The sequence below is a fragment of the Apilactobacillus kunkeei DSM 12361 = ATCC 700308 genome, from assembly GCF_001281265.1.
In the GTDB taxonomy this organism is placed as follows: Bacteria; Bacillota; Bacilli; order Lactobacillales; family Lactobacillaceae; genus Apilactobacillus; species Apilactobacillus kunkeei.
This window is the reverse complement of the sequence record NZ_JXDB01000002.1, coordinates 115,343-173,013: the sequence shown is the minus strand read 5'-3', so window position 1 is coordinate 173,013 and position 57,671 is coordinate 115,343. Positions and strand designations below refer to the sequence as shown.

Annotated in this window: 39 protein-coding genes (2 of these 39 running past the window's edge); 13 read left to right on the top strand and 26 right to left on the bottom strand. The window is 38.6% G+C overall.

What is annotated here, in order from left to right; all coding sequences use genetic code 11:
• A protein-coding gene (locus tag RZ79_RS01100) for a DUF5776 domain-containing protein (protein ID WP_054449647.1) crosses the window boundary here: on the bottom strand, nucleotides 1-17,621 show its 5' portion. 4,948 nt of this gene lie to the left of the window's left edge; only the first 17,621 of its 22,569 coding nucleotides appear in the window; it begins with the start codon at nucleotides 17,619-17,621; its stop codon lies off the left edge, out of view.
• 430 nt (nucleotides 17,622-18,051) lie between these two features.
• Between RZ79_RS01100 and RZ79_RS01095 the strand changes: the two genes are divergently transcribed.
• Together RZ79_RS01095 and RZ79_RS01090 are read left to right on the top strand one after the other, a co-directional pair.
• The gene (locus RZ79_RS01095) at nucleotides 18,052-18,834 is read left to right on the top strand and encodes a tyrosine-protein phosphatase (protein WP_054449646.1); all 783 of its coding nucleotides are present in this window, start codon (nucleotides 18,052-18,054) and stop codon (nucleotides 18,832-18,834) included.
• A gap of 20 nt (nucleotides 18,835-18,854) precedes the next feature.
• On the top strand, nucleotides 18,855-19,793 hold the full coding sequence (locus RZ79_RS01090; protein ID WP_054449645.1) for an alpha/beta hydrolase: 939 nt from the start codon (nucleotides 18,855-18,857) through the stop codon (nucleotides 19,791-19,793).
• A gap of 35 nt (nucleotides 19,794-19,828) precedes the next feature.
• Here RZ79_RS01090 and RZ79_RS01085 read toward each other — a convergent pair whose 3' ends face one another.
• The 3 genes from RZ79_RS01085 to purB all read right to left on the bottom strand — a co-directional run bounded on the left by RZ79_RS01085 (nucleotide 19,829) and on the right by purB (nucleotide 22,522).
• A complete protein-coding gene (locus tag RZ79_RS01085) occupies nucleotides 19,829-20,500 on the bottom strand; it encodes an Lreu_0056 family protein (RefSeq protein WP_054449644.1) in 672 nt (223 codons plus the stop codon).
• Nucleotides 20,501-20,595: 95 nt separating this feature from the next.
• On the bottom strand, nucleotides 20,596-21,144 hold the full coding sequence (locus RZ79_RS01080; protein ID WP_054449643.1) for a hypothetical protein: 549 nt from the start codon (nucleotides 21,142-21,144) through the stop codon (nucleotides 20,596-20,598).
• An 82-nt stretch (nucleotides 21,145-21,226) separates the two neighbouring features.
• The gene (gene purB, locus RZ79_RS01075) at nucleotides 21,227-22,522 is read right to left on the bottom strand and encodes an adenylosuccinate lyase (protein ID WP_034530946.1); all 1,296 of its coding nucleotides are present in this window, start codon (nucleotides 22,520-22,522) and stop codon (nucleotides 21,227-21,229) included.
• A gap of 231 nt (nucleotides 22,523-22,753) precedes the next feature.
• On the opposite strand from purB, the gene RZ79_RS01070 reads away from it, so the two are divergent.
• Both RZ79_RS01070 and RZ79_RS01065 read left to right on the top strand, forming a co-directional pair.
• Nucleotides 22,754-24,046, top strand: a complete 1,293-nt coding sequence (locus tag RZ79_RS01070) for an adenylosuccinate synthase (protein WP_054449642.1) — start codon at nucleotides 22,754-22,756, stop codon at nucleotides 24,044-24,046.
• A 15-nt stretch (nucleotides 24,047-24,061) separates the two neighbouring features.
• A complete protein-coding gene (locus RZ79_RS01065) occupies nucleotides 24,062-25,027 on the top strand; it encodes a GMP reductase (RefSeq protein ID WP_054449641.1) in 966 nt (321 codons plus the stop codon).
• A gap of 42 nt (nucleotides 25,028-25,069) precedes the next feature.
• Here RZ79_RS01065 and RZ79_RS01060 read toward each other — a convergent pair whose 3' ends face one another.
• The 6 genes from RZ79_RS01060 to RZ79_RS01035 all read right to left on the bottom strand — a co-directional run bounded on the left by RZ79_RS01060 (nucleotide 25,070) and on the right by RZ79_RS01035 (nucleotide 33,256).
• Nucleotides 25,070-25,729: a class A sortase gene (locus RZ79_RS01060; RefSeq protein ID WP_054449640.1), complete on the bottom strand. Its 660-nt coding sequence runs from the start codon at nucleotides 25,727-25,729 to the stop codon at nucleotides 25,070-25,072.
• Between the two features lie 122 nt (nucleotides 25,730-25,851).
• Nucleotides 25,852-26,796: a dihydroorotate oxidase gene (locus RZ79_RS01055; RefSeq protein ID WP_054449639.1), complete on the bottom strand. Its 945-nt coding sequence runs from the start codon at nucleotides 26,794-26,796 to the stop codon at nucleotides 25,852-25,854.
• 11 nt (nucleotides 26,797-26,807) lie between these two features.
• Nucleotides 26,808-29,984, bottom strand: coding sequence for a carbamoyl-phosphate synthase large subunit (carB, locus tag RZ79_RS01050; protein WP_054449638.1), 3,177 nt, complete (start codon nucleotides 29,982-29,984; stop codon nucleotides 26,808-26,810).
• 1 nt (nucleotide 29,985) lies between these two features.
• Complete coding sequence (locus tag RZ79_RS01045) at nucleotides 29,986-31,065, bottom strand: carbamoyl phosphate synthase small subunit (RefSeq protein ID WP_054449637.1); 1,080 nt, start codon at nucleotides 31,063-31,065, stop codon at nucleotides 29,986-29,988.
• Nucleotides 31,066-32,334: a dihydroorotase gene (locus RZ79_RS01040; RefSeq protein ID WP_054449636.1), complete on the bottom strand. Its 1,269-nt coding sequence runs from the start codon at nucleotides 32,332-32,334 to the stop codon at nucleotides 31,066-31,068.
• Entirely contained in the window at nucleotides 32,318-33,256 is a 939-nt protein-coding gene (locus RZ79_RS01035) for an aspartate carbamoyltransferase catalytic subunit (protein ID WP_054449635.1), read from the bottom strand. The genes RZ79_RS01040 and RZ79_RS01035 overlap by 17 nt, the downstream gene beginning before the upstream one ends.
• A 388-nt stretch (nucleotides 33,257-33,644) precedes the next feature.
• Here RZ79_RS01035 and RZ79_RS01030 point away from each other — a divergent pair, with 388 nt between their 5' ends.
• The gene (locus RZ79_RS01030; protein WP_054449634.1) at nucleotides 33,645-34,286 is read left to right on the top strand and encodes a hypothetical protein; all 642 of its coding nucleotides are present in this window, start codon (nucleotides 33,645-33,647) and stop codon (nucleotides 34,284-34,286) included.
• Nucleotides 34,287-34,336: 50 nt separating this feature from the next.
• Here the strand turns inward: RZ79_RS01030 and apf (RZ79_RS01025) are convergent, their stop codons facing one another.
• The 7 genes from apf (RZ79_RS01025) to RZ79_RS00995 form a co-directional block, all read right to left on the bottom strand.
• Entirely contained in the window at nucleotides 34,337-34,984 is a 648-nt protein-coding gene (apf, locus tag RZ79_RS01025) for an aggregation-promoting factor (protein WP_237756520.1), read from the bottom strand.
• A gap of 378 nt (nucleotides 34,985-35,362) precedes the next feature.
• Nucleotides 35,363-35,911 carry an aggregation-promoting factor gene (apf, locus tag RZ79_RS01020; RefSeq protein ID WP_474857638.1) on the bottom strand — a complete coding sequence of 183 codons (549 nt, stop codon included), beginning with the start codon at nucleotides 35,909-35,911 and terminating at the stop codon, nucleotides 35,363-35,365.
• Between the two features lie 441 nt (nucleotides 35,912-36,352).
• Nucleotides 36,353-37,735 carry a Na+/H+ antiporter NhaC gene (gene nhaC, locus RZ79_RS01015; RefSeq protein WP_054449633.1) on the bottom strand — a complete coding sequence of 461 codons (1,383 nt, stop codon included), beginning with the start codon at nucleotides 37,733-37,735 and terminating at the stop codon, nucleotides 36,353-36,355.
• A 417-nt stretch (nucleotides 37,736-38,152) separates the two neighbouring features.
• Nucleotides 38,153-38,473 carry a thioredoxin gene (gene trxA, locus RZ79_RS01010; RefSeq protein WP_054449632.1) on the bottom strand — a complete coding sequence of 107 codons (321 nt, stop codon included), beginning with the start codon at nucleotides 38,471-38,473 and terminating at the stop codon, nucleotides 38,153-38,155.
• Nucleotides 38,474-38,477: 4 nt separating this feature from the next.
• Nucleotides 38,478-39,212, bottom strand: coding sequence for a TerC family protein (locus tag RZ79_RS01005; RefSeq protein WP_034531009.1), 735 nt, complete (start codon nucleotides 39,210-39,212; stop codon nucleotides 38,478-38,480).
• A gap of 80 nt (nucleotides 39,213-39,292) precedes the next feature.
• Nucleotides 39,293-39,970 carry a glycoside hydrolase family 73 protein gene (locus RZ79_RS01000; RefSeq protein ID WP_054449631.1) on the bottom strand — a complete coding sequence of 226 codons (678 nt, stop codon included), beginning with the start codon at nucleotides 39,968-39,970 and terminating at the stop codon, nucleotides 39,293-39,295.
• A complete protein-coding gene (locus RZ79_RS00995) occupies nucleotides 39,970-40,344 on the bottom strand; it encodes a MerR family transcriptional regulator (protein ID WP_162200340.1) in 375 nt (124 codons plus the stop codon). Before RZ79_RS00995 ends, RZ79_RS01000 begins: the two co-directional genes overlap by 1 nt.
• 324 nt (nucleotides 40,345-40,668) lie before the next feature.
• On the opposite strand from RZ79_RS00995, the gene RZ79_RS00990 reads away from it, so the two are divergent.
• Nucleotides 40,669-41,136 (top strand): C40 family peptidase, encoded by a 468-nt coding sequence (locus tag RZ79_RS00990; RefSeq protein ID WP_054449629.1) that lies wholly within the window; start codon nucleotides 40,669-40,671, stop codon nucleotides 41,134-41,136.
• 61 nt (nucleotides 41,137-41,197) lie between these two features.
• Here RZ79_RS00990 and RZ79_RS00985 read toward each other — a convergent pair whose 3' ends face one another.
• Nucleotides 41,198-41,863 (bottom strand): histidine phosphatase family protein, encoded by a 666-nt coding sequence (locus tag RZ79_RS00985; RefSeq protein WP_054449628.1) that lies wholly within the window; start codon nucleotides 41,861-41,863, stop codon nucleotides 41,198-41,200.
• 60 nt (nucleotides 41,864-41,923) lie between these two features.
• Complete coding sequence (locus tag RZ79_RS00980) at nucleotides 41,924-42,190, bottom strand: hypothetical protein (protein ID WP_034530962.1); 267 nt, start codon at nucleotides 42,188-42,190, stop codon at nucleotides 41,924-41,926.
• A gap of 189 nt (nucleotides 42,191-42,379) precedes the next feature.
• Between RZ79_RS00980 and RZ79_RS00975 the strand changes: the two genes are divergently transcribed.
• Nucleotides 42,380-44,503, top strand: a complete 2,124-nt coding sequence (locus tag RZ79_RS00975) for an LTA synthase family protein (protein ID WP_054449627.1) — start codon at nucleotides 42,380-42,382, stop codon at nucleotides 44,501-44,503.
• A 109-nt stretch (nucleotides 44,504-44,612) separates the two neighbouring features.
• On the top strand, nucleotides 44,613-45,374 hold the full coding sequence (locus RZ79_RS00970; RefSeq protein WP_054449626.1) for a potassium channel family protein: 762 nt from the start codon (nucleotides 44,613-44,615) through the stop codon (nucleotides 45,372-45,374).
• Between the two features lie 4 nt (nucleotides 45,375-45,378).
• On the opposite strand, the gene RZ79_RS00965 is transcribed toward RZ79_RS00970, so the two are convergent.
• A complete protein-coding gene (locus tag RZ79_RS00965; protein ID WP_054449625.1) occupies nucleotides 45,379-46,368 on the bottom strand; it encodes an NAD(P)/FAD-dependent oxidoreductase in 990 nt (329 codons plus the stop codon).
• 81 nt (nucleotides 46,369-46,449) lie between these two features.
• On the opposite strand from RZ79_RS00965, the gene RZ79_RS00960 reads away from it, so the two are divergent.
• Together RZ79_RS00960 and RZ79_RS00955 are read left to right on the top strand one after the other, a co-directional pair.
• Nucleotides 46,450-47,229, top strand: a complete 780-nt coding sequence (locus tag RZ79_RS00960; RefSeq protein ID WP_051592184.1) for an alpha/beta hydrolase — start codon at nucleotides 46,450-46,452, stop codon at nucleotides 47,227-47,229.
• Nucleotides 47,230-47,442: 213 nt separating this feature from the next.
• A complete protein-coding gene (locus RZ79_RS00955; protein ID WP_054449624.1) occupies nucleotides 47,443-48,405 on the top strand; it encodes a nucleoside hydrolase in 963 nt (320 codons plus the stop codon).
• 40 nt (nucleotides 48,406-48,445) lie between these two features.
• Here the strand turns inward: RZ79_RS00955 and RZ79_RS00950 are convergent, their stop codons facing one another.
• Together RZ79_RS00950 and spx are read right to left on the bottom strand one after the other, a co-directional pair.
• On the bottom strand, nucleotides 48,446-49,249 hold the full coding sequence (locus tag RZ79_RS00950) for a Cof-type HAD-IIB family hydrolase (RefSeq protein WP_054449623.1): 804 nt from the start codon (nucleotides 49,247-49,249) through the stop codon (nucleotides 48,446-48,448).
• Nucleotides 49,250-49,314: 65 nt separating this feature from the next.
• Entirely contained in the window at nucleotides 49,315-49,713 is a 399-nt protein-coding gene (gene spx / locus RZ79_RS00945) for a transcriptional regulator Spx (protein ID WP_034530968.1), read from the bottom strand.
• 245 nt (nucleotides 49,714-49,958) lie between these two features.
• Here spx and RZ79_RS00940 point away from each other — a divergent pair, with 245 nt between their 5' ends.
• Nucleotides 49,959-51,518: a bifunctional metallophosphatase/5'-nucleotidase gene (locus tag RZ79_RS00940; RefSeq protein WP_054449622.1), complete on the top strand. Its 1,560-nt coding sequence runs from the start codon at nucleotides 49,959-49,961 to the stop codon at nucleotides 51,516-51,518.
• Nucleotides 51,519-51,575: 57 nt separating this feature from the next.
• Here RZ79_RS00940 and rny read toward each other — a convergent pair whose 3' ends face one another.
• On the bottom strand, nucleotides 51,576-53,168 hold the full coding sequence (gene rny / locus RZ79_RS00935) for a ribonuclease Y (protein WP_155457550.1): 1,593 nt from the start codon (nucleotides 53,166-53,168) through the stop codon (nucleotides 51,576-51,578).
• Between the two features lie 168 nt (nucleotides 53,169-53,336).
• On the bottom strand, nucleotides 53,337-54,290 hold the full coding sequence (locus RZ79_RS00930) for an alpha/beta hydrolase (protein WP_054449621.1): 954 nt from the start codon (nucleotides 54,288-54,290) through the stop codon (nucleotides 53,337-53,339).
• A gap of 116 nt (nucleotides 54,291-54,406) precedes the next feature.
• Between RZ79_RS00930 and RZ79_RS00925 the strand changes: the two genes are divergently transcribed.
• On the top strand, nucleotides 54,407-54,838 hold the full coding sequence (locus RZ79_RS00925; RefSeq protein ID WP_034530974.1) for a helix-turn-helix domain-containing protein: 432 nt from the start codon (nucleotides 54,407-54,409) through the stop codon (nucleotides 54,836-54,838).
• Nucleotides 54,839-54,880: 42 nt separating this feature from the next.
• On the opposite strand, the gene RZ79_RS00920 is transcribed toward RZ79_RS00925, so the two are convergent.
• On the bottom strand, nucleotides 54,881-56,209 hold the full coding sequence (locus RZ79_RS00920; protein WP_053795067.1) for an ammonium transporter: 1,329 nt from the start codon (nucleotides 56,207-56,209) through the stop codon (nucleotides 54,881-54,883).
• 208 nt (nucleotides 56,210-56,417) lie between these two features.
• On the opposite strand from RZ79_RS00920, the gene RZ79_RS00915 reads away from it, so the two are divergent.
• A complete protein-coding gene (locus RZ79_RS00915) occupies nucleotides 56,418-57,260 on the top strand; it encodes an SAM-dependent methyltransferase (protein ID WP_054449620.1) in 843 nt (280 codons plus the stop codon).
• 221 nt (nucleotides 57,261-57,481) lie between these two features.
• Here the strand turns inward: RZ79_RS00915 and RZ79_RS00910 are convergent, their stop codons facing one another.
• On the bottom strand, nucleotides 57,482-57,671 hold the final stretch of the coding sequence (locus tag RZ79_RS00910) for a hypothetical protein (protein ID WP_054449619.1). It continues 344 nt past the right edge of the window; only the last 190 of its 534 coding nucleotides appear in the window; its start codon lies off the right edge, out of view; its stop codon occupies nucleotides 57,482-57,484.

The following is a 57,671-nucleotide window of genomic DNA, read 5'->3' as shown; positions in this document are numbered from 1 at the left end:
TGTTGAGCTTGTTCATAAGCTGTTTGAGCATCGTTGTAACCCTTAGTAAAGGCGTTCTTGTCAGCTTGGTTGTTACCTAGTTTAGCAACTTGAGTGGCTAGGTCTTGGCCATTACCAAAACTAGTTGCCCCATTGTTAGCTACTTGTTTAGCAGCATTCAATGCAACTTGGTAAGCATCTTGGTAGACAGGACTGGCATCGGAAGTACCATTTTGTCCTTCTTCACCATTCTTCACGTCGTTAAATGCGGCAGCAGCACCCTTGAAACTTTCATCCACATTGGTGTTACCAGTGTGGGTGGCGTCATCTGGGTTTTGACGTGCTTCATTGTAACCTTGTGATGCACTAGCTTGACCAGCTTGGTAAGCATTCTTATCAGCTTGAGTCCAGTTAGTCATGTCTTGATTACTGTTTGTGAATTGGTTTTGGGCACCAAGTGATGCCTTAGCCAATGCCTTGTTGTATTCGGCATTGTACTGGTCTTGGTATGCTTGAGTCTTGTTAGAACTATTGTCAAAACTCTTCTTGGTGTTTCCTATAACTGCGTCTAGGTAACCATCTTTAGCACCATCATGACCGGTTTGCACATTAGCGTTACCAGATGTGTAGTTAGCGTTGGCATCATTTTGACCGTTAAAGTCGCTGGCACCACTCTTACCATCTGCAACAGCTTGTGCACCTGATTGATATGCGGCACTTGGGTTGCTTGGCGCTGGAACATTGTTCATTGCGTTATCATGACCTTGTTTAGCATCATCGTAACCTTTTTGAGATGCTTGACCAGTCGCACTGTTGTCATCAGTCTTAGCACTTCCACTGTTGTAAGTAGTTGCACCAGCTAATGCAGCAGCTTGACCAGCACTCATTGCCTTGTTGTATGCATCAGCGTAAGCCTTAGCTTGAGTTGCATCGGTAGGTGTTGAGTTGTTAGTACCGTAACTTCCATCATGGAAACCATTTGCAGTGGCATGGTATGCAGCCACTTGAGCAGGGGTACCGTTGTAAACGGAACGATTTGGATTAGATACAGCGTCATTGTATCCAGTTTGCATATCATTTGCAGTTTGGACACCAGCTAGGTATGACTTATCGTTATTGTTAGTGTTAATTTGACCACTAACTTGAGCATTATATCCAGAAGTTGCTTGATCAAACGCATTCTTGTGAGCGACGTTTAGCGCATCATTTGAAATGGTAGCAGTGTCGGTTTTACCAGCGGCAAATTCTGCAAGTCCTGCAGCTGCTGCTTGAGCAGCTTCTTTCTTCGCACTCTTGTATGCGTTGATGTATGCAGTTGACTTTCCATCTAGTGAGGTATCATTACCGGTCTTACCAGCAGCGAAACCAGCCTTAGCACCTTCAAATGAGTTGTAAGCATCACTATCAACAATGTTGTTGTTAGCAGTTGTAGTGTCACCCTTGATTGCATTGTATGCAGTTTGCGCATTTTGCTTACCCGCATTGTACGCATCTAATTCAGTTGAAGATAGGTTTGAAGTATCTGTTGTTGGATTAGTTGCATATGCATCGTTGGCACCACTTGTAGCAATTTGTTTAGCATTGTCGTAAGCGTTGTTGTAAGCATCTTGGTATTGAACCGACTCGTTAGCCAAAGTTGAATCCTTTGATTCATCGTTCTTACCAGCAGCAAACGCAGCTTGAGCGGCAAGATATCCAGCTTTTTCAGATGCTGATTCATTACCGGTTAGTTGACCACCGCTGGTGAACAATTGACGACCTGAAACCATGTCGTTGTAAGCATTAACCCCAACCATGAATTGTGGATTAGCCTTTTGTTCATCAGTGTAGTTACCACCGGCTTGTGCAGCCTTGTAACCAGCTACTGCATCGGCATATGCCTTAGCAGCAACACCAGTTGGGGCATTGGTTACGGCCGGACTAGCGTTTCCATCAGCAAATGTTTGAGCACCATGGATAAGAGCTTGTTTAGCATCACCTTGGGCCTTCTTGTATGCCGCTTGATAAGCTAATGACTTATTAGATAAAACAGTGACATTACCAGTTTTGGCATCGTCGAATGCCTGTTGAGCAGCCTTGTTAGCATCGTCTCTTGGTGCATCGCCAGTATTGCTGTTTGAAACACCGTTATAGGCATCTTGGTAACCATTCAATGCTGATAGTCCGTACTTGTTACCGGTTTGGGTTCCATTATCGGCGTTATCTGCGACCTTAGTACCAGCAAATCCAGTGTTGAATCCTTGTTGGGCGTCTTGATAACCATCTTGACCTAGCTTATCGCTTGGTTCTGGTTGGTTAGATACAAATGCGTTTGCACCTTCATTGTATTGAACTTGCATAGCTTGAATGGCTTGCTTGTAAGCAGCCTTCTTAATTGGATTGTCTTGAATTGTTGGATCATCAGAATTTGTGCTATGTCCTGGATTATCAACCAAGTCAGTCTTAGCTTGTTGTGCTGCTTGAGTAGCGCTAGTGTAGACAGGGTCTTGGTTATTGCTGTCAGTATTACTGTTTACGATTCCACTAACGGCATCTTGAACAGTCTTAGCTGACTTAATACCATCTTTTTGAGCAGCATTTGGATTACTGATTGGTGTGTTGTTAACAACTGAATCGAATCCTTCCTTGGTATCAGCATAACCTTGAGCCAAACGATCCTTAGCCTGTTGTGAAGTTACACCGGTAGTATCTGCAACGTTCTTACCACTATCAAATTGTTGTTGTCCAGTTTGGTAGTTTGTTTGTAAATCAGATACAGCCTTTTTGTAGGCATCAACGTAAGCTGGGTCTTTGTATTGAGATGTTTGTGGTTTGTCAGGGCTAGCGGCAATTGCATTACTTGCATCCGTGTAAGCCTTTTGGGCCTTAGCATATGCGTCCTTGTCGACATGGTCGGTAGTGGTGTTGTTTTCAACATCGTTTAGACCTGCTTGACTTGACTTGTATGCGTTGTATCCAGATACGTAAGCGTCAGTTGCACCACTTGGTAATGAGGCAACGTTATTGTTCTTAGCTAATTGATATCCGTCACTAGCATCTTGGTAACCCTTAGCTTGAGCGATTGAATGAGAGTCTGCGCCGTATGGTTTGTCTAGTCCCTTGTTAAAGTCACTAGCACCAGTTGAAGCATCCTTTTGAGCTTGTTGCTTAGCAGCAGCATAAGCATCGTTGTAAACCACTGATTGACTTACATCAGTTGGTGTTTGGTTATTAGAGTTACCGTTGGCACCATCCTTGTAACCATTCAATGTTGCTTGATATGCAGCTTCTTGGGCAGCAGTACTCTTGTAGTCATTACCGTTATTGCCTGGGTTAGTTGTGGCATCGTTAGTACCATTTGCTAATTGCTTAGCTAGATTGATACCTGCTTGGTAATTAACGTTTTGGTTATTGTTATCAGCGTTACCAGCTTTTTGAGCTTGGTAACCATCTGATACAGCTTGATAACCAGCCTTGTGAGCTTGGTTTAATGAATCGTTTGAAGCAGTAGAGGAATCACTATTACCTGCTTCGTATTCCTTAAGACCATCGTTAGCAGCGGCACTAGCTTCATCCTTAGCCTTGTTGAAGGCATTTAGGAATATGTTGGACTTGTCTGATAGATTAGGAGTAATTCCTGTTGATCCAGCAGCGAAACCAGCCTTAGCTCCGTCAAATGCTTGTGCAGCATCTGTGTCAGCAGCATTTGGGTTAGCCTTAGTGTTATCGGATTTGGTGTCGGCGTACGCATATGTTGCGTTTTGCTTACCAGCAGCATAAGCCGCCTTTTGTGCTTGAGTCCAGTCATCTTGGTTGACTGCAGTAGTGTTGTTAAATGCTTCAGAAGCACCGATTGTAGCCTTAGCTTTGGCATCGGCATAGGCATTGTTGTAAACGTCTTGATATGTTTCTGGTTTGCTTCCTAAGTCACTTGGCTTAGCGCTGTCATTCTTACCACTTGAGTAAGCATCTTGAGAAGCAGTATAACCAGCCTTTTCAGCAGCACTAGCATCATCTGGTAATTTTTCACCATTTACATATGCATCGTGTCCCTTAATTGATTGGTTGTATGCATCAACACCAGCCATAAATGATGGGTTCTTCTTATCATCATCGGTAACCTTACCGTCTCTAGCAGCTTCGTAACCTGACTTAGCGTAGTCGTAAGCAGCTTGCTTAACTTGACTTAGTGCATCGTCACCAGTTGGTCTAGTTTCACCATTAGCAAATGCTGTCGCACCACTAGTAGTTGCTACAGCAGCAGATTGTTGTGCTTTTTGATATGCCAATTGGTATGCAACAACTGGTTCTTTTGAAACGTCGGTTGTCTTATTTTGTTTAGCATCATCAAATGCTTGAAGGGCTGCAGCGTTAGCTTGTTGTTGCATTGCATCGCCTGAATTGTCCTTCTTGTTTGATAAGGCATCTTGGTAACCTGATAATGCTGATTGACCAGCAGTTTGACCAGCCTTAGTAGCACTGTGCTCATTAGGAACACTAGTCCCATTAAAACCAGCAGCAAAACCTGCTTGGGCATCATTGTAACCTTGCTTACCTAGATCAGTGATTGGCTTAGTTTGGTTATTCAAGTAATCATTGGAACCATCTTCGTATTGTTGATGCATTTGGTTAACGGCAACCTTGTAAGCAGCTGCCTTGATTGGGTTGTTTTGAATGCTTGCGTCGTCTGAAACAGTTGAATGGTCTGGATCATTTTGTAGATCTTGTTTTGCTTGTCCAGCTGCACTGTTGGCAGTTTGAATAATTGGATCATTGGTGCTTGAAACGTTGTTAGTTGCGACACCGTTTACGGAATCAATAACCTTTTGTGCAATATTAGCACCCTCTTGGGTGGTTGCATTAGCGTTGTTGGTTGTAGTTCCGTCAATCTTGTCATTGAAACCACGTTGAACATCAGTGTAACCTTGTTCAATTTGCGTCTTAGCTTGAGTTGATTTAGCACCTGAAGTATCAGCAGAGTTACTACCGTTAACGAATTGATTAGTACCATCTTGGTAGTTTTGCTTCAAGTCGTTAACTGCCTTAGTGTAAGAAGTTTTGTATACAGGTGAACTATCACTAGCAGTTGCTGGTGAATCTGGGTTGGCACTGATTGCCTTAGAAGCATCATCGTATGCCTTTTGAGCCTTGTTGTATGAAGCAGAATCGACAACATTTTCAGTAGTTGTGCCATTTTCGATGTCATTAATTCCGGATTGACCAGACTTGTTGGCATTGAAACCAGTCTTGTAGGCGTCAGTTGCGTTAGTTGGAATTGTTGCATCCTTGTTGGTTGCAGCATTGTATCCGTCTGTTGCATCTTGGTAACCCTTTTGTTGAGCAAGACTTTCGGCAGAACTACCAGTTGGTTTAGCACTACCAGCAATATATGAGCTAGCTCCAGTGGTTGCGGCTTGTTCACCCTTTTGCTTAGCAGCTTGATAAGCATCGTTGTAGGCCTTGGCTTGACTAGGGTCTGTAGTTGTTGCGTTATCGTTATTGCCGTAACTACCGTCTAGGTAACCATTAACGGTCGCCTTGTAGGCAGCGTCTTGAGCAGATGAACCAGAGTTGTATGAATCTTTCTTACTTGGATCAGATAATGCATCAGCAGAACCCTTGGCAACATCCTTGGCAGTTTGCACACCTGATTGGTAAGAAGTGTCCTTGTTGCCATTGTCAACATTGTTGTTATTTTGAGCATTGTATCCAGCTTGGGCTTGGGCGTAACCATTAACGTGAGCAACACTTATTGCATCCTTAGCATTAGCATCAGCAGAGTCACCTTGTTGAGCGTTGAATTGATCAGCACCAGCTTTGGCAGCTTGTTGTGCTTCTTGCTTAGCTGCATTGTATGCGTTAATGAATGTTTGAGTCTTGTTAGTTAGGTCAGTGGTTGCACCAGACTTACCGTCTGAGAAACCTGCCTTAGCACCATCGAATGCTTCACCGGAGTTACTACCAGTTGGGTAGTTATTTTGAGCGGTAACGTCTTGCTTAGTCTTATCAAAACCAGCTTCAGCGTTCGCCTCACCAGTGTTGTAAGCATCCTTTTGCGCTTTGTTCCACGTGCTTTGATCTACCTTAGAAGTTGAGTTACCAAATGCTTCACTAGCACCTGATTGGGCTTTTTGTTGTGCATCTGTGTAAGAATCTGAATATTCATCTTGGTAAATACCTGGTTGTTGATTCAAATCACTTCTTTGTGGTTGATCACTTGCACCAGCTGTATAAGCGTCCTTAGTAGCGTTGTAAGCTAGCTTTTCAGCTGTAGTTGCATCCCCTGGTAATGCTTTTCCTTCATTAAATAACGTACGACCATTTTGAGCATCTTGATATGCCTTTACCCCAGCCATGAATGATGGGTCGTTCTTTTGTTCTTGAGTCAACGTTGCGCCAGTCTTAGCTGCATCGTATCCGGAACGTGCATCATCATAAGCCTTAGCTTGGGCATCTGTGATGGCGTCGGTCACTGTTGGACGAACTTGGCCACTTGCGAATGCTGTCGCACCATCTGTAATCGCTTGTTGAGCAATTTCTTTAGCCTTGTTGTAGGCAGCTTGAAAGGCTACCGGTTCTTTAGCAAGGTCGCTTTCACTCATTGAAGTATTGTTCTTAGCGTCAGCAAATGCTTGTTTTGCACCGTTGTTACCATCTTTTTCGACTTGTGGTGCATTCGCATTTTCATCCTTTAGAGATAATGCATTGTTGTAACCAGCAAGTGCTTGTTCACCAGCGGATAGTCCGCTTTGGGCTGCACTATGTTGGTTAGCGATTGATGTTTGACCGCTGAAGCCAGCAGTAAATCCATCATTTGCTTCTTGGTAACCCTTTTTACCTAGATCATCACTAGGCTCGTTGGTATTATTCAAGTATGCATTAGTTCCGGCGTCGTAATTAGCCTTATATTGTTCTTGAGCTTGCTTGTATGCAGCAGCCTTAACAGGGTTATTAGCGATGCTTGGATCAGTTGATACATCAGCATGATCTGGGTTGCTTAGTAAATCATTATGTGCTGATTGGGTTGCACTGTTAGCAGCTTGTGCAATTGGGTCATTGCTGTTCTTGTATGAACCATCCACTGAAGAGTTAACAGTATCAGCTACTGTCTTAGCAGCGTCCATCCCCACTTTTTGAGCATCGTTTGGATTAGTAATGGTTTGCCCGTTAATCGCAGCATTGAAACCATCTTGAGCATCAGTGTAACCTTGGGTAATTCTACCCTTACCTTGGTCGGATGAAGCGCCACTAGTGTTAGCACTTGATTGAGCATCCATGAATTGTTGCTTACCTGCATCGTAGTTGGTCTTCAAGTCAGCTTGAGCTTGCTTGTAGATTTCTTGATATGCAGGTGAAGTATTAGTTGTTGGAGCTGGGTTGTCTGGGTTTGCAGCAATTGAATCACTAGCATCCTTGTAAGCTTGTTGCGCTTGGTTGTACGCATTGTTATCAGCGTGGCTAGTTGCAGTAGTTGCACCTTTTTCAATGTCGGATAGACCTGTACGAGCAGATTCAGCCGCATTGTATCCAGCCATAAATGATGGATTGTTCTTTTGTGCTTCAGTTGGTGTTTGGTTCTTAACAGCGGCATCGTGACCACTTTGAGCATCCTTGTAACCTTGGCTTTGAGCTTGTCCGGCCAAACTATTATCTGAAGTATCTGCTTGACCTGAGTTAAATGCGTTAGCACCAGCTGCAGCTTTTTGCATACCTAATGCATGAGCTTGGTTATATGCATCAGTGTATGCCTTAGCTTGAGCAGAGTCGCCTTCAGGAACACTTTGACCGTTATTATTGTTGTTAGCACCAGCTGTGATACCAGCTAAAGCAGCATCGTAAGCAGCTTTTTGTGAATCATTGGCTGGAGTGAATGACTTATCATCACTACCAGTTGCTTTTTGGGCTGCTGAAACACCGGTGTTTTCATCGGTACGTAGTTGTTGACCTGCCTTATAAGCTGGATCGTTGGTATTGATACCAGGACCAGTTTGTCCATTGTATCCAGCTTGGGCTTGGGTATAACCATCATTGTGAGCTACGTTCTTAGCATCAGTAGCTGACGCATTGGCAGTATTACTCTTGTTAGCGGTAAATTCATCGATACCGGCTTGAGCATTTTGTTTAGCTTCTTGTTGAGCCTTGTTGTAGGCAGCCTTGAATACGTCTGACTTACCGTCTAGTGAAGTTTGTCCACCATCAGTACCGTCAGCAAAACCAGCCTTAGCACCTTCGAATGATTCTGAGCCATCACTACCTGCAGTGTATGTGTTAGTTGCATTAACATTATCTTGGTTTTGCTTATATGCATTGTTGGCGTTAGTAACACCAGTTGTATATGCATCCTTTTGTTTTTGCGTCCAACCACTTTGATCAACCGTCTGACCAGTCAACGTTGCCGTAGCACCTTGAGTGGCCTTTTGTCTGGCATCATTATACGAAGTTGTATATGCATCCTTGTATGCTTGAGTCTTACCTGTTAAGTCTGGCATTTGACCGTCAGATTGACCGTTAGCGTATGCATCAACAGTACCTTTGTAACCATCTTTTTGGGGTTGAGTCCAGTTAGTCATGTCTGGAGTGGTGTTGCCACCAGCAGCTGCTAATCCTTCGTTTCCTGACTTAGAATCATTGAAACCAGTATTTAGAGCCGAATTATTCTTTTGCGTGTCACTTAGTGTTTGACCACTTTGTTGCAAATCATGACCTTGCTTAGCAGCATTGTAACCAGCACTTTGTACTTTTGATAATGGATCACTAGCGGTTGTATTATTATCACCATTTACATAACCACTAGCACCCTTATCATAAGCAGTTTGCGCAGCTTGTTTGACTTTGGCATAAGCTAGCTTAAAGGCATTACTGTTTGAGACATATGCAGAATCGTTGTTAGCAAGACCATTACTAATATCATTAAGTGCTTGAGTAGCACCATTGTTAGCATCAATTTGGTTTTGGTCAGTTCCAGCCGAATAGTTAATTTGACCAGTGGAAACCGCATCATTATAACCTTGAAGTGCCTTTTGACCTTCGTTAAATGCATTAATAGCTTCAGTAGTCCTCTTTGTAGATGAAGATTGACCACGAACAATGGCATCTTCAAAACTTTGCTTAGCGTCATTGTAACCCATGTCATATTCATGAGTTGGATTAGTAGGTTCAGCTTGACTGCTTAGATATTGTTGAACACCTTTTTGGTAGTTAGCTTGCATTGTATTAACCGCATTGGTATATGCAGATGCGTAAACGCTATTTGAAGCATTTAAATTAGAAGATGGAACCAAATTAGATACATCCGGGTTAGCATCGACAGCATCCTTTGCTTTTAGTGCCGCGGTGAAGGCTAGGCTGTAGATTGGGTCCCCGCCAGAGGGGTTCGTTAGCTTGCCGTTGTTGGCAACATCATTAACCGCACCTAGTAGTTGTTGACCTTCTTGAAAACCTGATATAGCACCACTGGTTGTGATGGTGGTTGCAGCTTGTTCACCACTCAACGCATCTGTATAACCTTGTTTTGCATCAGTGTAACCATTAATTAGCATTTGAACAGCTTGAGAACTTCCTAATCCAATTGTGTTATATCCAGTTCCTTTAGCAATTCCTTGAGGGAATTGTGCTACTCCTTGTTGGTATTGGCTTTGTAGGTATGTTTTTGCAGCCGAATATGCATCAACATAAGCTGGTGATTTCCCAGTCATATTTGGATTATTAGTATTATCTGGATTCTTGCTCAAGTCTGTATATGCAGCGATATATGCGTTGTAAGCATCGTTGTAGGAATTTTTGTCAACAGCAGAACTGTAACTATTTCTGTTACCACTTACAGCATCATTATTAGCTAGACTTTCAGATTGATATGCATTGTAACCTGTCATGTATGCAGAATCGGATGCTTGAGGTGATTGGATGGTCTTGGAATCGCTAAATCCCTTTTGAGCACGACCATAACCGTAGTTAAACGCTTGTGAATCAGCATCGCTACTTGTAGCTTGACTTTGTCCTCTAACGTATGCCAAAGCACCGTTAGCACCATCTTGAATTGCGATATCTTTTGATTGGTTATATGCATCAACGTATGCCTTTGATTGGTTAGCATCACGACTTAATGGTGTTGCAGAAGCACCGGGTGTGTTCTTCAAAACATCATTAAAGGCTCCGGCAGTACCATCATAGGCAGCAACTCTTACTGCTGAACCAGTATAATTAGTACCTAGAGTTGGGTTAGCCTTGGCATCGGTAATACCAGCTTGAATATCGTTGTACATGGTGTTACCAGCTTTGTATGATGCGCTATTGTTGGTAGTATCAAACGTATTTGTTGTTGATGCAGTGTAACCCTTTTGAGCTTGGTTGTAACCATTGCTCATTGCCTTAGTATCAACGGTTGCGTTAGCTGATGTTGTGTCATAGTTATTATCTTGACTAGCTTGGAATGTAGCAACCCCTTGAGATTCATCAGTTAATGCCTTGGCCTTAGCGGCAGCAAAGGCTGCTTGGTAAGCATTTGATTGAGTGTTGATTCCACTCACACCGTATGAAGGTAATTGTGAGTTCTGAATATTTGGATTAGCAACGTATGCATAAGCATCTTTAACCCCGTAGTATGCACTCTTGGAATCACCAGATAGACCATTATCTGTACTGTTTAGCGCTTGGGCTTGTTTTACCCCATCAGCAGATTGGATACCCTGAGTATTACCTGTGGTATATGGTTTATCTTGTCCTTGCTTGGTGACACCACTAGCACCATCTTGATAACCATTTTCGGCAATCGACACACCGGTTGCATAGTCCTTATCTTTTTGTTGTTCAGCTTGGCTAACAGTACCGTTGGTGTAGTCATTGGCACCAGCTTGAAGACGACCAGCTGTATTACCTTGCTTGTAAGCATTTTGATAAATCGGGTTGTTAGCTTGAGCAGCACTATTGTTTGTAGATGTTCCTTCAGTAGATGCAGAACCATCCTTGTAACCATCAACAGATCCTTGGTAACCATCTTGGTATGCGAATGGGTTAACGGTACTTGGAACGTTGGTTGGAATGTCACTAGTTGAAGAATTGTTCTTAACGGCAGTCAAACCATCGTTAGCACCTAAAGCTTGTGAGTAAGCCAATCCATAAACAGTGGTTGTGTTGCTGTTATTACGTTGTTTCTTTTGCGCATCAAGCAACGCATTCATAGTGTCTGAGTAACCTGGTTCATTGTTGGCGTTAGGGTTGTTACTGCCATTGTTAAAATCCTTAATGGCGTCAGCATACCCCTTAGCAGTAGCTTGTCCATTTGCGAAGCCAGCAGCTGCGTTAGTGTTAGCAGGAGCAGATGAATTTGGATTACTCAATCCCTGTTTAAATCCAGTAGTTAGTGCTTGGTAGGCTTGAGTGTAACCAGCTTGAATAGCTGCTGTAGATTCTTGACTTGGGTTTGGTTGAACCCCATTATCAAAGTCTCTAACAGCATCTGCAGAAGCCTTGTTGATATCTGCCACGGCACGGTTGTATCCGTCAACATAAAGCGTTCCATTTTGACTACTTTGAATCTCATCAATTTTTCCGTTATTTGAAGCTTTAGTCAATGCATCAACAACACCATGGTATGTTTGCGATGATGAGTCAGATACCTTTGGATTACTCTTAGCTTCGGCAGCATTGTAGTCGTTCATGAAGGCATGACCAACTACTTGACCTTGTTGGTAGTTGTTGTTTGATGTAGGCGTTGAACCTGTGGTCATGCCAAGAACTGAATGGTATCCATCCATTACTTGGTTGTAAGCTGCTGTATAAGCAACGTTCTTAGCACCATCAGCATTTAATGTTGCATCAGATGCTGTTTGATTTTGGCTTAATTGTTGCAATGCTTCGTTGGCTAAACTAGCGCCATCTGAATAAGCCTTGTTATATGCATCAACGAAGACCTTGTCATATTGGGAAGTAATTGTCTTAGAACCAGTAGTTGAACCAGTTGCAATATCCATGTATCCAGCCTTGGTACCATTGTAGGCATCCAATTGATCTGAATCGCTTGGTGCGTTGTTTTGAACTGATTGAATGGCAGTATTAATCCCTGTATTTAATTGTTGTTGTTGTTTTACACCATCAACGTAACCTTGAGATTTGGTGTTAATAGTGTTTCCAGTTGTTCCATTGTATCCATTAGTTAGGTCGTTGAAACCAGTTTGTAGGAATCCAAATGAAATTTGTGGTTGAGTGTTACCGGCAGTTGGTGCAACAGTTGTCTTCTTGGCAATGTTTTCACCACTTTGGTAATCGGCTTGTGCTTTAGTACTGAACCAATTTTGCAAGTCTGTGTACAAAGTACCACTGGTGCTTTGTTGGTTATTGTATTTAGTGTTTTCCAATGATGCTAGTTGAGTGTTAAAGATATCGGCAGCAACATTGTAAGCCACAGATTTACTACTATCATTAGCAGTTAGTGCAGTTTGATTACCAGATAGTGCGTTATTGGAATCGCTGAATCCAGTTGTCGCATCGTTTTTGCCATTGTTGAATGAACTATAACCCAACTTGTACGCATTTTGTAGACTAGTAGTGAATTGAGCAACAATTGTACTACTGTTTACATATGTTGGATCAGCCTTGTTAGCTGAAGGTGTAAAGGTTGGTAGACTTTGGTTTTTACCATCGCGCGCATCCAATAGACCTTGTCTAGCGGCATCATAACCTTGACTGTAGTAAGCAATGTAGTATCCGTCATGACCACTTACAGACTTAGGTAAGTTGTTAGTGTAGTCCTGTGCACCTTGAGCGAATGCTTGGGCATCGTTACTCTTGGTTGCATCTGAGCGTTCATCACTTACCCCAGTGTTAAAACCAGTTACATAGGTCTTATCAGAGTTGTTAGTGGTAATATTTTGATTTCCAGGTTGGTTAGAAGCAGCAGTATAACCATCCTTGTGACCTTTAGCGGCTGTATCTACCCCAGTAGCATAGTTAGTATCACTGTTGGCAACACTTTGGCTAACAGTGTTGTTGACATAGTCATTAGCCCCTGCTTGTTGTCTACCTTGCGCATTACCATTTTGGTATGAAGTTTCATAATTGGCATTAGCACCAGTAGAATTGTTGTTGGCACTTGATCCAGTAGTTGATGACACACCATCCTTATATCCATCAACAGCACCTTTGTATCCAGTACTGTATGATGATGACAAATTGCCGTCATTTACATAACTAGATGGAATTGTTGCTGCAGTATTAGAAACACTTTGAGGATTGCTGCTATTTTTAACAGTATTTAATCCATCCGTTTGACCTTGATTGAAGGCTGCTTGTGCATCAGAAAAACCGCTATTAAATGATTGTTGTCCAATTGTTGAGTTGTTGTATGGATTGTTAGCAACTGTATTAGCTTGCTTGTTGTTGAAAGTTTGCGCACCTTGTTCGTAAGCTTTTGGTTGAACGTATAAGATGTACCCAACTTCTTCAAGCAAGTCTAGTTTTGATTCTGTTTCAGATGAGTTCAGACTAATGTCCGTTTGTCCTTGGGCCGCCTTGTAATATCCATACTTAATACTCTTGTAGACAGTTTTGTCCCCTACATATGAATCATCGGATAAAGCACCGTGACTAGTAGTGCTTGATTCTGATGAAATATTAGAAACAGAGTGAATTAAGGCTACTTGAACAGCATCATATGCTGATTGTGCGGCTGATAAGTTGTAGATACCAGCAGATGGGTTGACAACTGTTGGTCTTTGTTTAGCTAGTGCACCGTTAATTAATGATTGTCCGTATTGGAATCCAGCTTGTTCAGCTTTACTTGCGTTTGGATTTGGATTGGCAGCTGTTGGGTTTGATACGTTTTTAACCGCATTGAAATAACCCGCTTCTGCATCTAAATAAGCGTTCTTTTGTGTTGGGTTTGATAGAACAGTTCCGTATCCACCAGATGTACTGTTAATAATCGCGTTTCTTTCATCTTGAACGAATGAAAGAGCACCTTGAGCATCAGATAAACCAGTCGTTGTAGCCGATGCTGGAATGCCAAGATATGTGGATGCCAATCCATATTGTGATTGAAGAGTTGCTAATGGAAGCGTAGCCTTATTTGGATCAAGTCCAACTAAATAAGCCTGGTTATATTGATTAACACCATCTTGATATCCTTGGATATTTTGTAGTTGTGGACTAGTAATCCCGAAATGAGCGTCACTAACCCCAGCATCATATGCAGCCTTTTGATAACCTTGAATATAAGCAACCGGATTAACTGCAGCATTAAATCCAGCAGTTTGCTTTAAATCATCAATAGATAAAGGCGCACTCTTATTAAATGCAGCGTAACCACTTTGTGCATCGTTATAGGCACCTGTATAATCAGTGCTTGTCCTAGTATTGAAATTTTCTGAATTCTTAGCATTACTGTTACCAGCAGAAGCATCAGTCAAACCATCCACAATACCATTTTGTTGGACAGCAGTACTACCTGCTGTAATACCCATATCACCATTTTCAGTTACTTTACCATTATTACCAGAGTTATAACCTTCAATTGTAATGGTGTAGTTATTTGCACCTGCACTTGGGCTAGTATTAACAATATTGTTAACACTGGTTAAACCATACTTCAAACGCATTCCAACAAATTGAGGATTAATATTCCCTATTGCACTCTTCTGTAAAGTAAAGGTAATTGGAATAATTTCTCCAGAATAATTGGTTGGAACATTGATTGCACCTGTATATAGGTTAGGATCTGCGTTTGAATATAAATCTTGGGACGATGAATTAGGATATGTCGTTAAGCCGTTAAAATTCCCCTTTGGATCGTTAGAAGAATATCCAACTTGATAATAAAGTTTTTGGCCAATAATAGAATTATAATTAGTCAACTTTGCATAAGAAGTGATTACGGTATTGCCATTATTATCAACAGATACCCCACTGGTTCCAACAAATTGAACCGCCGGAATGCTTTGAATTTCTAGTTTGGTTGTGTTTACACTACCGCTTACTGGACTACCTGAGCCATCAACACCAGTATAATTAATACTTCCCGTAGGTAGGTTGAAGTAATAAAGTGGGGTAATACGGTTAGAAGAATCTAATATACCAACATTGTATGCATTAATACCGTTTTGATTACCACCTGTTTGGAAAGTATTATTAGTCGTGTTGTTATTATAAAAAATAACATGATCGCTTCCGACACCGTTGATGGTTAAGTTACCGTAGTAAGGCGTTACATATCCACCATTTTGGTCGGTAAGACCGACAATCAAGTTTCCACCATTACCTACATAGAAATTACCACTAGTGCTTTCGTTAGCGATTAATCCATACAATGTCGCCTGACGACCATTTAAGGTATAGTAAGTCCCCGTAGTTTGTGGCAAACCAGCTTCAAGAACTTTAACTAGTCCTCCATTGATAACTTTAATTGTGGAAGATCCTTGCATATCAATTGCCTGGTTATTGTAACCAGCTGTACCATTATATCCTTGGAAGTTAATAGTTCCCCCGTCAACAGTGATATTACCACCACTCATGAAAATACCACCAGATAAACGGTTAGCAGTTTTTGAAGCCAATGGAATAATATTTAACACAGCATCCTTAGAAACATTCAAATTGGCGGATGAATTACGGAAATAAATCGCCATGTTAGAACTATTAATTGCGTTTTCACCATTACCACCAGTATCACGACTGGCTAGTGTCATCTTAGAATTTTGTCCAAGAGTCATGTTTCCATATAATTCAATTGCATTACCACCATTAACAGGTGAGGTATTACCAAAGTAATGTGAATTATTTTCTAGAACAAAGTTTTGCACTTCAAGGTTTTGTTGATTTCCTCCACCAACAGTCAATACATTCTGAGTAAATGGTGAATTGTAATATTGAGAATTAGCCAAATTATTATAATTAACTGGGTTTAAAACATTAACATTTCCAGAGAAGTATACATTTTGATAAATCGCACTAAGCAATTGACCACCAATATAATTAATATTTGAATAATGAATATTATCATTATTTCCCACACGGAATGGACCATAGTAGTTAGATGCATAAAGCGCTTGAAAATTTTGTAAATATAAGTCAGTAAAATTACTATTAGTAAACGAGTAATCCATATCATGGAAATCCATCATATGGTTTTGTCCATCAATAGTAATAGAAGAACCTGTTGAAGCAATATTTGCATATTCTCCACCAGTACCAGAAATTCCAGATAAATCGATATCTCCAATAATTTTAATCTTAGTAACGTTATTCGCGACGTTTCCACCTGCAGTACTAATTGAACCAGTTTGACCAGTCAAAACGTTGTAGAACTGCTTACCATTAGATACGAATACAACACCCGAACCGTTAGCCGTAGTCTGGTTAACTACATCGTTGTATCCCATGTTGTAATATTGATTAGATGTATTAACAGGGTTAAATGCAGAATTAACCTTGAAGTTATTATTATTATCAAAAGTATTAGCAATTGAGTCTTTTGCACCAATATATGCTTGATCGTATGGATTAGATGAATTTCTAATTCCTGAGAATGAATTCATGTAAAAGTCTTGGTTTCCTTGACTTGCATTTCCTGAAGAAATTCCAACCCACTTTCCAGATTCTGCGTCATTATAACCTTGCATTGCCAAAGTCATATTTGTGGCAGTATCAAAAGCCTTCGCCAAACCGGCGTAGTTAGCATATTGTTGGCGTGCTTGTTGAATAATTGCATCGCTGGATTGAGGAATGATTCCAGCACCAATGCTATTCGAAGATTTAACACTGACATTATTAACATTTGAAAACTTAGATAGTAATTGTTGTTCGTAATTTTGTGTAGAAGTATATGCTGAATATGGATTATCAGCACCTCCACGATATGGGGAATCCGGACTGTTGTAGTTTTGTGGAGTTCCATCTGTTAATGCAGTTTGTGGATTGGTAGTTGATGCACCAGTAAATCCACTTCCATTACTAGACGCAGCACCAGATGAAGAGTTGTTAGATGTAGTTGAATTTGCCGCTGTATTACTTGCTAAACTAGCTCCACTTGAGCTTAAACTGGCTGACTTAACGTTTCCGGCATCGTCTTTTCTATTAGGCGTATTTCCGTAGTAAGTGTAATCTTGTGTACCAGTACCAATTCCCTGAGTCTTTTGGTTGTAATCGTTCATTACTGCGGCTGCAGCTGCATAACCAGCATTGTAGTAGTTAATTGCTTGTCCGGTTAATGTACCAGAGTTGTTAGCCTTACCATTGAAAGCATCTTGATAACCTTGTTGAATTTGTTGAGCGTAAGTAGATGAATCATCATTGTTGTTAAAGCTAGGAGCTTGACCATTAGTAGTTCCTACATTAACAACTGGTTTAGAAGAACTTGCTGTTCCACCGTTTGATGAAGACGCACTTGTCCCGCTACTTTGGTTGCTAGAAGATGTTTGTCCACTAGCCGCTGTCAAAGAAACGCTTGAACTTGAGCTAGATCGAGCGCTTTGAGTTGTTGTATTTCCTGAAGAATTACTTCCACTATTAGTTTCAGGCTTAGTGTCCGCATGGGCCTTATTTCCACCTATAGTGTATGCCGTGGTTCCCAAAAAGGCTAAGGTAGCAACGGATACTACAACCCATTGTTTCTTAACTTTTTTCATCACTTTTTTATCTTTTACTTTGTTGAATTGTTGCTTGTTGTATTGCATAGTAATGGTCCTTTCAAATTCAATCGAGGTTTTAAAACTTTAATTAAAAACTTTTTCAAAAAAATATTATTTCGCGCTGCTACTTCATTAAAAAGCGCGCATTGAGGGTAATTTTATATAATCACTATATTATCATCTTCTTAAAGAAATTTAAAACGTTTTGAAGAATCATTTAATATTTATCGATTAAACAATACATATTGTCTAATAAATGGCTTAAAATTCATATTTTAAAAGAATTTTTCAATGCATTTAGATTGTCTTATTTTTAATCTTTTTATAATTTTAATTCGAAATATCATAACATAAAAATTACTGTATCTATAATTAAAACCACATAAGAAATATTATTTCTTCTAGCTTTCATTATTGTCTAATTTCTTTTACAATATAATAAATAATATTTGCGTTAGTATGGGAGGTATAAATTTTGTCACAACAACGATTATTAGACATTAAAAACGGCTATAACTTCCGAGAACTTGGTGGATACCAAACTGAAGATGGACGTTTTGTAAAATGGAATAAAGTCCTGCGTTCTGGAGAACTATCAGAATTATCTGATTCTGACTTAGCTTTTTTAGAAGATTATGGTATTAATTTCGATGTCGACTTAAGATCAGACACCGAAAGACAAAAGGCTTCAGATAAATTACCTAAAAAGACAAAATTTATCGCAAATCCTGTCTTCAATAGTGGTCATGATAAGACCGAACGCCAATACGCTGAACAATATATGGACGATGCTACGCGCGGTAAACAAAATATGATTAACTCATACCAGTCAATGGTAACTAGTCCATCCGCACAAAAAGCTTTTAAGAATCTTTTTAAAACTTTATTGGCTAACACTGACGACGGTGCTGTACTATTCCATTGTGCGCAAGGGAAGGACCGTACTGGTCTATCAGCTGCTTTCTTCTTGTTTGCTCTGGGTGTTGATGAAGAAACTATAAAAAAAGATTACCTATTATCAAAAGAAGCAATGAAACCATTCATTCAAGTGAAAATTGATCAATACAGTAAGTACGGTATGACCGAGGAACTTCGTCAAAACCTACACGACTTATATACTGTTGATGAATCATACTTTGATGCTGCCATGGTTACCATCAAAGCAAAATACGGTAACATTAATAACTTCTTGCATGAATTCATCGGATTAACCGATGATGATATCGCTAAATTAAAAGAAATTTACCTTACTGATTAAATAACATTGGAGTGATTTTTATGGGATTTAAAAAAGCTGCTGCTGCTTTAGGTGTAATGTCTACTGCAGTTGGGGCAGGAGCTTTTATGTTCAGTAACTACCTATTTAAGTTAGGTATGAACAGAAAGGACGAAGAACCTGTCCCACAAACTAGCCAATTACGTTTCGCATACGCATACTATCGTTATGTCGATTGGTTCCACGCTATTCCAAAAGAAGAGTGGGTGTTAAACGAAGTCGATACTGGAGAAAAAATGATTGCTTCATATGTCCCCGCTGAAGATGAAACAAACAAAACAATCATTATGGCTCATGGTGTTGGATGTAATCGTGAAACAATGGCTAACTTCATTAAGATGTACCACGAATTAGGTTTTAACGTCTTGGCTCCAGATGATCGTGCCCACGGCGATAGTGACGGTAAATACGTCAGCTATGGCTGGAAGGATCGCATCGACTATCTTCGTTGGATTAAGCTAGTACTTGAAAAAGTCGGTGAAGACGCCAAAATTCTTTTGTTTGGTATCAGTATGGGAGCTGGAATTGTCACAATGTTAAGTGGCGAAGATTTACCAAAACAAGTTAAAGCAATTATCGCTGATTGTGGATACACCAATGTTGGTGATGAATTTAACTACCTACTAAAGGATATGTTCCACCTACCTCCATACCCAATCGAACCTCTGGTAAGTGCAATTAACTGGTATAAGGTCGGATATCGTTTGCATAATGCTTCATGCACCGAAGCATTGAAGAAAAATGATTTACCTACCCTATTCATTCATGGGGACAGCGACATCTATGTTCCAACTTACATGTCTTATGAAAACTACGCGGCATCTAACGGTCCAAAACAACTTTGGATTGTGCCAGGTGCTGGTCATGAAGAAAGCTTCTGGGTTAATCCAGTTGCATACAAAAAACGTGTTAAAGATTTCTTACGTACTCATTTTGACTAATAAAAAAGACTCAGCATTTCGCTGGGTCTTTTTATTTAGTCATTATTTTCATTGTATTCTTTAGTCCATTCTGATTCACTCAAAATAGATTTAGCAAAATTATCTACATGTTTTTTTTGTACCACAGTATTGTAGTATGTCTTAACCAAAGACAACACACTAACTGTTTTATTTACCTTCGGAGCTTGAGATACAGGTCTATTACCCAAATGAGATGAATCGAGATATTGAAGCTTAACGTTTGATCCGTCAACATCAAATTGAAGATCAGCTAAACCATCACCATTTAAAGTTAATGAACTGTATCCATTGGATTTCGTCCCATCGTAACAAATCCTACTAAGGTAATAGTCGTCAGTATTTCCATCATCATTACCTAAAAATTTACTCTTTATAACAGTGTTGTAATGAGAATATTGATCAAAATTAGTCTTTTTACCCAAAGATTTAGACTGCTCATCTCTAGTCCATTCATAAGCTAATAATCCAATTGTTTTATCATCCAAGTTATTTACATTAACTTGACTAGAATGATTATCACTTGAACTACAACTAGTTGAGTTAGTAGCTGTCGAACTGACCTTTTTTGAAGTTGCCCCCGCTCCATATGGTTTATCTGATGAAGTATTTGATTTACTCTTTCCACAACCAACTAAAGCAGTTGAGATTAAAACAAGTACCCCCATCATAAATATAATTTTTTTCATCACAAATCCTCCCTATCGTATTTTTATAATATCATTAATTGAAGATTATAGAAAATTATAATAAAAAAAAGGAATAACCTTACAGGCTATTCCTTTTACTTAATAGTTAGTGTCATAAACATTGATGCATTAATAATCATGTAGACAACAATTGCAATCACTAGTGGTTTCCAATCGTACGCTAGACTAACCTTCACACGGTTAAACCAGCGTCTAAAGTAATGTCCTTCATCTGCATCAACAATTGAATCAATAATGTTGAAACTAATCTTGGCATTAATATAAGCCATATATAGGATCGTCAAAGTACCAATTAATAATACTAGTCCGCCTAAAATATCACCGACTGGAAGTGTGTAGTAAGCAAGTGCTAATTCCTGCCCAGCTAGTAATAACGTAATAATTGTTGGTAAAGCCACAATGCGACGTGATGGTAACAATGTGCAAACTAGGTAGAACAATACCAAGATCACTGCATAAATTAATGAACTTAATAATGTTGACCAATTAACTAAAAAGAATGTCACCTTCACACTGCCCCAGTGAGCAAAGTGGGCTTTACTGAAACTGTAATAAACCGTAAATAAGAAGAATAGGACAGCAAATATCCATCCTTCTTTTGTCATTTTAAATTTTTTATTCATTATATATCACCTATATTTCATTCTAACTGATTTTAAAAAATTACACAAAAAAAGAGCTGACGGATTGCCAACTCTTTTTGTTTTACATTAAACCACAACGTTTGAAAATTTCATCGACGTGGCGGATGTGATAGTGATAATCAAAGGCATCATCAATGTCTTCTTTTGAAAGTTTTTCGTTAATTGTTTCGCTTGCTTCAACTAATGGCTTGAACTGCTTGTTTTCATCCCAAGCAATTGCAGTAAGTGGTTGAACTGTGTCATAAGCAGCTTCTCTAGTCATTCCCGCTTCAACTAATTTCAACATCACACGTTGTGAATAGATTAGACCATTTGTGATATTTAGATTACTTAACATTCTGTCTTCGAATACATCTAAGTCACGAACAATGTTGTTAAAACGATGCAACATATAATCAATTAAGATAGTAGAATCTGGCAAAATAACACGTTCTGCTGATGAGTGAGAGATGTCTCGTTCATGCCATAATGCGACGTTTTCCATCGCTGTCACAACGTGGCCTCTCATGACACGTGCTAAACCACAGATATTTTCTGATCCAATCGGATTTCTCTTATGTGGCATTGCTGAAGAACCTTTTTGGCCTTTAGCAAAATGTTCTTCAACTTCATGAATTTCTGAACGTTGTAAACCACGAACTTCGGTTGCAAATTCTTCTAGGCTAGTTGCAATTACACCCAAACATGCAATGTAATTTGCATGTAAATCACGAGGTAGGACTTGACTGGCAACTGATTGAGCACGAATACCTAATTTATCACACACATATTGTTCAACATATGGATCGACATTCGCAAAAGTACCAACGGCACCGGAAATCTTACCAGCTTCAACATCCTTAGATGCAATGTTAAAACGTTCCAAGTTACGTTTCATTTCTTCATACCAACGAAGTAACTTCAAACCAAATGTAGTTGGTTCAGCTTGCACACCGTGGGTTCTACCCATGATAACAGTATCCTTGTACTTAAGTGCTTTGTTACCGATAGTTTCGATAATTTCTTCGATATCTTTTCGAATAATCGCATTGGCCTGTTTCAAACGATAACCTTGCGCAGTATCAACGATATCTGTACTGGTCATACCGAAGTGAATCCATTTACTTTCATCGCCCAAGTATCTTGAAACATCACGAGTAAATGCTACGACATCATGATGGGTAGTCTTTTCAATTTCTTCAATTTCCTTTTCATCGAATGTAGCATTCTTTTGAATCTTAGCTAAATCTTCTGCCGGAATTTCTCCTAACTTAGCCCAAGCTTCGTCAACTGCTACCTCCACAGCTAGCCATGAGGCGTATTGATTATATTTAGACCATACATTTCCCATTTCCGGTCTGGTATAACGATCAATCATCACAATCCATCCTTTCGAATATCTTGCTTTAATATTAACATACAAAATTCGTTTTTTCACTATTATATTAAAATTAATTATACTTATTGTTCGTTTTTTATCTTTTTTCCGAACATTATTTTCTCATTTATACAAATAGTTCTTGATTAATTTTTCCATCATGGTAAAATCTTTCGTGGAGTGTTGAAAAACCACTCCTCAATACTTAATGAAATATATGAGGTGAACTTGATGTCATCAATCGTTATTATAGGTAGCCAATGGGGCGACGAAGGAAAGGGTAAAATTACCGACTTTCTAAGTCAAGATGCTGATATGATCGTAAGATATTCTGGCGGAGACAACGCCGGCCATACCATCGTTATTGACAACAAGGAATTTCACTGCCGTTTAATTCCATCTGGAATCTTTTATTCCGATAAACTAAGCATCATCGGAAACGGAGTTGTAGTTAATCCAGAAACCTTAATTTCTGAAATGGACTACTTAGAAGAAAATGGTTTTGATTATTCTGGACTACGTATCTCAAACAGAGCCCAAGTAATCATGCCATACCACATCATGTTTGATAAATTACAAGAAGAACAAAAAGAACATAAATTAGGTACCACCCATAAGGGAATCGGTCCGGCTTATATGGATAAACTAGAACGTATTGGTATTCGTATCGCCGACTTGATTGACGAACATACCTTTGCTGACAAGTTACACCAAGCATTAAACATTAAAAATAACATCCTAGAAAAACTATATGACCAACCTGGTTTTGACTTCGATGAAATATTCACCAAGTACAGCGCATATGCTAAGAAGATTGCACCATTCGTTACTGACACTTCTCTACTAATTAATGAAGCGTTAGATAACGACAAAAAAGTACTATTTGAAGGTGCACAGGGCGCAATGTTAGATATTGACCATGGAACTTATCCATACGTTACTTCATCTAATCCAACCGCCGGAAATGCGGCTACTGGTACAGGAATTGGTCCTAACCGTATCAACTCTGTTGTTGGTGTATGTAAGGCATACACCTCACGTGTTGGTGATGGTCCTTTCCCAACTGAATTATTTGATGAACGTGCTGATCGTATTCGTGAAGTTGCTCATGAATATGGTGTTGTTACTAAGCGTCCTCGCCGTATCGGTTGGTTAGATGCCGTTGTATTACAACACGCCGTTCGTACTTCTGGTATCACCCATCTATCACTTAACTGTTTAGATGTATTATCTGGTTTTGATACCGTTCGTATCTGTACTGGCTACAAATACAATGGTGAATTAATCAAATACTACCCCGCTAACCTAGACTTCTTAGACAAATGCGAACCTGTCTTTGAAGACCTACCTGGTTGGTCAGAAGATATCACAAAGTTCAAAACTGTCGAAGAACTACCCGCAAATGCACAAAATTATCTAAACCGCGTTGCTGAACTAACTGGCGTTGAACTATGCACCTTCGCTGTTGGTCCAGACCGTGAATCTACAAACATTTTGAAAAACGTATGGGAAGATCGTAAATAAAGTGAGGTCATTATAATGAGAACTTTTGATTACCACAATGTTCAACTATTACCTGAAAAATGTATCATTAAGAGCCGTAGCGAAGCTGATACTTCAGTTCAATTCGGCCCACATAAATTCCAATTACCCGTTGTTCCCGCAAACATGGAAACAGTCATGGACGAAAACTTAGCTACTTGGATGGCTCAACATGATTACTTTTATGTAATGCACAGATTCCAACCGGAACAACGTCTAGAATTTGTTCAAAGCATGCACAAGAAAGGTTTATTTGCTTCAATTAGTGTTGGTATCAAAGATGCTGAATACGAATTTATCGACGAATTAAAAGCTGCTAACGCCGTTCCTGAATACACCACTATTGATGTGGCTCATGGTCACTCAGACTTCGTTATCAAGATGATTAAATACATCAAAAAAGAAATCCCAGAAACCTTCCTAATAGTTGGTAACTTAGGTACACCTGACGCTGTTCGTGAAATCGAAAATGCCGGCGCCGATGCTACTAAGATTGGAATTGGACCTGGTAAGGCATGCATCACTAAGTACAAGACTGGTTTCGGTACTGGTGGTTGGCAACTTTCCGCACTTAAATGGTGCTCAAAAGCTGCAACCAAACCAATGATTGCCGATGGCGGTATCCGCACTAACGGTGATCTTGCAAAATCAATTCGTTTCGGTGCTACCATGATGATGATTGGTTCAGTATTTGCTGGCCACGTTGAATCCCCTGGTGAAATCGTCGAAAAGAATGGTAAGAAATTTAAGCAATACTGGGGATCAGCTTCTGCCAAACAAAAAGGTGAACACCACAACGTCGAAGGTCGTCAATTGTTAATCCCATTCAAGGGAAACATTGAAGACACCCTTCTAGAAATGAAAGAAGATCTACAATCATCAATCTCATATGCTGGTGGAAAAGACTTAATGTCACTACGTAAAGTTAACTACGTCCTACTAGACAGCATTGATGAATCATAAGATTATATGTAAAAAGACCAACTCATCCGAGTTGGTCTTTTTTTACTTAAAGTATTTAGCTGTCTTATCCGTTAAATCTGTAATTGAGCTTAGTTTAGCCCTTACCATTGTACGGTTTGGTTCATTCGGTGTACCACTAGCACAGGTAATCAAGGTTAACGTTGGTTTCTTGTACTTCTTAGTGATGTATTGGGTATCGTATTGATCAATCACAGAGACTGAGCTAACTTCATACTTGTATACCCTTTTCCCGTTGGTGATGTAAATAGCATCCCCTTCAACAACCTTGTGTAATGGACCAAACAAAATCTTTTCATTGTTCATGTGGTGTCCTGCAATCGCATAATTACCCTTACCTAGTTGTTGGTTAGGTTTCATAGTACCGACACCAGACAATAATTCTTCGTTATCCAAACCATAGTAAACAGGTAGGTTAATTGAAACAGATGGTATGGAAATTTTTCCAATCATTGTGTGTTTGTGACTAAAAATGGCCTTTGAGATAGATGAAGCACTAACACTTTCAATCTTTGAAAAGTCAAAGTTAGCATTTTTGCCCTTATCTTGTTGAGCGATTTTTCCATTCATTTCACTGTTAGTCAAATGTTGAATAGCTGAATTTTCTATAAATGGTAGGCTGACTAAGAAAATTCCAACCACAAGTAATAACACCCATGTAGCTGTATATAACTTCTTTTTCATGATGATTCCTCACTAGTTATTTTATATTTTTATCGTACCACAAAAAATCCAAATTTCGTTATATAAGTCGCAACCATTACCAATTCTTAAATAAAAAAGACTGGATTTCCAGCCTTTTTTATTTAGTCTTCAATTATCTTTAATTGGCCTCGGAAATCATCTAGTGATGTATATCCTTTAGCCTCCATAATGTCAGTTAATTCTCTTGTTACTCGTTCAAAAGTTCGTAGACCTTCTTCATATAATTGAGTACCAATTGAAACCATTTCTGCACCACACAAGATGTGGGCGAATGCGTCTCGTCCATTGGTAACTCCACCGGTACCGATAATCTTAATGTCGTCGTTTAGACGTTGTCGTAATCCACGGACATTGGCTAAAGCTGTTGGTAATACCATCGATCCTCCGACACCTCCAAAGCCGCCCTTTGGCTTTAATACAACCGTTTCAGAATTGGTATCAACCCACAGACCATTTCCGACAGAGTTGATCGTATTAACGTGACTTAGTGGATACTTGTTCAATACTTCAGCAATCATGTCAAAATGAACTAGGTCAAAGTATGGCGGTAACTTAATCCCTAATGGTTTCTTATAGAAACTAAACACCTCATGCAGTAAATCATCAGCAGCATCAAAGTCATAGGCCATTTGTGGTTTGCCAATCACGTTCGGACAAGATAGGTTTAACTCAGTCAAACCTTGATAGTCGTCGTTATCTTGAAGTTGGTGTAACATTTCTAAATCTTCTTGTTTTGACATCCCCGCCACTGATACAATGATTGGTTTTCTTTGGTCATGATTCTTCAAGTAATTCATGTAGTAATCGAACCCTTGGTTAGGTAATCCCATTGAGTTAATAGAGCCGTTTTCCATACGGTAGTATCGGGGAAGCGGATTTCCAAAACGACTCTTGGGGGTCATACTCTTGGTTACCATGGCGCCTGATACTGATTCGTTCATCAATTCATCTAGTTCCTGCTCTGTTTGACAATGAATTCCTGACGCGTTTAAAAATAGGTTCTTTACTGACATGTTGGCGATTTGTGCTGATAAGTCTACTGACATTTGAATTCCTCCTAAAGTGCGTTGACGGTTAGTGTTTGATCTTCTAGTACTGTTAACAATGATGCAACAGTGTCTAATGCTGTGAACAAAGGCACTGCATTTTCAATCGCTGCAGCCCTGATTTGTGCTTCATCGTCGAAAGTCGCTTCCGTTGAGTCGATAGTGTTAACGACTAGTTTTAGATGTTGCTTATTTAATTCGCTGACCGGGTTATTATCATCGTCTTCTGAGAACTTGTGGATTAAGTCGTTGTCTAAACCATTTTCTTGGAAAAAGCGATGCGTATTTGCAGTTGCTTTAATTTGGAACCCTAATCTTCTGAAACGCTTGGCTAAATCTAATGCTTCTTGCTTATCTTCATCACAGACAGTGAATAAGACATTCCCTGATGTTGGAATCGTAATTCCAGATGCGATGAATGACTTGTACAATGCTTTAGCGTAACTTGTATCTGAACCCATCGCTTCACCTGTGGACTTCATTTCAGGTCCTAACGTGTTATCGACTAGTGGTAGTTTGGAGAAACTAAACACAGGTGATTTCACACTAATACGTTTAGCTGGTGTAACCACCCCTGACCTGTATCCAAGGTCTGATAGTTTTTCCCCTGCCATGACACGGGTGGCTAGGTCAGCCATTGGGACGTGAGCAACCTTTGACATGAATGGAACCGTTCTTGAAGCTCTTGGATTAACTTCGATGACATAGGCCACGTCATCCTTAATAACGAATTGAACGTTCATTAATCCCTTGGTGTTTAATGCCTTGGCCAATTCCACCGCCGCCGTTTCAATTTGGTCTTGGACAGTTTTAGACATGATTTGTGGTGGGTATACCCCCATTGAGTCACCAGAATGAATCCCGGCTCTCTCGATATGTTCAAGAATTCCAGGAATAACAACAGTTTCACTGTCTGATACGACATCAACTTCAGCTTCTGATCCTAATAAGTATTGGTCAATTAGAACGGGATGGTCGTTTGATGCATGAACTGCTTTGGTCATGTAGCGATGTAGCTCATCATCGTCGTGGACGATTTCCATTGCCTTTCCACCTAATACGTATGATGGCCTAATCATGACTGGGTAACCAATTGCATTGGCAATTTTTATGGCTTCATCGATGTTTGTAGCGGTATCACCTTGTGGTTGCGGTAGTTTTAATTGCTTGATAACTTGGTCGAAATCATGACGATCTTCAGCGCGATTAATGTCTTCTACAGTTGTTCCTAATACCTTAACGCCTGCTTCTTGAAGTGGTTCCGCCAGGTTGATGGCAGTTTGACCCCCGAATTGGACGATAACTCCTTCCGGTTTTTCAATATCGATAACATTTAGCACATCTTCAATAGTTAGCGGTTCAAAATATAGCTTGTCTGACATTGAGAAGTCGGTTGAAACCGTTTCTGGATTGGAATTCATGATGATGGATTCATAGCCCAATTGTTGTAGGGTTTGCACACCATGAACTGTAGCGTAATCGAATTCGACTCCTTGACCGATTCTAATTGGACCCGAACCTAGTACTAAGATTGACTTCTTATCAGATACTTCTGATTCACTGTGTTGACCCCACGTGCTGTAGAAATATGGAGTTGCGGCTTTGATTTCACCAGCAGATGTATCTACCATCTTGTAAACTGGTGTGATTTGGTTATCTTTACGAATTTGACGAACTGACTTTTCGTCTGTATTCCAAATTTTAGCAATCCACTCGTCCGAAAAGCCATAACGTTTGGCTATCTTTAACATCGGAAGTGATTGGTCAGTTGCTAACTCTGTTTCAATTTCCACAATGTGTTGAATTTTATCTAAGAAGAAGAGGTTAATCTGGGTTCTGGCATTGATTTGTTCAATGGTAGCCCCTCTCCTGATTAATTCGGCAATCATGAATAGTCGATCGTCGGTTGGTTCTCCAATTGCTTGAAGCATGTCAACAGAATCGACATTTTCATATTGTCCTGGGTCAAAGTAGCGTTGATCGATTTCCAAAGAACGAACTGACTTTAATAAAGACTCTTCGAAATTTCGACCGATTGCCATAACCTCACCAGTAGCCTTCATTTGAGTCCCGAGGTGGTTATCAGCTTGTGGAAATTTATCGAATGGCCAACGTGGAATCTTAGTTACAACATAATCCAAGGCGGGTTCAAACTGAGCTAATGTGATTTGAGTTACCGGATTCTTGATTTCGTTTAAATTAATACCAACGGCAATCTTGGCTGCAATCTTGGCAATTGGATACCCAGTTGCTTTTGAAGCCAGAGCTGATGAACGTGATACACGGGGGTTAACCTCAATGATGTAATACTTCATTGAAGTTGGACTAAGTGCCATTTGAACGTTACATCCCCCTTCAATATGGAGAGCTCTGATAATCTTCAATGCTGCGTCACGTAACATTTCATATTCACGGTCAGATAACGTTTGAACTGGTGCGGCAACGATTGAATCTCCAGTATGAACACCGACTGGATCGACGTTTTCCATTGAGCAGACAATCATTGCATTATCGATTTGGTCTCTCATTACTTCCATTTCGATTTCCTTGTATCCGGCGATTGAACGTTCCACTAGCACTTGGCTGATTGGTGATAGGCGTAATCCATTTTCCATAATTTCTTCGAATTCTGCCATGTTATGCGCGAATCCACCGCCAGTTCCACCCAGCGTGTATGCAGGACGAATGGCTAATGGAAAGCCGATTTCTTCAGCAAAAGCGATTGCGTCTTCCATGTTTTCGACCGTCTTGGATTCAGGAACCGGTTCATCAATTTCTTCCATTAGATTTTTAAAACGAAGTCTATCTTCAGCTTCTTCGATAGCATCTAACTTAGTACCTAATAGTTCGACATTATATTCATCAAGAATGTTGCTGTCAGCTAGTTCTTTAGCCATGTTCAATCCAGTTTGCCCACCCAATGTTGGTAGGATTGCATCAGGTAATTCTTGGCGGATGATTTTACTGATGAATTCCAAGGTGATTGGTTCAACGAAAATCTTATCAGCAATCGTAGTGTCGGTCATGATTGTCGCCGGATTGGAATTAATTAGGATAACTTCGTAACCCTCTTCCTTCAAAGCCAGACAAGCTTGTGATCCTGAGTAGTCAAATTCAGCAGCTTGCCCAATAATGATTGGTCCGGATCCAATTACTAAAATTTTGTTAATGTCAGTTCGTTTTGCCATCTTAAATCCCCGCTTTCTGATTATCTTGCATTGCTTTTACAAAATCGTCAAAGACGTATTCCGCATCGTGTGGTCCAGGTGATGCATCTGGATGATATTGAACCGAGAATGCTGGTCTGTTCTTCAAACGCACTCCTTCAACCGTTCCATCGTTGATTTCTGTTTGAGTAATTTCTAATTCAGTTGATGGAATTGATTCTGCATCCACTGCGTATCCGTGGTTTTGGGAAGTAAAGTAAGTTTGTTTCTTCCCAGCTTCTGCAATTGCGTGGTTGAACCCACGATGGCCAAACTTCATCTTGTAGGTGTTAGCACCATTGGCTAAAGCAAATAGTTGATGTCCCAGACAAATTCCAAGTATTGGTAATTGTTCTTCTAGTTCACGAATTACTGGTAAAACGTATTTTAATTCCTTTGGATCCCCAGGTCCGTTTGATAACAAGATTCCATCAGGATGACTTGCTAAAATTTCTTCTGCTGTGCTGGTTGATGGAAAGACCGTTACGTTTAGATTACGTTGGGCTAGCGAACGTAAGATAGAGTCTTTTAGTCCGAAATCAATTAGTGCAACACGCAATCCAGTGTTAGGTGCTTGATATACGCTGTTAGTGGAGGCACTTTTTGCAGATGTACTTTCTAGTGGCAGATCAAATGCTGATTGAACGGTCTCTGGTTTTAAATCATCTACAATAACAGCTTCCATTGAACCCTCGTCTCTTAATTCTTGGGTTAATGATCTGGTATCGATTTGTGAAATTCCAGGAAGATCCTCTAGTTCAGCATATTGAGTCAGTGTCATGTTGCTACGCCAGTTACCAACCAATCTAGCGATTTCATTTACTACTATAGCTGCAACGGATGGATGCAAACTTTCCATGTCGTCTCTGTTAACCCCATAGTTTCCGATTAATGGGTATGTAAACACTAACATTTGCCCATCATAACTTGCATCGGTCATACTTTCTTGGTAACCAGTCATCCCTGTCGAGAAAACCAATTCACCATGAACTACCTTCTTGGAACCAAATCCAATTCCTTCGTAAGTTGATCCATTCTTTAATACTAAGTACCGTGATTGCATCTATTCCACGCTCCCATCTTGATATGCAATGTCGCCGTCAACTAATGTTAGTCTTGTCTTGCCATATACCTTTTTACCGATGAATGGCGAGTTCTTACCTTTTGAGAAGAAGTCATTAGCATTGATTTCATATTCATCATCTAAATCCATCAAGGTTAAGTCAGCTGGTTGACCCTCTTCTAATCTTCCCGCTGGTAAGTGAAAGATTTCAGCAGGATTCTTACTCATCCATTTAACCAATGTCTTTAAGTCAACCAATCCTGACTTAACAAAGCTGGTGTACATTAAGCTGAATGCTGTTTCAATTCCAACAATTCCAAAAGCCGCGTCTCTCATCGATCCCGATTTTTCCTTTTCGCTGTGTGGAGCGTGGTCAGTTGCTACCATGTCGATTGTGCCGTCCAATAGTCCGGCGATTAGTGCATGTCTATCTTCTAGGCTTCTTAGTGGTGGGTTCATCTTCATCATTGGATTATCACTGTTAATCATTGAATCATCCAATAATAAATGATGTGGTGAAACTTCGGCAGTCACGTTGATTCCACGTTGTTTAGCAATTCTAACAAGTTCCACTGATTCCTTAGTGGAGATATGAGCAACATGGTAGTGCACTCCAGTATCCTTGGCTAATACTAGGTCTCTAGCTAGTTGTGATGATTCTGATAGTGGTGACATCCCTGGCAAGCCAAGTTCGTCAGCCTTGTCACCCGCATTCATCACCCCACCGTTAATTAACGAGTCATCTTCAACATGGGCAACTAGTGGTTTATTTAATTTTTGTGCTTCCTCCATTGCAAGATACATTGTTTCAGCGTTTTGAACCCCATGCCCGTCGTTGGTAAATGCAATGGCACCCATCTTGGCCATTTGTGTAAAGTCAGTTGGCTTGTATGCGATTAACTGTTTTGAGATTGCTGCATATTGGTAGGCATGTACGACACTCTCACGTCGATTTAGACTTAATTGTTCTTGTAACTCGTGTGGTGTATCCACAACTGGTTTAACGTTTGGCATCACACAGACGCTAGTAAATCCACCATGTGCAGCGGCCTTACTTCCGGTCTCTGTAGTTTCCTTGTATGTTAGTCCTGGATCTCTAAAGTGGACGTGAACGTCTACCAGTCCGGGTAATACAGTCGCTTCATTTCCGTCAATCACTTGATTGAACTTTTCTCCTAGGTTGGTTCCGATGGCCTTGATTTTTTTATCTTCAATTAGGATGGATTGTAATTGATTGTCTACATATACGTTTTTAATTAATGTCTTCATAATCGTCCTCCACAATTAAGTCTTTACTCTTTAAGATTGATGTTAGAATAGCCATTCTGGCAAACACCCCGTTTTGCATCTGTCGAAAAATTCTAGATTGGGGTGCTTCCACAAGAGAATCGGCAATTTCAATGTTTCGATTAACAGGTGCTGGATGCATGATAATAGCCTTTTTCTTCATCTTGTTGCCGCGTTCTACGGTTAGTCCAAAGATGTTGGCGTATTCCAAGGCAGTGAAACTTTCACGGGCATCTTCATTTAATCTTTCTAGTTGCACCCTCAGCATCATCATGACATCAACTTTACCGACAATAGTGTCGATGTTGGTGAACTCACCAAATTGGTCAAAATCGCTTGGGTACCATTCATCTGGTCCAGCGAAGTATAACTTTGCGCCAAGTCGTTTTAGAATTTCAGCGTTTGACCTTGCGACTCTTGAGTGAAGTAAGTCTCCGACGATGGCAATCTTTAAGCCCTTAAACTTCTTGAATTCATCGTAGATGGTAAGTAAATCTAACAAGCTCTGTGATGGGTGTTGACCACTACCATCCCCTGCGTTTACCAATGATGTCTGAATTCTTTCATCATCTATTAGTGGTTCATACCATCCTGTCGTCTTATGTCTGATAATTATCCCATCGGTTCCAATTGCTTGTAGCGTTTTGATTGTATCCGGTAGCGTTTCACCTTTTTGCACCGAACTATTCTTTGGATCGATATTAATTGGCGTGATACCTAACTTACGTTCAGCCATTTCAAACGATGTGTGGGTACGCGTACTGTTTTCATAAAACATGTTAGCGAAATATACCGGACGTTTTAGTTGCACAACCTTTCCGTCTCGGTAATCAATGGCTAACTTTAGTAGTTCCATGATTTCGTCATCGTCTAGCTGATTAAGGTCTAAAAAATGTGTTTGCATGTATCCATCCTCCTAAAAAAGCACCCAACTCGATGGAGTGGGTGCTTGGAATGGACTGATTGCGTAATATTCCAATGCACCCTCTCTGGAGTTGCTTAATTGAAACCAAGATAATAAAAAAGGACTTCCCTGACCGTGTCAGAAAAGTCCCTCAATGTCTGTTGTTTACACTGATGGCGTATAATTTCTACGCATAGGCCTTGTCTGACTCTCTGGTCAATACTTAAAGGCGAATCTCTTTTTATGTTGTTTCTAATATATCACAATTATGAAATATAACAAGTCAAATTTTAAAAACATTCTTAAGATTACCAATATCTCAATTATCATGACATTTTGTTTGTATAATGACAGTAAATAAATAACTTTACAATTTGGAAGTGATTAGATGAAACCATCTTTAAGAACAAAATTTACCACAATATTTATATTAAAAATATCTTTAGTGGCGTCCTTAATAATAGTAGGTGCATTATTTGGCCATATATCACAACTGTTTAACCTTTTTTATTCTTCAATATGCGTACCGTTATTATTTCTTATCATAGTAAGAGTCAGAAATGGTGAACAGATGTTAATCATTTCTATAGATATGATTATTTTTGCTCAGCTTGCATGTCTGGGAACATTTAATTTTTTAAGCTTCTTCCATCCCAAAATATCCATTATCGATTATTACATTACATCATCTTTATCATTCGTCATTATTCTTTTATTATGTTTTTCAATCATCATAACCATATTTTATTATCGCCACACTCAAACAATAAATCCTAATCTAAATAGTTTTCGAGCTAAATATTTTTTACCTAAAGTTATTTTAGAAATGCTCAAAAATTCCTTTACGGTTATTTCCATTATATATGGTGGAATTAAAATCATGGATGATAATACTAGCTTTACCAATGCTAATATTATCTTGGCTTTTATTTATTGCATTGAACTACCACTAATTATTTTAACAATCATTTCGTGGTATGAATTAGTAAAAACTGGTGAAGAAATAACCGACAAAAAAAGACGCCCATAAAGGCGTCTTTTTGTAGATATAAATATCGATTGAATAAATCGGCTAAGATCTTAGTACCAACCGTGTTGTAACCAGAATGACTTAGCGTTATCCCATGAACCGTAACGGGCAGCAACATATTGATCAGCAACTTTTTCTTGGTTAGCGGCCGAGTAGTCACCGTGTAGCATAGCAGCACCTAGTTGGTACTTACCATAGTATTGACCGTTTGAAGCAGTGTATGAACCACCAGATTCACGGTTAGCAATCCATTCTTTAGCAGAACTGCTTGATCCAGTGTAGCTTGAGCTTTGTGATTGGCTGTAATTAGTTGTGCTTTGAGTTTGTGCTTGTTGTTGAGGTTGTGCTACTGATTGTTGGTTAGTAGTACTTTGAGTAGTTGTTGCTGAGGCAACAGTCTTTTGATCAGTAGATACAGTTGCACTTGAAGGTAAAGTTATCTTTTCACCTACATAGATTAAATCTGTGTTAACACGGTTGTTAACTGCTCTAAGTGAACTTAATGAAACGTTGTATTTTTGTGATAATCCCCATAGAGTATCACCACTTTGAACAGTCACAGTCTTCTTAACTGATGCTTTAGCTTGTTGTTGTGGTTGTTGTGCAGATGCATTAGCAGTTTGATCTGCGTTGGCATTTGCGCCACCAGCTACAAATAATCCAGCTACTGCGGCAGTAGCAAATAACATTGACTTCATACTATTTAATTTAACGATAATAATTCACTCCTATAAAAATCTATAATTCTGTATTTCTGTATCGTCGAAAGTGTTAATCGATTTGATTAACTGTGATATATACTACATCGTATCCATTACATGCCTATATCATGCACGTTAAAAGATTTGGCTTTTTCGTAACATTGTCGTTACGCTGTAACAATATGACATCAAAAGTAGTATTATGCCCATGGTTGAGCCATTTCGAACGTTACATACATCTTAAATTATTCTAAAATTGTTTCTAATCTGGCCAAAAAAGTGCTAAAAGATTTTGAAAAAATCCTTGCAAACCTAAAATTGATCGAAAATGGGTTAAAAAAAAGGCGTTGAAAGTAAAACTTTCAACGTCTCTTTTTAATACCAGTTATTGGCAACCCAATGTTGTTTGGCGTTCACCCAAGAACCATATCGGTTAGCAACATACTGTTCTGCGACACGTTCTTGATTAGCTGGTGAGTAATCACCGTTAAGGTAACTACTATCTAATTGATATCTACCATAGTAACGACCGTTTTGTGCGGTGTATGAATCGGTAGATTCATGGAAAGAAATCCATGCCTTCGCTTCGGCATTTGCTTTGTTCCATGCTGATTGAGCACTGTATTGTGATTGATTTTGTTTCTTAGAAGTAGAATGATGTTTATTTGACTTAGTCGAGTGTTGCTTTTGAACCTTCTTGTCGTCTTTTGCATCATTATTATTATCTGGAACCACGATTTGATCGCCAGCTAATAAATCATCATCACTATACTTGCCGTTAGCATGCTCTAAAACAGACATGAAAACATTGTACTTATCTGACAAGTTTTCTAGTGTATCGCCAGACTTCACAGTCACTACTGTATTCGCGTTGGTATCTACAGTAGCATTTCGGTAAATAGAAAGTAATCCCGCGAACGAGATTGCGATTACAAGAAATAAAACATGAAATTTATATCTAATAACTGAAACACTCCTATATAAAATTAAAAAATAAAAAATTGCGTTGGTTGTCCTTCAACAACGAATGCATATTCTATCTACTCAATATTACATGAGTGTTACATAGATGTTACATTCATCGTTCGATTTGCAATATAGTAACATAACTGTAACTTATTGAAATATAAATGAACACAATGACTAATAACTCGGCTTTCTTGTTTTAATAATCGTGTACAATATATAGGAAATTTTTGATCAATTTTCGCAAAAAAATTTCGAATTTTTTTCAAAATCACTCAAATATGTTTCATTTAAAGTGATGTGCAACGTAAAAATCGAAAACAAAAAACCTACCATAAATTGCTTTATGATAGGCTTTTTAACTTTTTCTTAATAGCATTAAATTATTCTAAACATTAGTTAATCTTTATTATGTTTAATAGCAATTCCTGTGACTGCACTTAGAATTGAGAATACTGGAGACAAGATACTTAGGAATAGGAATGGAGCAAAGTGACTTGCTGGAACACCTAATGTTGCTGAAATAAATGCTCCGGCAACACCCCATGGAATCAAGTAGTTAATTACGGTACCACCATCTTCAATCGCACGACTTAGTGCAACTGGTGCTAATCCAGCTTGGTGGAAGACCTTCTTAAATGCATTGGCAGGTAGAATTTCTGATAGGAATTGTTCACCAACGAATACGTTTACCCCGATGGCAGTGAAAATTACAGCGATGATTAACTTAGCATCGCTGTTTAGATGCTTAGTAAGTGGTTGCACAACGGCGTCAATGATTCCTAAATGCATCAATAGCCCACCAAAAGCTAAGGCAATCATGATCAATGCTAGCGTACCCATCATTGAACTGATTCCCCCTCTTGATAGAAGAAGGTCAACTGACTTGTTGCCAGTCTTTGATACGAATCCACTAGTGATTAGGTCGTTAATCTTTAGTAGTGAAAGCTTATGATCTTGAATTCCCATTAATCCGATTGAAACGATGATGTTAATGAATAATGTAGGAATTGTTGGAATGTGACTCCATGCACAGATAAGTAGTAGTGCGATTGGAATAATTGCTAAAAATGAAATGTGGAAGTTACTGTTCAATACGTTTACTGTCTTGTCGACGTTTGCTAGGTTGGCTTTACCATCACTGTGGTTTAAGAACACGAAGATGATGAATGAACCAATCATGGCAGGAATTGTTGACCACATCAAATTCTTGATATGAGCAATCAAGTCAGCACCTGATACAGCAGCGGCTAGGTTAACAGTTGCTGATAGTGGTGATGACTTATCACCGAAGACCGCACCTGAGATAACGGCACCGGCAATCATTGCTGGGTTCATCCCCATTGTGATACCGATTCCCATAAAGGCAATCCCTAAAGTAGAGATAACAGTAAACGCACTACCGATGAATGTACCAACTAAGGCACATACTAGAAAGATTGATGGTAAGAACCAATTGATATTAATCAAGTGGAAACCAAAAACCATTAGTGAAGGAATAACCCCTGAGGCGATCCAAACACCAATCAATGAACCAATCAATAGAAAGATAAATAATGGAACAATTCCATTTTTAATTCCAGTAATGAATCCTTCGTCGATGTCATCCCATTTGAAGCCTTTGAAACGACCCCAGAATACCAATAACATAATTCCAGTTAGGATTGGCACTTCTGGTGAAATGCCCAAACCAATAACACCAAATGACATAATAGCCATCATTACTATTAAAATAATAATTCCCTCAGCCAGACTGACTGTCGGTTTCTTTTCTTCTTGCATAATATCTCTCCTCAAAATAATATTAATTTTTCTTATCTAATATATGTAGTGTTTTTAATTATTTTGATATCGGATTAGTCCTCCGCAATTAGCTATTATCATTTTCTCGTCTTCTTTCCATAAAAAAAGTCCCTGTTGTATAAAACAACAGGGACGACTTATTTGTATTTTTTACCGTGGTACCACCCAAATTAGTAACCACACATAGTGGTCACTCACTCTCTAGAAATAACGACTCTAGTTACCGTTCTTGGGTAGACACTATCCAATGTATTTCATCGAGATTAGCCTGATCGGTTCGCAGCAACCACCGACTTCCTGACACCCAGCTAATTCGTTACTTAATTTGGAATAATTGTTTTGCTTTATTTGATTAAATTAAGATTAGCACTACAGATTTAATCCGTCAACTAAAATTTATATTTCTTCAAGTTTACGGTTTAGATAATGCGCCATCTTTTCCTTTGGATATACTCCAGTCACCTTTTCGACTGCCTTACCATTTTTGAATAAAACGATGCTTGGTAGTCCCATCACCTTGTATTGTTTTGCCACGTCTTCATTATTGTCGACGTCCATCTTACCAAAGTGAATGCGGTCCCCGAATTCCTCTTCCATTGCTTCAAGCACTGGATCCATAATCTTACATGGACCACACCATGGTGCCCAAAAGTCGATGACAGTCATTTTGTTATCTGTTTCTTGTGCAAGGTTTTCCCTTGTAATTGTTGTTGCCATTTTATTACCTCTTTGCTTTTCGAATAAAATGAATGATGAAGGTTACGATGAATGTAACCAATACAATTAAACCAAAGTGAAGTGGTTCAATTTCAATATCAATCATTGGGATTGAAAGGATTAGCTTCAAAGCAATCACTGCGATTAAGAAGTATGCCATTGTCTTTAACTCTGGTACCTTCTTCATCACTAACATGATGACTTCGGCGATTCCTCTCATACATAGAATTCCAATTAACCCACCCAATAAAACAATTACTGGATTCTCAGAAATTGCTAGAGCGGCTAGCACGGAATCAACGGAGAAGACAATATCCATAAATTCAATTTGTAATACTGTCATCCAAAAACGCTTACGATTGGATTCGTTGGCAGATTGCTTGAACATGGATTTTTTCTGTTTGTCAGAATGAGCGAAGTGCGCATAGACTAAGTAGAAAAGATATAATCCACCAACAACCTTTAATTCCCAAATATGAATTAGGAATACCCCTAATCCAATAATGATAAATCTAAAGATGTAAGAACCCCAAAGACCATAAAATAATGATTCTTCCTGTTCTTTTTTAGTTGGTAAAACTTGAGCTTGCGTGGCTAGCACCACCGCATTATCAACTGACAGTAAACATTCAATTAGCACTAGGGATAGGATAACAATCCATGCATCCTCAGAAAAAATTACGTTATGCCAGTTATTCAAATCAAAAAACGGACCATATAATTTACTTAATAATGGTATCACCTAAAGTCTCCTCTTCTATTTTTCTACTATTATATAAGATAAATTTTTGAAAATATAGTTTTAACTATTAAATTTTATTATTTACTAATTTGATCATCGTACTTAGATAAATTATATTGTTTGATTAATGCAATTAAGTTCTTTGCGTAGTTAGGATCAGTTGCGTACCCATTCTTTTGAAGCATCTTAGCTTGTTCTTCATAGCTCATCACGTTCTTTTGCTTAATGAAGTTAAGAGCTGTAACAGTACTGTGGTTTTCAACCGCATCATAGACGCTGGGATACTTTCTGAAGGTAGCAGGAATTGAAATCTTCTTCTTGTCACCTTCGCGGACAACCTTAACACCCTTACCTACTGGTGTATCGTTACTTACGTATTCATCAGTGTAGTATTGGATTGATTGTCCCTTGTATGTTCCCTTCACACCGAAGATGTTGTATGCCTTCTTGTATAGTTCTGATTGTCCCCAGTTAGATTCTTGAATAGCTTGGGCAACCACAACACTTGGTAATACAACGTGTTGTTTATTCCATACCTGAACAGCTGGTTTAGCAATTGTTTCAGCAAACTCATGACGTTTCTTTGCTGCTTCTTCTTGTGCTTCTTCAATTCTTTGTTGATCAGATTTTTGAATTTGGTTTTCTCTGATTGTACTGTGAATTTGTTTTGCAACTTCGTATCCACCAAATAACACAATCACAATAACAACTAACCAGACAATTTTCTTAGTTAAACTCATTTTCTTTTTTCTCATCATTTATCCTTCTTCTTTATATCGACAACACGATATTTTATTTCGTCATTCTCATCAACTGAGGCATATAATATGGAAGTTTTTTCTTCATTAAAGTACCCCAGATTAACAACTGATTGCCCATCGATTGTCTCCACATCTTGGAATGCATTCATCATAAACCTTCTTAGATAGCGCATCTTAGCAATCTTTTCAGAAGATGTCTCATTTGCAGCTGTAAGAGTAAACCCCTTATCCAAGTAATACTTGATTAATGAAACTTTATTTAAGTTTTCCATATTAAAAACGCGAGATCTACTCTTATCGTCTCTAATTGAGGTAATGTAACCTTTTTGTTCCCAGTAACGAAGTTGACGTGTTGACACGTCCATCATCTTGCTGACTTCCCCGATTTTAAAAATTAGACGATTAAGGTCTATTTTTTCGGGAAATAATTTCTTTAAGCCCGACATTTCAACGGTTCCTTTCGTGTAATCTACATAATAAATTTACCACAAATTTGGAACCCTTTCATTACTTTAATTGGGTACAGTAAATATTAAACACTAAAAATATAAAGATTACATTAAAATTGGAAAGTTTTAATTAATTTGAAACTACTTTGTTACATTCTTGAAATATTAATCCCTTATCATATGAAATATATTGAGATAGAGAAAAACGAGAGAGATTTTTTATAAGAGAGAGGATTTTGAGAGATGAAAAAACTAATCACTAAATTTGCTATAACCGCTGCCGCGTTTACTTCACTACTATTTGCAGGTGCCGCTGCAAGTAACAGCAACACTGCCCACGCTGATACTAAAGCACAATTCACTTCAGTATATCGTGTTGCTAAGACTAAGCTGGGAGCTCGTTATGTTTACGGTTCCGAAGGTTCACGTACTTTTGATTGTTCTGGCTTCACAAAATACATATACAGTCATAGTCTAGGTGTTAATTTACCTAGAACTGCACAACAACAATACCATTATTCAAAAAAAGTTAGTAAGAAACATCTTAAAAAAGGTGATCTAGTATTTATCGGTTCATCAAAGAATAGCATTTACCACGTTGGTATGTACATCGGTGGCGGTAAGATGATTGACGCTCAAAACCGTGGTGTTATCCGTGAAAGCATCCATGCTCCATGGTGGCACGTAGTTGCTTACGGTCGAGTTGCTTAATTCTATCTCTTAAAATCCAAAAAAGACGATTACTAAATGTAATCGTCTTTTTTATCTTCTTTTACTGAATGTTGTAATCAGTGATTCTAATTTGATCGTCGCTTACTTCCATCTTGGTAAGACTTCCATTTGCAGGTCTTTCTCTAACATCGTACTTGCCCTTACCAAAACGTTCAACTAGACTCAATACAGCGTTTCCGTGACTAATTAATAGGACGTTGTCACCATCTTTAATGTTTTCATCGTTTCTTATTAAGTCTAATCCTTTATCCCATCGATTCCAGTATTCTTCATTACTTTCTGCTTGATGGAAAGGATCTGCTTCCTTTAAGAAGTCCTTGGCCTTCCCGATTGAATACTTAGTAACAATATCCTTAAATGTTGGTAAACCATGTGGGGCACCAGCAACGTACCAGGTCTGATCCATATCATTTCCTTCATAATATCCATAAAATTCCTCTCGGAGATAATTGGAAATGGTAGGCTCTTTAACTGAACTAGCCTTGTTACCATCTAAGATAATCTTAGCTGTATGCATTGCTCTGGTGGTGTCACTACAGTATGCAGCTGAAAAATGAGTATCAGCGAGTTTGTTAGCAGTCTTTTCAGCACCAGCGATTCCTTTATCAGTCAAAGGTGAATTACTCCATCCTTGCAAACGATTGTAAATGTTAAAGTATGTTTGTCCGTGTCGAACAACGTATAGATTAAATGTGATAACATTCATCCCCTTTTTAGCTAATAACAATAGAATAGCACTAATAAAAAAAGTTAGACAACATTCTGCCTAACTTAACTCAGTATTGTAATATTTAGACGCAATCTTGTGGTAGCGCAACTTATCTAGCGTCTTATAAATTATCATTTGTAGTTCATGTAGTTTAATGATAGTGTAGGAACTCAATTGGACTAAGATTAATCTTTCAGTACGATTGATAATCTCTTGGTTACTAGTTAAAGCTAGCAAGTCACTATGGACCATCTCTGGCATGAATTCAATTATTTGTCCATCACTTAACTGAACATTTAATTTTTTAGTATTACCTTTTAGCAATGCCGTCATCCTCCTACTGATTTAACTTTATTTTACAACATCTGTATAATTTTGCAACTATATATAGTGACAACTATTTTTTATTTAGCCACATATTGTGGTGACGTATTTATAACACGAAAAAAACATGCCTTTTTTACTTTGGTCTGTTAATATTAAATATGAATTATATCAAAGGAGCTCTTCATTTTGAAAGCGATAAATTATCTGCGCTCTAAAATGTCCACTAGGCTTGGTTTTTTCATCCTACTAGTTGTTTTATTTTGGGCTAAAACTATATACGCATATTTCACTGATTTTCAATTAGGTCTTGCAAATCCATTTGAATACTTCATAGCATTCATTAATCCAATCGCAACTACCATGCTATTGTTTGGACTTGCAATGTACATCAAATCAAGTAGATTATTTTACCCTATCATCCTTTTGATTGATGGGTTAAACACTTTACTACTATATTTAAACGTTATTTATTATCGTGAATTTACCGACTTCATGACAGTAAGTACCATGACTGGTTACTCAAAAGTTAACCAAGGGCTTAGTGGATCATCACTTGCACTTACCATGCCTCATGACGTCTTCTATTGGTTAGATATCGTGTTAGTCTTACTTTTACTATTATTTAGAGTAATTCGTATCGATAACAATAAATTCGGTGGAAAAGGTGCATTCGCCATTACTTCCGTCGCTCTGTTAATATTTACTGCCAACCTATCATTTGGTGAAATGGCTAGACCACAACTTCTAACAAGAACTTTTGACCGTACATACATTGTTAAATATCTTGGTGTAGATTCATTTACAGTATATGATGCTATCTCCACGCAACACACTAAGGACTTGCGTGCAATGGCTACCAAATCAGAAATGAATGACGTTAGAAAGTTCATTAATAAGCACTACGCTGCTCCTGAAAAATCCATGTTTGGTCTTGCCAAGGGTAAAAACGTAATTATTATTCACTTGGAAAGTTTCCAACAATTTCTAATTGATAAGAAGGTAAATGGACAAGAAGTAACACCATTTTTAAACAGTCTCTACCATAGTAAGTCGACGATCGCCTTTTCTAACTTTTTCCACCAAGTAGGACAAGGAAAGACATCTGACGCTGAAAACATGCTAGAAACAAGTACTTATGGATTACCTCAAGGTTCAATGTTTACTCAATTTGGAAGTGACAATATTTTCCAAGCAGCTCCTGCTATTTTGAAACAAAACAAAGGATACACTTCAGCTGTTTTCCATGGAAATGTTGCTAGTTTCTGGAACCGAAACAATGTCTACAAGAACATGGGATATCAATACTTCTTCGACGAAAGCTACTATGATACTTCCGGAGATAAGGCATTGGGGTATGGTTTAAAGGATAAACTATTATTTAGAGACTCCGTCAAGTACCTTGAAAGATTGCAACAACCTTTCTACGCGAAGTACATTACTGTTACTAACCACTTCCCATACTCAATCGATAGCGAAGACAGTAACTTTAAGACTACTAATACTGGCGATACCAAAGTAGACAACTACTTCAAGACAGCTCATTACCTAGATCAAGCCATCCAAGAATTCTATGCATACTTACAAAAATCAGGATTGCTAAAAAATTCAATAATCATGTTGTATGGTGATCACTATGGTATTTCGAACTCAGAAAACTTAAGTCTTGCTAGAGCATTAGGTAAGAATCCTAACGACTGGAATGATTTTGATAATGCACAACTACAACGAGTTCCATTAATGTTTAACATTCCTGGAATGAAGAAGGGATACATTGATAATACCTACGGTGGTGAAATCGATGTATTGCCTACTTTACTCCACCTACTGGGCGTAAACACTAAACAATATATTCAATTTGGAACCGACTTATTCTCTAAGAAACACGATACAGTCGTCGCATTTAGAAATCGTGATTGGGTAAGTACTAAGTACACATCCATCAGCGGTACTATCTACAGCAACAAGACCGGTAAGGTAATTCACCCTACCCCTCATCAAAGAAAAGTCTTCAATAAGATGCAAGCTCGTGTTAACACCGAGTTATCATTCTCTGATGAACTAAACGAACAAAACTTACTTCGTTTCTACAACCCTAGCGGATTCACTCCAGTAAATCCTAAAGATTACAATTACCAAAATGGATTCCAAAAGGAACTTGGGACTGAAACAGAATTGGGCAAAAAGTCTACTAGTTTGTATGACAAACTTAAGAAGAAATCTACTCAATCCCTATACAAGACCGATGCGCCAGAATTAAACCATTCAGGTGGATCATCTCGAATCTCCAAGAACAACAACGAAGATAACTAAAATAAAGCGACCAATTGAAAGATTGGTCGTTTTTTATTTGCTTTAAACTAACTTAAAGGTAAAATGATTATAATTGAATTAAGAGATAGAGAAAAAGTGAGTTGAAATAATGAAACAATTTAAAAATAAAACCGTCGAATTGATTTATAGTCTGTTTATTATTTTCATCGCCGTTGCATCCGTTGTGATGGTGGGTCTAGACTACTTCGGCGTTATCAACATCTACCATGGGATATTGGGGAATATCTACTATGGTATCTGGATTTTTTACATTATTGATTACATATCCGGCTTTCTATTGGCCAAGAACCACAAGCAATTCTTATTAGAAACATCATTGGACTTAATTTCACTAATTCCAGCCCATCCGATTTTCGTGGTATTTCGTTTATACCGTGTGATTAGAATCGTCCGTCACTACAACCTATTCTGGAAGTTTGGTTGGGACGGAAAAGTGACCGGTGGCATCCACCGTTTCATTTACGATACTGGTTTTATCTACCTATTCTCAATCAGTATTGTAATTTTAATCTTCAGTGCATTGATTTACTCACACTTCGAACAACACGATTTATCCACTTCATTATGGTGGGCAATTACAACCGCCACTACAGTTGGTTACGGTGATATTTCTCCGCAAACCGCTGGTGGTAAACTAATTGCCGCATTCCTAATGTTCGGTGGAATTGGTTTTATTGGTTTGTTGACCTCTACTATTACCGACTTCTTCACCCATGGAGATAAGGACGAAACAGACGATAAAATCGATCAATTAACCAGACAAATTGAAGCTTTAACCAAGGAAGTTCAAAGTCTAGAAAAGACGGTCAAAAAAAATAGCACCCCTTCTAAGGATGCTAAGAAAAAATAATTTTTTATGATAATTGAGTACTGTGAATTGGTGCTCGGTTACCTGGGTATAGGTCGTTCATAATCGCATTGATTGTGATTGGAACTTCACCGAATCCAGTCGCGATGATGGTTTGTTTACCATCATACTTAGCTTGATCACCAACGGCGTAAATATTTTTGATATTAGTTTGAAGACTGCCATCAACCTTTGTGGCATGGTGGTCTTCTTCAATATCAACATTCCAGCCTTGCATGTCTTTATTATTAGAAATGAAGCCGTAATTTACCAGAATCTTATCAACATCAATATCGATAAATTCATCATCTGTCTTCATCTTCTTAGCGTGGACTCTAACTTGGTTATTGTCCACGTTTTCTAATGACTTAATCAAGTATGGAGTCACTAGTTTCACGCTTGATTGCTTCAATAGGTTGACGGTGTGTTCTAGTCCTCTAAACTCGTTGCGACGGTGCAACAAGTAGACTTCATCGGCAATGTTTTCTAGCATCAGTGCTTGATCGATTGCTGAATCACCACCACCAGCGACTAAAACTTTTTTATTTTTAAAGGCATCTAAGTCCGAAGCGGTGTATACTAGTTGTTGGTCTGAGATTGTTTCGACGCCATCAGCGCTTAGTTTACGTGGGTTAAATGCCCCGTTACCAACTGCAATAATGATGGCTTTAGTTTTGGTAATTCCCTTATTTGTGGTAACCTTGAAAACGTCGTCGTCTTTCTCAACATTGACTACTGTTTGATTCAACTTAATGTCACCATCCATGGTGGCAAGTTGTTTCTTCAAGTTAGCCACTAAATCACGACCTGAAATCGCAGGATATGCTGGGATATCTAGAATCGTTTTTTCTGGATATAATGCATTTACTTGTCCCCCTAGTTCCGAAAGACTTTCGATGATTTGGAATTTCGCGGTACGTAGTCCGGCATAAAAACCGGCAAACATTCCCACGGGACCTCCTCCAATTATCGTAATATCATAGATTTCAGCTGACATTTTACTTTAACTCCTTTTATTTTGGTGTTATTTAATATATTATGTATCTTATAATTATACTTTAGCAAAGGAAGAACAATTATGCACAGCAAACGCAGAAAAATTATCATTGGGATTGTTTTGATTATTGAAGCAATTGCCCTATTCATCACTACCTCATGGATTTTCAGAGGTCGTGTCCTAAATGATGTGAAGGTAGATAAGACTAGAACTGCTACTATCTTCATCCCTGGTTATGGTGGAAACGCCGTTTCAACCGATGACTTCATTAATCAATTCAACGATCATGGCATTGCTAAACGTGCTCTTCGTATTCATATTTCTAGCAAGGGTAAGGTTACTACCATGAAGAAATATGTCAAGAAGATTTCAGCTGATAACCCATTAGTTCAATTAATCTTTGAAGACAACACTCACCCAATCAAAGAAGCTAAACAAATGAAGAATGTGATGACTTACCTATACAAGACTTATCACATTAAATCAGTTAACTTCTTAGGACATTCATCAGGTGGTCAAATCGCCTATGAATACATGGTTAGAAACCCTAACCAAAAGAACGCTCCTAAGATTAACAAGTTCGTAAGTATCGCCAACGACTACCCAGCTGGGGACAAACGTGCTAAGAACTTACCACGTAACCTAAAGATATTTAACATCGCTGGTGAAATTTACAACGTTGGTACCGATGGTGAAGAAGCCGTTGATATCGTTAAACCAATGGGTAAACTAGTTAAGCCTTACGTTAAGAGCTACCAATTCTATCTATACCGTGGAGATCCAATTTCTGCTGAACATTCAATGTTACATGAAAATCCAACATTGGATAAAACAATTGCTGAATTCCTATTTAGAAACTAGCAACCACAATCTCGATTTCATTTAGAAGTCGAGATTTTTTATTAACAAATTTCTTATTTTCGTTAAATTTGTTCGTATTTATATGCTATTTCCTTAAAAACTTCTTAGTATCCCCTTTTATTTTGGACTGAAAGCCCATATAATTAAAGTTAATGAAAAATGTTCACGGACAAAGATCCGTGAGGGGAATTAATATTGGGAGGGTTTTTCATTATGGCAAAGCAAAAAATTATCTTAGACGTTGATACAGGTGTCGATGACGCAATGGCTATCGCTTACGCTGTCGCTGCCCCTAACGCCGATTTAGTAGGTGTTGTGAACTCATACGGAAACGTATTGGTAGAACAAGCCGCTAAGAACTCACTTGAAATTCTAGACCTATTAGGTGCTACTGACGTACCAGTATTTGAAGGTGAACCTCATTCACTAGAAACTGACAGTTTCGAAGTAATGGAAGTTTCAGCTCACATTCATGGTGTTAACGGTGTTGGTGAAGTTGAATTACCAGCAAGTAGCCGCCAAGTGGAAGAACAATCAGGTGTCGACTTCATCATCGAAGCCGCTCACAAGTACGGTAAGGATTTAACAATCATCCCTACTGGTCCACTTACCAATCTAGCCTTAGCCTTACGTAAGGACCCATCAATTGCCGACTTAATCGGTAACGTTACTCTAATGGGTGGTGCTTTAACTGTTCCTGGTAACGTTTCTGATGCTGCTGAAGCAAACATCAACCAAGATGCTACTGCTGCAAACGAAGTATTCAGAAGCCCACTACACGATACTATGGTTGGTCTAGACGTTACATTAAGAACGCTTCTAACTAAAAAAGAAACTCAACAATGGCGTAACTTAGGCACTGTTGCTGGTGAAAAGTTCGCAGATATTGTTGACTACTACATCGATATTTACGCTGAAATGTACCCACACCTAGGTGGTTGTTCATTACACGACCCATTAGCCGTTGGTGTTGCTTGTGATCCTAGCTTCGTTCAAACATTGGACTTAGATCTATTGGTTCACACTGGTGAATTAAACTACGGACGTACTACTGGTGATACTGCTCACCTAGACGACCCAAACCCTACTGCTAGTGTTGCTATTCAAGTAGATGAAAAGCGTTACCTAAAGACATTTATGGAATACTTAAACTACTTATTCGCAAACAACAAGTAAACAAAAAGGACTTAAACCTCTCGTTTAAGTCCTTTTTTATTTAGTCTTTAAAGTATTTGTGTAAGAAAACTGCCACACCATCGTCATCGTGGTCGACAGTCACATCTGTGGCAATTGCCTTGATTTCATCGGAGGCGTTGCCCATCGCAACCCCCACATTGGCAGCTTCAATCATTTCGTAATCATTTTCCGCATCACCGAATGCCATCAGGTTGGAAAAATCCATTCCTAAGTGCTTTAACAAGATATTTAAACCGTAAGCCTTACTCATGTTTAATGGCAAAAATTCCATGATTTTGGGCTGAGAACGAACGATTTTATAATGGTCAGTAATTTCTGCTGGGAAATTAGCACGTGCATTATCCAATACCGCAATTTGTTCTGACATAATGGCCTTACTGTATGGTTTGTCATCTAATTTCTTGAAGTCCATTGGAACGAATTCGAGTGGTGAGTTCAAGACTTCCTTATAAGTGGATTTGACCAAGTCAGTTAGTTCGTAAACCTTTTCAAAGTCTAGAATATCCAATGGTAAATCGTTATCCAATGCGTATTGATGAATCAATAAAAAGTCATCTAGGGTTAGTCCCTTTTGATTTAACACCTTTTGATCATGGTTTCTAATAACCATGCCACCGTTGAAGGTGATGGTGTAATCATTTTCTTCAGTTAAACCAAGTTGTTTTACATATGGCCAAACCGCATTAATCGGACGACCGGTACAAAGTACGACCGCAATTCCCTTTTTATGTAATTTTTGTAGTGTTGAAACATTTTCATCACTAATTTCTTTGGCTGAATTCAATAGTGTATTGTCTAAGTCCAGCGCAATCATTTTTATCATAATGTGACTCCTTTTGAGTGAATAAAAAAACGACATTACAAATGTAATGCCGTCACTCTAAAATATTAAGCTTCCAACTGTGATTCTAATTCTTTTAGTTCAGTTTCACGAATGGAACGGGGTAAGAAACGACGAATTTCTTCCTCATTGTACCCAACTTCCAAACGTTTGTCATCAAACACAATAGGACGTTTGATAAGGTCTGGATACTTGACAACTAAATCTACCAAGTCTGATAGTGACAAGCTATCAAAATCGATGTTTAGCTTCTTGAAAATTTTGGATCTTGTTGAAATGATGTCTTCGCTCCCATTTTCAGTGAGACGTAAGATTTGTTTTACTTCGTCTCCATTCAATGGGTTAGAATTGATATTTCTTTCACGGAAAGCAATATCATGGTCCTTTAACCAGGCTCTAGCTTTACGACTGGATGCACTACTTGGTGCGACGTAAAGATTCAACATTTATATCACCCCTTAATCGCTTAATTTTTATAAAAACAATTATGGTTAGGTTAGTAGTACTTACTAAATGTAAATACAATTAACTGTAATTATCTTAACACACCCATAAGATAAATCAATTTAAATTTTTATTAAGAAAGGGTAAATGTTAATCAAATCTTAATTTTTCATTTTTAAAAAAGTGATAGAATATACACAATAAAAGAAAAGGCAGAATCATAACAATTTAAGATGGGGGTGGCTCGATGAAAATAAATCTTTTAGAGACAAGTGATACGCACGGCTTTTTGTTTCCAACTAACTATGTAAACTTAAAGGACGATAAACCCTTTGGGGTGCTTCGTTGTGCTACAGCAATCAAGGATCTCAGAACCAAGCTGGATAACGTCGTAGCCATCGATAATGGGGATTTCTTGCAAGGTTCAGCATTGGCCTACTACATTGCGGAAATCAAAAAACAATCCGCACCAAAACAAATTAACGATGTGTTTAATGCCGTTGATTATGATTTTGGAGTATTAGGAAATCATGAGTTTAATTACGGATTATCATACTTACACAACACCATAAATGAGTGTAATCGCCATTTTCTTTGTGCCAATATTATCGATCAAGACGGTAATCACCCATTTGGTACCCCATATGAAATTAAAGATATTAATGGTGTAAAGGTCGGATTTTTGGGTCTAACCACTCAAGGTACCACTAAGTGGGAAAAGAACTCCCATTTAGCCGGTCTTACCTTTCTTTCTGCCAAGGACACCGCAGCCAAATACATCCCTGAAATGAGCGAAAAAACCGATTTAAACGTCATCGTTTATCACGGCGGAATCGAACGTGATGAAGAAGGCATTCCAACCGAAGTCTTAAACGGTGAAAACGAAACATACGACATCTTAGCTCATGTCGAAGGTGTCGATGCCATCATCACCGGTCACCAACACAGAAAGATTGCTGGTCATCTATTGGGTGTGCCAATTATTCAACCAGGTCATCGCGGCCAATACATTGGACACATCGAGTTGGACGTTCAACAAGATGACAATGGTAAGTATTTTGTGCAATCCAGTGAATCAGAATTAATTCCAACCAAGAAATACCATGTTGATCATGAAATCGCCGATAAGCTGGACGATATTCAAACACAAATCAATAAGTGGTTAGATGAACCAATGGCTCATATAGAAGGTTCAATGGACTTTGATAATGCCTTTGAAGCCCGTCTAAACAAGACTAGTTTCATTCAGTTCATACAAAATATTCAAATGCAAACCATGGGAGTCGACATTTCGGCAACCGCACTATTTAATGATGAAGCTCACGGTTTTGAAAATCCGATTACAATGAGAAATATCATCACTAACTACGTTTACCCTAACAGTCTATCCGTGCTAAAAATTACCGGTGCCGAATTGAAGGCCGCCATGGAAAATAGTGCGAAGTACTTTGACTATCAAAACGGCAAGATTGGTGTTAACCATGACTACATCTTCCCTAAATTAAAGCACTACAACTACGATATGTATGAAGGTGTCGACTACGTGATTAACGTCGCTAAACCAGTTGGCCACCGCATCGAAGATTTAACTTATCATGGCAAGCCAATCGATGATCATGCCGAACTAAAAATCGTGTTAAATATCTATCGTGCCGTCGGTGGTGGTAACTACCAAATGTTTTCTCAAGACAAGATTATCAAGTCTGATGATCGCATGATGAGCCAATTAATTGCTGATTACTTAAGAGAACACAAGACCCTTAAGGCTGAAAACAATCATAACTTCAAGGTCATCTACAGACCATAAAAAAAGAGTTCCAAAACATCATGTTTTGGAGCTCTTTTTGGTTTAACAATAATAGCTTTAAGCTTCTTTAACTGTATTATGATTGCGTTTCTTATTCTTACCAACGTATTGAACGGCTTTAAGTTCACGAATGGTAGTAACCTTAATCTTACCTGGATAAGTCAATTCATCTTGAATTTGATCCTTAACGTGTTTAGTTAATAACTTACTGTTATCATCATTTAACATTTCAGGATTTACAATAATTCTAATTTCACGACCGGCTTGGATGGCATAGCTATCTCGAACACCCTTGTGTTGGTTAGCAATGTTTTCTAGGTTACGTAAACGACTGACGTATTCTTCTATTGATTCACTTCTAGCTCCTGGACGAGCACCGGAAATGGCGTCAGCAGTGGCAACTAGAATGGAGATTGAATCAGTTGGTTCGACGTCTCCGTGGTGAGAAGCAATTGAGTTAACGACGACTTCGTTTTCACCAAAAGCCTCAGTTAGCTTGACCCCTAGTTCGACGTGGGTACCACCAACTTCGTGGTCAATGGCTTTACCAATATCGTGAAGTAGTCCAGCGCGTTTGGCCAATTGGGTATTCAAACCTAATTCGGCAGCCAAGGCACCGGTCAATTGAGCAGTTTCAATTGAGTGGTATAAAACATTTTGACCATAACTAGTTCTAAACTTCAACTTACCAATAATCTTCATCAAGTCAGGATGAACACGTCCAACGTGTAATGAGTGAACGACTGTTTCACCGGTTTCACGTAAAGCCGCGTTAACCTTTTGAGTAGTGGTATTAACCAGATACTCGATGTTGCTGTTGGTAAAGTGACGAGAAATAATTAAGCTTTCAATAGTTGTACGAGCAATTTCTCTTCTAATTGGATCATGAGTAACAATGTGAAGTAGTAATGGGTAGTCTTCATCAAAGATTAAATCAGTTCCAGTTAGGGTTTGTAGTAGACGAACATGTTGTTCATCCTTACCAATTAACTTGGATTTGATGTCGCTACTTGGCAAGGCAATATTTCTTTCAATATGACTTCTAGGTTCATCCCTAGGGCCTCTTTGAATGGCTTCGATTACTAAATCATTAGCAATCTTGTTAGCCGCAACCTTGCTTTCGGATAAGTTGTACTTAACTTCGATGTCTTTTTCACGACGAAGAGCATTTTCGGTATGATTCAACACAGCATGACGAGCATAGTTCTTGTCTATATGACTGATTGATTGAAGCGTCAATTCACGTTGTTGCCAAATGTCTTCGGCTTGGTGCATAACGTCGTCGATATCATCTTGGACCTTAGCTTGTTCATCTCTGCGTTCATTTAAATCATTAGTATATTTAGTTAGGCGTTTCTTCATTTGTTCCAAGTACTTTTCGTGTTGGTTCAAACGGTTTTCACGAGTGATATTTTCTTCTTTTTGAGACTCAATTTCATCGTCTGCAATCTTTTTGTATTGCATGATATCTTCTTTGTCATCGGCAATAATTTGCTTAGCCTTAATGGCAGTCTCATCAACGGTCTTTTGTAAATGTTGTGTGGCCTTACTTTTGGCAGCGTCAACTTGACCCTTGATGCGCATATCACTAACCCAAAAGCCTAATAAAGCACCAGCGATTAAAAATACTAATGCGGCTAGTTCAATCAAAAAGCGTCCTCCTTTCTGATTTTTTTATTTTTTTAACGAATATTAAACGTATTGTTTGATGGTGTTATTACACACTATCTATAATAACATTTAACCCCCTATTTGATACACTGAAAGTTTTTAAAATTACGAAAAAGGCGCTAGATTCAACATCTAACGCCCTTAACATTATTTAAAATATTTGTTCAAAAATCTCTTAATTGTATCAACATACAACTTGGGATTAGTTTCATATGAAGCTGCATGAGCTGCATTTTTAACAACCAGTAGCTGTTTTGGCCCCTTGCTAGCCTTGTATAGTGGGTAAACCATGCGAGTTGGTACAAACTTATCTTTGGCACCATGAATGAATAACATTGGACGATGGTTCTTCTTCACTTGATTTAGTGAAGAAGCTTCGTACATGCTGTATCCGGCTCTAATGTGGGTAATTCCACTTAGAATTGGAACCAATGGCCAACGTGGGAATGCTGGCATGTGGTAAAGTTGACCGGCTTCATAGTTAATTTCATCAGAAACACTGGTGTAACCACAGTCTTCAATAAATGCCTTAACTTGATGTGGAACGTCTTTTTCACCTGATACCATCATGGTAGTAGCTCCCCCCATGCTGACACCAAACATCACAATCTCGGTCTTTGGTCCTTGGTACTTGATGACCTTTTTCATCCATTTAATGTAGTCCAAACGATCTGGCCAACCGTAACCAACGTAGTTACCCTCACTTTGGCCTTGGCCTCTATCATCGGGAGTTAAAACGTTGTAGCCCATTTGATGGAAGATGTAAGCATATGGTGCCATCTTTTCCTTACTCCCCATGTAACCGTGGGCAATCACAACGGTCTTGTTGGTCTTCTTGTCTGCTGGAATGTAGTTGGCCACCAGCTTTAAGTTACCGGTCGCAGACTTTTGGGTCCAGTGAATTTTTTTGACGTTGTAGTACCACTTGGTACCCTCATATAGTGGTGAATTCTTCTTAATTTTATCGTTACTTAAAAAGGTCTTGTGTGAAGGAACCACGGCGACGTTGTAGAAGTACATCCCCGCACTCACAAAACCAACGACCGTTAATATGATTAAAGTAATCACGGTCGCTAATAAGATTTTGGCTTTCTTTTTCAAGATAGTAATCTCCATTTCAGTATTTAATAATTCGAGTATAGAGTTTCAATAAATAAAAAGCAACTACCCGCCAATTTGACGCATTTTCGGTTATAATATGCGTAGAGGTGTTGTAAATGTTTCCGATTCGATTAAGAGCTCTTCGTAAAGGGCAACATATCAGTATGAACCAACTTGCAAACAATCTAAACGAAAGATTTCCAGAAGATGAACACAAAAATACCCCTTCACAAATTGGTAATTGGGAACGCGGGATTCGTTCACCTTCTTATGTCGAAATCAAAAAACTGGCATTGTACTTCAACGTCAGCATGGATTATTTGACAGGAAGAACTTCTGTTGAACATTTCAATCTAGGTAGCGTCTTGATGGAAAAAAATGAACTAACCTTTGGTAATCACACTTTGGATCAACAAGATCGATACGAAGTGTACCAACTTATCAATGGTTATCTTCATGGCAAAGACCGTCAATACTTAGAAGACGGTGAACAACCAGAAGCATACCAAGAAGAACTTAATTTAAATTTTGATGATTATAAAATGTAAAAAACTCCAGAGTATATCTGGAGTTTTTTATATTATTCATTTTTAATCTTTAGGTAAATTTGGATTGTCCAAGTGATGAATTTGCCCTTTAAATTCGTCAGCGTTAACTTCAATATCCTTACTGTGATCCCTGCCAGTTTCACCGTATGAAACCATGTAATCGGCAGCTTCACCGTGTTCTACAATATCTAGACCAGCTTTTTCTTCTTCTTCAGTTACACGCATTGGCATTACTAGTCTTAGTAATGAAATGATTATAGCGCAAGCTACTGAAACAAAAATGATAGTTACTAAAGTAGCAATAATTTGTGTTACGAATAACTTCATACCACCACCGTACAATAGACCATTATCAACAACTGAGCTGTTTACTGATTTAGTAGCAAGTAAACCTGTCATAATACTTCCGACCATTCCTGAAACACCGTGACAGCCAAAGGCATCTAATGTGTCATCAGCACCAACTTTGGACTTTAGAACGTTTACGTAGAAGTAACTTACTAAAGTAGCAACAATTCCAATTGCAAAAGCACCGGCGATAGTTACGAACCCTGCTGCTGGAGTGATACCAACAAGTCCACAAAGCGTACCAGTACAGATACCACCTAATTGTGGCTTACCAACAAAGTGCATATCTAACATCATCCATACCATCATTGAAGTAGCAGCAGCTACAGTTGATGTCATGGTAGCTTGCATTGCTACGTTGTTTACGCCTAGAGCTGATCCGGCATTGAAACCATACCAACCTATCCAAAGAATAGTAGTACCAAGCAATACCCATGAAAGATTGTAGTGCTTAGTTTCTTTACCAAAGTTAAGACGCTTACCTAGGTAAATTGAAAGTACCAACGCAGTAACCCCTGCATTAATATGTACGACAGTTCCACCGGCAAAGTCTAAAGTACCAAGCTTTGCTAAGAATCCAGTTGGTGACCAAACCATGTGTACCATTGGGTAGTAAATGATAATTGACCAAAGGATTACAAACCATAATAAGAACTTGAAACGAATACGACCAACAATCGCTCCAACGAATAGCGCCGGTGTAATAACAGCGAACATCATTTCAAAGATTGAGTAAATACTTACTGGAATCTTAGTGGCTGTTAGTTCATTTAAGTTAATCCCATTCATAAATGGATGTGCTAGGTTTCCAATAAATCCACCCAAATCACCTGAGAATGATAGACTATAGCCGAAAGCAATCCATAAGATAACTGCTAAACCAGTCATAATGAAAACCGACATAGTTGTATTAACAACGTTTTTCTTTGAAACTAGGCCCCCATAAAAGAATGCTAGTCCTGGGGTCATAAAGAGAACCAAAATACTTGAAATAAAAACAAATCCTGTACTTGCTAAATCCATCAATATCTACCTTCATTTCATTAATGTTATATCATGTAACATATTATAGCATTAAAAATAAATAAGTACAGTCTTAAATTGATTTAATTTAAATCTAAACATGAAAATAACGCTTATATGTTACATAACCTTACATGTAAGTGCCTTTTTTGCATTCATATCGTTTTTCCCATAAAATAATAATTAACCAACTCAAAGGAGTTAGACAATGGATAAAAAGAAACTACTGAAAAAAATGAAGAAAAACAAAAAAATCACCCATAAACCTTCATATATTGAAATAATGAAGAAGTACTATGACCTATTTAGTGATTTTTCTGATATTAAATACCTAATTAATAATATTTTAGAAGCCGACCGCTTATTAGAACAAAAACAATTACCACAGGACTTACCAATATTGTTATTACCTGATGACATCCAAGATACCATTTTTGCCTACGTAAACGAAAAATATCCGATGGGCGATCCTAAAGGAGACGCAGTCTGGAATCAATTCGTTGATCAATTACCAAAATTAGATAAGGACATCCGTGAGTTTCGTGATTATTTGGAAAATCAATATGGAATGTGGGCATACATCTCTGCCCCATTCACCAATGACATCGCCAAATTCTTAAATGGAAAAAAAGCCCTTGAAGTCATGGCAGGAAACGGATACATCTCTAAGGGATTACGTGAAAATGGTGCTAATGTTATTTGTACTGATAATCTGGATTGGAAGAAGGAAAATGAGACCGGAAAGCATCTAGTTACGGACGTCGAATCATTGGATGCAATCGATGCTTTCAAAAAATACAAGGACGAAATTGACTACATCATCATGTGCTGGTCACCTGATGGTATTGATATTGACTGGAGGCTACTATCAGCCATCCGTGAATACGGTAAAGATATCCCACTAATTACTATCGGCGAAAAATATGGTGCCACTGATTCTCAACAGTTCTGGGACAATGCAGAATTTATCGAAAACGAAGATGTTAAAAAATTAAACCGTCACCATAAACCATTTGATTTAATCGAAGATCAACTATACTTAGTAAAATAAAAAAGAGCGTAACTTCAAATGAAGTTACGCTCTTTTTGGCATCTACTAAGTAGACGGATAAGTGGTGTTCACATCACCAACATATCAGACACGCGAATTACGTCCGCATAATGTGTCCCCTTCGAAAATATTGCTTAATCACGTCTTGTGAATACAACCGTAGTTGCGCAATCTCCTCGACTCATCGCAACAAGTAGTATAACACATAAGTGTAATTTAGACTATTCTTTCTTAGCAGTCTTTTTAGTAGTTTTCTTCTTAGCAGCTGGCTTTTTCTTGTCTGTCTTTTCGGCAGCTTCTTGTTCAATCTTTTGGTTTTCTTCGATTGCAGCAAGTTGATCATTCGCCCATGCGCTCAATTTAGCACTTAAATCAGCGTTCACTGCAAAGTTGTCTTGAGATGATAATTCA

Excerpts from the sequence above, each read along its gene's own strand:
- RZ79_RS01055 (WP_054449639.1), bottom strand. The coding sequence starts at position 26,796 with ATGTCAGTAGACTTATCAGCACAAATCGCCAACATGTCAGTAAAGAAC.
- RZ79_RS01065 (WP_054449641.1), top strand. The coding sequence starts at position 24,062 with ATGAGAACTTTTGATTACCACAATGTTCAACTATTACCTGAAAAATGT.
- RZ79_RS01040 (WP_054449636.1), bottom strand. The coding sequence starts at position 32,334 with ATGAAGACATTAATTAAAAACGTATATGTAGACAATCAATTACAATCC.
- RZ79_RS00985 (WP_054449628.1), bottom strand. The coding sequence starts at position 41,863 with ATGAATGTTATCACATTTAATCTATACGTTGTTCGACACGGACAAACA.
- RZ79_RS01080 (WP_054449643.1), bottom strand. The coding sequence starts at position 21,144 with ATGAATAAAAAATTTAAAATGACAAAAGAAGGATGGATATTTGCTGTC.
- RZ79_RS00940 (WP_054449622.1), top strand. The coding sequence starts at position 49,959 with ATGAAAATAAATCTTTTAGAGACAAGTGATACGCACGGCTTTTTGTTT.
- RZ79_RS00950 (WP_054449623.1), bottom strand. The coding sequence starts at position 49,249 with ATGATAAAAATGATTGCGCTGGACTTAGACAATACACTATTGAATTCA.
- RZ79_RS00920 (WP_053795067.1), bottom strand. The coding sequence starts at position 56,209 with ATGGATTTAGCAAGTACAGGATTTGTTTTTATTTCAAGTATTTTGGTT.
- RZ79_RS01030 (WP_054449634.1), top strand. The coding sequence starts at position 33,645 with ATGAAACCATCTTTAAGAACAAAATTTACCACAATATTTATATTAAAA.
- trxA (WP_054449632.1), bottom strand. The coding sequence starts at position 38,473 with ATGGCAACAACAATTACAAGGGAAAACCTTGCACAAGAAACAGATAAC.
- RZ79_RS00960 (WP_051592184.1), top strand. The coding sequence starts at position 46,450 with ATGCACAGCAAACGCAGAAAAATTATCATTGGGATTGTTTTGATTATT.
- RZ79_RS01060 (WP_054449640.1), bottom strand. The coding sequence starts at position 25,729 with ATGAAAAAGAAGTTATATACAGCTACATGGGTGTTATTACTTGTGGTT.
- RZ79_RS00970 (WP_054449626.1), top strand. The coding sequence starts at position 44,613 with ATGAAACAATTTAAAAATAAAACCGTCGAATTGATTTATAGTCTGTTT.
- RZ79_RS01090 (WP_054449645.1), top strand. The coding sequence starts at position 18,855 with ATGGGATTTAAAAAAGCTGCTGCTGCTTTAGGTGTAATGTCTACTGCA.
- RZ79_RS00915 (WP_054449620.1), top strand. The coding sequence starts at position 56,418 with ATGGATAAAAAGAAACTACTGAAAAAAATGAAGAAAAACAAAAAAATC.
- RZ79_RS01070 (WP_054449642.1), top strand. The coding sequence starts at position 22,754 with ATGTCATCAATCGTTATTATAGGTAGCCAATGGGGCGACGAAGGAAAG.
- apf (WP_237756520.1), bottom strand. The coding sequence starts at position 34,984 with ATGAAGTCAATGTTATTTGCTACTGCCGCAGTAGCTGGATTATTTGTA.
- nhaC (WP_054449633.1), bottom strand. The coding sequence starts at position 37,735 with ATGCAAGAAGAAAAGAAACCGACAGTCAGTCTGGCTGAGGGAATTATT.
- RZ79_RS00990 (WP_054449629.1), top strand. The coding sequence starts at position 40,669 with ATGAAAAAACTAATCACTAAATTTGCTATAACCGCTGCCGCGTTTACT.
- RZ79_RS00965 (WP_054449625.1), bottom strand. The coding sequence starts at position 46,368 with ATGTCAGCTGAAATCTATGATATTACGATAATTGGAGGAGGTCCCGTG.
- carB (WP_054449638.1), bottom strand. The coding sequence starts at position 29,984 with ATGGCAAAACGAACTGACATTAACAAAATTTTAGTAATTGGATCCGGA.
- RZ79_RS00955 (WP_054449624.1), top strand. The coding sequence starts at position 47,443 with ATGGCAAAGCAAAAAATTATCTTAGACGTTGATACAGGTGTCGATGAC.
- RZ79_RS01035 (WP_054449635.1), bottom strand. The coding sequence starts at position 33,256 with ATGCAAACACATTTTTTAGACCTTAATCAGCTAGACGATGACGAAATC.
- RZ79_RS00995 (WP_162200340.1), bottom strand. The coding sequence starts at position 40,344 with ATGATGGACGTGTCAACACGTCAACTTCGTTACTGGGAACAAAAAGGT.
- RZ79_RS00925 (WP_034530974.1), top strand. The coding sequence starts at position 54,407 with ATGTTTCCGATTCGATTAAGAGCTCTTCGTAAAGGGCAACATATCAGT.
- purB (WP_034530946.1), bottom strand. The coding sequence starts at position 22,522 with ATGATTGATCGTTATACCAGACCGGAAATGGGAAATGTATGGTCTAAA.
- spx (WP_034530968.1), bottom strand. The coding sequence starts at position 49,713 with ATGTTGAATCTTTACGTCGCACCAAGTAGTGCATCCAGTCGTAAAGCT.
- RZ79_RS01045 (WP_054449637.1), bottom strand. The coding sequence starts at position 31,065 with ATGCAATCACGGTACTTAGTATTAAAGAATGGATCAACTTACGAAGGA.
- RZ79_RS01000 (WP_054449631.1), bottom strand. The coding sequence starts at position 39,970 with ATGAGAAAAAAGAAAATGAGTTTAACTAAGAAAATTGTCTGGTTAGTT.
- RZ79_RS01085 (WP_054449644.1), bottom strand. The coding sequence starts at position 20,500 with ATGAAAAAAATTATATTTATGATGGGGGTACTTGTTTTAATCTCAACT.